The sequence below is a fragment of the Sphingomonas sp. NPDC092440 genome (assembly GCF_044754985.1).
GTDB lineage: Bacteria > Pseudomonadota > Alphaproteobacteria > Sphingomonadales > Sphingomonadaceae > Sphingomonas.
On record NZ_JBIVQA010000006.1, the window covers coordinates 55,190 to 112,860 of the forward strand.

General features: G+C 68.3%; 38 protein-coding genes, 1 tRNA gene and 1 pseudogene (2 of these 40 running past the window's edge). 18 read left to right on the forward strand and 22 right to left on the reverse strand.

Annotated features, from left to right (window positions below; translation table 11 throughout):
• A protein-coding gene (locus tag ACIQCS_RS11650) for a hypothetical protein (RefSeq protein ID WP_345847498.1) crosses the window boundary here: on the reverse strand, positions 1-388 show its 5' portion. The gene continues 134 nt to the left of window position 1, outside the view; 388 of the gene's 522 nt are visible here — the first part of the coding sequence; its start codon is at positions 386-388; its stop codon lies off the left edge, out of view.
• Positions 389-511: 123 nt separating this feature from the next.
• Between ACIQCS_RS11650 and ACIQCS_RS11655 the strand changes: the two genes are divergently transcribed.
• The 4 genes from ACIQCS_RS11655 to aat all read left to right on the forward strand — a co-directional run bounded on the left by ACIQCS_RS11655 (position 512) and on the right by aat (position 3,993).
• On the forward strand, positions 512-1,909 hold the full coding sequence (locus ACIQCS_RS11655) for a type VI secretion protein ImpB (protein ID WP_345847500.1): 1,398 nt from the start codon (positions 512-514) through the stop codon (positions 1,907-1,909).
• A 124-nt stretch (positions 1,910-2,033) separates the two neighbouring features.
• Entirely contained in the window at positions 2,034-2,414 is a 381-nt protein-coding gene (locus tag ACIQCS_RS11660; RefSeq protein ID WP_345847501.1) for a hypothetical protein, read from the forward strand.
• Positions 2,415-2,506: 92 nt separating this feature from the next.
• Positions 2,507-3,241, forward strand: coding sequence for a ParA family protein (locus ACIQCS_RS11665; RefSeq protein WP_345847502.1), 735 nt, complete (start codon positions 2,507-2,509; stop codon positions 3,239-3,241).
• Positions 3,238-3,993, forward strand: a complete 756-nt coding sequence (gene aat, locus ACIQCS_RS11670; protein ID WP_345847503.1) for a leucyl/phenylalanyl-tRNA--protein transferase — start codon at positions 3,238-3,240, stop codon at positions 3,991-3,993. Before ACIQCS_RS11665 ends, aat begins: the two co-directional genes overlap by 4 nt.
• 35 nt (positions 3,994-4,028) lie before the next feature.
• Here the strand turns inward: aat and ACIQCS_RS11675 are convergent.
• The 5 genes and pseudogenes from ACIQCS_RS11675 to ACIQCS_RS11695 all read right to left on the reverse strand — a co-directional run.
• Positions 4,029-4,460: pseudogene (locus tag ACIQCS_RS11675) on the reverse strand (DUF2155 domain-containing protein); the annotation flags it as partial.
• The gene (locus ACIQCS_RS11680) at positions 4,457-4,849 is read right to left on the reverse strand and encodes an NADH:ubiquinone oxidoreductase subunit NDUFA12 (protein ID WP_280279701.1); all 393 of its coding nucleotides are present in this window, start codon (positions 4,847-4,849) and stop codon (positions 4,457-4,459) included. The pseudogene ACIQCS_RS11675 and the gene ACIQCS_RS11680, both read right to left, overlap by 4 nt.
• Before the next feature lie 38 nt (positions 4,850-4,887).
• Positions 4,888-5,379, reverse strand: a complete 492-nt coding sequence (locus tag ACIQCS_RS11685; protein WP_345847505.1) for a DUF192 domain-containing protein — start codon at positions 5,377-5,379, stop codon at positions 4,888-4,890.
• A 4-nt stretch (positions 5,380-5,383) separates the two neighbouring features.
• Positions 5,384-5,968: a cold shock domain-containing protein gene (locus ACIQCS_RS11690; protein ID WP_280279703.1), complete on the reverse strand. Its 585-nt coding sequence runs from the start codon at positions 5,966-5,968 to the stop codon at positions 5,384-5,386.
• A 74-nt stretch (positions 5,969-6,042) separates the two neighbouring features.
• Entirely contained in the window at positions 6,043-6,408 is a 366-nt protein-coding gene (locus ACIQCS_RS11695; RefSeq protein WP_345847507.1) for a RecX family transcriptional regulator, read from the reverse strand.
• A 292-nt stretch (positions 6,409-6,700) separates the two neighbouring features.
• Here ACIQCS_RS11695 and ACIQCS_RS11700 point away from each other — a divergent pair, with 292 nt between their 5' ends.
• On the forward strand, positions 6,701-8,473 hold the full coding sequence (locus ACIQCS_RS11700; protein WP_345847508.1) for a fatty acyl-AMP ligase: 1,773 nt from the start codon (positions 6,701-6,703) through the stop codon (positions 8,471-8,473).
• A 372-nt stretch (positions 8,474-8,845) separates the two neighbouring features.
• On the opposite strand, the gene ACIQCS_RS11705 is transcribed toward ACIQCS_RS11700, so the two are convergent.
• Positions 8,846-9,415, reverse strand: a complete 570-nt coding sequence (locus ACIQCS_RS11705) for a TetR/AcrR family transcriptional regulator (protein WP_345847509.1) — start codon at positions 9,413-9,415, stop codon at positions 8,846-8,848.
• Between the two features lie 44 nt (positions 9,416-9,459).
• On the opposite strand from ACIQCS_RS11705, the gene ACIQCS_RS11710 reads away from it, so the two are divergent.
• Positions 9,460-10,827 (forward strand): carotenoid oxygenase family protein, encoded by a 1,368-nt coding sequence (locus tag ACIQCS_RS11710; RefSeq protein ID WP_345847511.1) that lies wholly within the window; start codon positions 9,460-9,462, stop codon positions 10,825-10,827.
• Between the two features lie 38 nt (positions 10,828-10,865).
• Here ACIQCS_RS11710 and map read toward each other — a convergent pair whose 3' ends face one another.
• Together map and ACIQCS_RS11720 are read right to left on the reverse strand one after the other, a co-directional pair.
• Positions 10,866-11,654: a type I methionyl aminopeptidase gene (gene map, locus ACIQCS_RS11715; protein ID WP_345847512.1), complete on the reverse strand. Its 789-nt coding sequence runs from the start codon at positions 11,652-11,654 to the stop codon at positions 10,866-10,868.
• The gene (locus ACIQCS_RS11720; protein WP_345847514.1) at positions 11,638-11,862 is read right to left on the reverse strand and encodes a ParD-like family protein; all 225 of its coding nucleotides are present in this window, start codon (positions 11,860-11,862) and stop codon (positions 11,638-11,640) included. The genes map and ACIQCS_RS11720 overlap by 17 nt, the downstream gene beginning before the upstream one ends.
• Positions 11,863-11,996: 134 nt before the next feature.
• Between ACIQCS_RS11720 and ACIQCS_RS11725 the strand changes: the two genes are divergently transcribed.
• Positions 11,997-14,360 (forward strand): bifunctional diguanylate cyclase/phosphodiesterase, encoded by a 2,364-nt coding sequence (locus ACIQCS_RS11725; RefSeq protein ID WP_280279707.1) that lies wholly within the window; start codon positions 11,997-11,999, stop codon positions 14,358-14,360.
• A 9-nt stretch (positions 14,361-14,369) separates the two neighbouring features.
• Here ACIQCS_RS11725 and ACIQCS_RS11730 read toward each other — a convergent pair whose 3' ends face one another.
• The 4 genes from ACIQCS_RS11730 to ACIQCS_RS11745 form a co-directional block, all read right to left on the reverse strand.
• Positions 14,370-15,980, reverse strand: coding sequence for a M20/M25/M40 family metallo-hydrolase (locus ACIQCS_RS11730; RefSeq protein ID WP_345847515.1), 1,611 nt, complete (start codon positions 15,978-15,980; stop codon positions 14,370-14,372).
• Positions 15,981-15,985: 5 nt separating this feature from the next.
• Positions 15,986-18,559 carry a TonB-dependent receptor gene (locus ACIQCS_RS11735; protein ID WP_345847517.1) on the reverse strand — a complete coding sequence of 858 codons (2,574 nt, stop codon included), beginning with the start codon at positions 18,557-18,559 and terminating at the stop codon, positions 15,986-15,988.
• A gap of 143 nt (positions 18,560-18,702) precedes the next feature.
• Positions 18,703-19,737 (reverse strand): FecR domain-containing protein, encoded by a 1,035-nt coding sequence (locus tag ACIQCS_RS11740; protein ID WP_345847520.1) that lies wholly within the window; start codon positions 19,735-19,737, stop codon positions 18,703-18,705.
• The gene (locus ACIQCS_RS11745; protein WP_345847521.1) at positions 19,734-20,231 is read right to left on the reverse strand and encodes an RNA polymerase sigma factor; all 498 of its coding nucleotides are present in this window, start codon (positions 20,229-20,231) and stop codon (positions 19,734-19,736) included. The genes ACIQCS_RS11740 and ACIQCS_RS11745 overlap by 4 nt, the downstream gene beginning before the upstream one ends.
• 345 nt (positions 20,232-20,576) lie before the next feature.
• Here ACIQCS_RS11745 and ACIQCS_RS11750 point away from each other — a divergent pair, with 345 nt between their 5' ends.
• The 3 genes from ACIQCS_RS11750 (at position 20,577) to ACIQCS_RS11760 (ending at position 34,923) form a co-directional block, all read left to right on the forward strand.
• Positions 20,577-21,437, forward strand: a complete 861-nt coding sequence (locus tag ACIQCS_RS11750; RefSeq protein WP_345847524.1) for an AraC family transcriptional regulator — start codon at positions 20,577-20,579, stop codon at positions 21,435-21,437.
• A gap of 164 nt (positions 21,438-21,601) precedes the next feature.
• Entirely contained in the window at positions 21,602-34,513 is a 12,912-nt protein-coding gene (locus tag ACIQCS_RS11755; protein ID WP_345847526.1) for a hypothetical protein, read from the forward strand.
• Between the two features lie 333 nt (positions 34,514-34,846).
• Positions 34,847-34,923 (forward strand) — tRNA-Trp (locus tag ACIQCS_RS11760).
• A gap of 184 nt (positions 34,924-35,107) precedes the next feature.
• On the opposite strand, the gene ACIQCS_RS11765 is transcribed toward ACIQCS_RS11760, so the two are convergent.
• Positions 35,108-37,909 carry a TonB-dependent receptor gene (locus tag ACIQCS_RS11765; RefSeq protein ID WP_345847527.1) on the reverse strand — a complete coding sequence of 934 codons (2,802 nt, stop codon included), beginning with the start codon at positions 37,907-37,909 and terminating at the stop codon, positions 35,108-35,110.
• 277 nt (positions 37,910-38,186) lie between these two features.
• Here ACIQCS_RS11765 and ACIQCS_RS11770 point away from each other — a divergent pair, with 277 nt between their 5' ends.
• Both ACIQCS_RS11770 and ACIQCS_RS11775 read left to right on the forward strand, forming a co-directional pair.
• Positions 38,187-39,497 carry an MFS transporter gene (locus ACIQCS_RS11770; protein ID WP_345847528.1) on the forward strand — a complete coding sequence of 437 codons (1,311 nt, stop codon included), beginning with the start codon at positions 38,187-38,189 and terminating at the stop codon, positions 39,495-39,497.
• Positions 39,494-41,326 (forward strand): hypothetical protein, encoded by a 1,833-nt coding sequence (locus ACIQCS_RS11775; protein ID WP_345847529.1) that lies wholly within the window; start codon positions 39,494-39,496, stop codon positions 41,324-41,326. Before ACIQCS_RS11770 ends, ACIQCS_RS11775 begins: the two co-directional genes overlap by 4 nt.
• A gap of 3 nt (positions 41,327-41,329) precedes the next feature.
• Here ACIQCS_RS11775 and ACIQCS_RS11780 read toward each other — a convergent pair whose 3' ends face one another.
• From ACIQCS_RS11780 to ACIQCS_RS11810, 7 genes are all read right to left on the reverse strand, one after another.
• Positions 41,330-41,860: a dihydrofolate reductase family protein gene (locus tag ACIQCS_RS11780; protein WP_345847531.1), complete on the reverse strand. Its 531-nt coding sequence runs from the start codon at positions 41,858-41,860 to the stop codon at positions 41,330-41,332.
• Between the two features lie 270 nt (positions 41,861-42,130).
• Entirely contained in the window at positions 42,131-43,699 is a 1,569-nt protein-coding gene (locus ACIQCS_RS11785; RefSeq protein ID WP_345847533.1) for a carboxylesterase/lipase family protein, read from the reverse strand.
• The gene (locus ACIQCS_RS11790) at positions 43,675-44,565 is read right to left on the reverse strand and encodes a LysR family transcriptional regulator (RefSeq protein ID WP_345847534.1); all 891 of its coding nucleotides are present in this window, start codon (positions 44,563-44,565) and stop codon (positions 43,675-43,677) included. Before ACIQCS_RS11790 ends, ACIQCS_RS11785 begins: the two co-directional genes overlap by 25 nt.
• Positions 44,566-44,597: 32 nt before the next feature.
• Positions 44,598-45,512: a 5-dehydro-4-deoxyglucarate dehydratase gene (gene kdgD, locus ACIQCS_RS11795; protein WP_345847536.1), complete on the reverse strand. Its 915-nt coding sequence runs from the start codon at positions 45,510-45,512 to the stop codon at positions 44,598-44,600.
• Positions 45,513-45,691: 179 nt separating this feature from the next.
• On the reverse strand, positions 45,692-46,990 hold the full coding sequence (locus ACIQCS_RS11800; protein WP_345847538.1) for an LptF/LptG family permease: 1,299 nt from the start codon (positions 46,988-46,990) through the stop codon (positions 45,692-45,694).
• Between the two features lies 1 nt (position 46,991).
• Positions 46,992-47,486 carry a DUF2141 domain-containing protein gene (locus ACIQCS_RS11805; RefSeq protein WP_345847539.1) on the reverse strand — a complete coding sequence of 165 codons (495 nt, stop codon included), beginning with the start codon at positions 47,484-47,486 and terminating at the stop codon, positions 46,992-46,994.
• A gap of 106 nt (positions 47,487-47,592) precedes the next feature.
• Positions 47,593-49,053, reverse strand: a complete 1,461-nt coding sequence (locus tag ACIQCS_RS11810) for a hypothetical protein (protein WP_345847540.1) — start codon at positions 49,051-49,053, stop codon at positions 47,593-47,595.
• Between the two features lie 207 nt (positions 49,054-49,260).
• Here ACIQCS_RS11810 and ACIQCS_RS11815 point away from each other — a divergent pair, with 207 nt between their 5' ends.
• The 6 genes from ACIQCS_RS11815 to ACIQCS_RS11840 are packed head-to-tail and all read left to right on the forward strand — an operon-like array spanning position 49,261 to position 55,724.
• A complete protein-coding gene (locus ACIQCS_RS11815; RefSeq protein ID WP_345847541.1) occupies positions 49,261-50,133 on the forward strand; it encodes a glycosyltransferase family A protein in 873 nt (290 codons plus the stop codon).
• Entirely contained in the window at positions 50,108-51,010 is a 903-nt protein-coding gene (locus ACIQCS_RS11820) for a ChbG/HpnK family deacetylase (RefSeq protein ID WP_345847543.1), read from the forward strand. The genes ACIQCS_RS11815 and ACIQCS_RS11820 overlap by 26 nt, the downstream gene beginning before the upstream one ends.
• Positions 50,976-51,464, forward strand: coding sequence for a sigma-70 family RNA polymerase sigma factor (locus ACIQCS_RS11825; protein ID WP_345847544.1), 489 nt, complete (start codon positions 50,976-50,978; stop codon positions 51,462-51,464). Before ACIQCS_RS11820 ends, ACIQCS_RS11825 begins: the two co-directional genes overlap by 35 nt.
• Complete coding sequence (locus ACIQCS_RS11830; protein ID WP_345847546.1) at positions 51,454-52,401, forward strand: FecR domain-containing protein; 948 nt, start codon at positions 51,454-51,456, stop codon at positions 52,399-52,401. Before ACIQCS_RS11825 ends, ACIQCS_RS11830 begins: the two co-directional genes overlap by 11 nt.
• Positions 52,364-54,757, forward strand: coding sequence for a TonB-dependent receptor domain-containing protein (locus tag ACIQCS_RS11835; RefSeq protein WP_345847548.1), 2,394 nt, complete (start codon positions 52,364-52,366; stop codon positions 54,755-54,757). Before ACIQCS_RS11830 ends, ACIQCS_RS11835 begins: the two co-directional genes overlap by 38 nt.
• A gap of 31 nt (positions 54,758-54,788) precedes the next feature.
• A complete protein-coding gene (locus tag ACIQCS_RS11840) occupies positions 54,789-55,724 on the forward strand; it encodes a hypothetical protein (RefSeq protein WP_345847550.1) in 936 nt (311 codons plus the stop codon).
• A 13-nt stretch (positions 55,725-55,737) separates the two neighbouring features.
• Here the strand turns inward: ACIQCS_RS11840 and ACIQCS_RS11845 are convergent, their stop codons facing one another.
• Positions 55,738-57,671: the 3' portion of a TonB-dependent receptor gene (locus ACIQCS_RS11845; RefSeq protein WP_345847552.1), read on the reverse strand. 418 nt of this gene lie beyond the right edge of the window; the window shows 1,934 of its 2,352 coding nt (coding positions 419-2,352); its start codon lies off the right edge, out of view — the gene reads right to left on this strand; the stop codon is at positions 55,738-55,740.

Consider the following 57,671-nt stretch of genomic DNA (forward strand, 5'->3'; position numbering starts at 1 on the left):
TGCTGATATCGGCAGTGAGCGGCCGCTCGATCGCGGGATCGCCGCCTTCGATGCAGCGTGCATCGCTGAAGCTGATCGTCACGGGCGCGCCGGCGACGTCCTTGGTGGTCCACACCGCCTTCCCGCCACCGACCTGCGGCGAGACCGGATAGAATTGCGTCACGCTGCCCTCGGTCCCCCGCCCGGCGAAGCGCGTGAGCGTGATCGATCCCGGCGCGACCTCCAGCGACCAGGTCAGCGCGTTGTCGGTGGCGCGCAGCGGCTGGTCGAGCGGCACTTCGCCCAGCCGCGGCCCGGCCGGGCTGGGCCTGGCCGCCGGCGCCTCGGTCTTCTCGCTCGATCCGCAGCCCGCGAGCGCGAGCAACGCGGCAATGGCGAATGCGCGCATTTACCATCCTCCCTTGGCCCCGACCCTGCACGGGCCACGCACGCCGGGTCAAGCCACGCGCCTCGTCTGGAGTTCCCGGTTCCGGCTGTCCTACGCGAGGATGTTCCTGTATTGTTCGCATCCATGTCTGACGCGAGTCGCCTTGCCGCTGCCTGTTCACCGACCTCGCCGGCGCTCCGGGAGAGCGAAACCGGCCCCCCATACCGTAAACTTTGTAAACTTCCGGCGCCGATCCTCGCCTTCCCGCCCCGGCCGCTGCGCTGGCTCTACCTCGATCTCAATTCCTATTTCGCCAGCGTCGAACAGCAGCTGAACCCCGATCTGCGCGGCCACCCGGTGATCGTCGCGCCGGTGGACAGCGACACCACCGTCGCCATCGCCGCCTCGGTCGAGGCGAAACGGTACGGCATCTCCACCGGCACCCCGGTCTGGGAAGCCAGGCGCCTGTGCCGCGATCTGCGGATCACCCCGGCCCGACACGAGAAATATGTCGAGTTCCACGAAGCCGTGCTGGCCGAGATCTGGCAGCATGTTCCCGTCACCCATGTGTGCTCGATCGACGAGGTCGCCTGCCGGCTGCTCGACAACGAGAATGATCCGGCCGCCGCGGTGGCGCTCGCGCATCGGATCAAGGCGGGCATTCGCCGGCATGTCGGCGAATGCCTCACCAGTTCGATTGGCATCGCGCCGAACCGGCTGCTCGCCAAGCTCGCCTCGGACATGCAGAAGCCCGATGGCCTGGTGGTGCTGACGGCGGACAGGCTTCCCCAATGTCTCTACCCGCTGCGCCTGCGCGACATTGCGGGCATCGGCGCCAAGATGGAGAAGCGGCTGGCGCAGGACGGCATTCTCGACATCCGGCAATATTGCGAGCGCCGCCCGCGCGACGCGGGCAATGCCTGGGGCAGCGTCAATGGCGACCGGCTCTGGTATCTGCTCCACGGCGTCGAGCTGCCCGACAAGCCAACGCAGAGCCGCACGATCGGGCACAGCCATGTGCTCAGCCCGCAGAAGCGCGGGCTCGAGCCCACCCGGCTCACCGCCCGCCGCCTGGCGCTCAAGGCCGCCAGCCGCCTGCGCCGCAAGGGCTATCGCGCCCGGCTATTGGTGCTCCACGGCAAGTTCGAGGACGACAAGTCCGGCTGGCGCGCCTCGATCCGCCTGCCGGACACGCAGGACAGCTTCGTCATCCTCCATGCGCTCGACCAGCTTTTCCCCCGCCTGGCCGAAGCGGGGCGCCGCCGGCCCGGCGGTTTCCGGCTGCGCATGGTGGGGGTGACGCTCTGCGAAATCGCGGCGGTGGAGGGCGAGCAGGGTTCGCTGTTCGCCGCGCTCGATCCGGACGATCCGCTGGCCCGCGAGACGCGCACGCTCGCGCTCAGCCGCGCGATGGACCGGATTAACCATAGGTTCGGCCGCAACGCCGTTTCGGTCGGCCCGTTGCACGGTGGCAGAATCGACCGGGTTGGGACAAAGATCGCTTTCGGACGTATTCCGGAAATGAGCGAATTCCATGAATGACATCGGTGTCTGTCATCGGATCGCAATATTCCAGACGTGATACCGCACCGCACAAATGGAATGTAACTCTATAACACGAATCGCTTGACGATTCTTGCATGGTGAACGAAAGCTCCTGCCCGCTATGAAGAAAGCCCCCCTTTTTGCCGCCGCCGCCGTGCTCCTTTCGCTCGCGGCCTGTGAGAACAAGCCCGAGGAAGTCACGGGTACCGCTCCCGACCCCCAGGCCGAAGCGCTGAAGAACGCTCCGAAGGTCGAGCTGCCGCCGTCGATCGCTTCCTCGGTCTCGATGCGCTGCAAGGACAACACCGTCGTGTTCGCCGACTTCTACAAGGGCGACAAGCAGGTCCTGATCAAGGAGAGCAAGGACGGCCCGGGCAAGATGCTCAAGGCGCCGGAAGCCGGCCAGCCCTTCGTCGCAGAGGGCGGCTACAAGGTCACCGGCACTGCCAAGAACGCCACGATCGAGATTCCGGGCAAGGGCTCGCGCGCCTGCCACGCCTGATCGCGGCACCCAGTGTTTTCATCCAGGGGTCGGCGGGCATTCCCGCCGGCCCTTTTTCATGCAAGGCTTGAAGGCGAAGGGAGCGAATCCGGGTGGCGACTGTCGCGATCTACAGCCTGAAGGGCGGTGTCGGTAAGACGACGCTGGCCGTGAACTTGGCCTGGGCTTCCGCGACCCTGTCCGCGCGGCGCACCCTGCTCTGGGATCTCGATCCCCAGGCCGCCGCCACCTTCCTGGTCGAGCCGCAGGGCAAGACCCGCGACCAGGCCCAGGCGATCTTCACCAAGGACGTGGCGCCGGCCAAGCTGGTCCAGCACACCGGCACCGAGCGGCTCGATCTGATCGGCGCGGACACGTCGCTGCGCGGCCTCGACCTGACGTTCCACGAGCTCGACAAGAAGAAACGGCTGGCCAAGCTGCTCGCCGAGCTCGACCGGGCCTATGACCGGATGCTGCTCGATTGCCCGCCCGGCCTGACCGAGACGAGCGAGCAGGTGATGCGCGCCGCCGACCTGATCGTGGTACCGGTGATCCCTTCCCCGCTCTCCACCCGTGCCTTCGAGGAAGTTTCGGCACATCTCGCCCGCAAGGGCGGCAAGGTGCCGCTGATGCCGGTCCATTCGATGGTCGATCGCCGGCGCAAGCTCCATGCCGAGGCAGTGGCCGCGCGTCCGGACTGGCCGGTGATCCCGATGGCGAGCATCGTCGAGGCGATGAGCGTGCGCCGCGCCGCGGTGGGCAGCTATGCCCCCCGCACGCCCGGCGCCCAGGCCTTTGCCGGGCTGTGGCAGGCGATCGAGCGCCGGCTGGCGGGCAAGAAGCGTTGAGCCGCGCCCAGCCGCCCCAGCAGGAGCTGGACCCGGACCTGGTGCTGCGCGCCTATGCCATGGGCGTCTTCCCCATGGCCGATCATCGCGGCGCGGCCAGCGTCTATTGGGTCGAGCCCAAGCTGCGCGGCGTGCTGCCGCTGGACGGCTTCCACTTCTCCCGCTCGCTCAGGAAGCTCATCCAGGTGGGCCGTTTCCGCCTGACCGTCGATGCCGCGTTCGAGCGGATCATCCAGCTTTGCGCGGAGAGTGCAGCCGATCGGCCGGATACCTGGATCAACGGCCCGATCGAGCGGGTCTTCCTCGAGCTGCACCGCCGCGGCTTCGCCCATTCGCTCGAATGCTGGGACGGCGATACACTCGCCGGCGGCCTGTATGGCCTGGCGCTGGGCCGGGCCTTTTTCGGGGAGTCGATGGTCACCCGGGTCCCCAACGCCTCGAAGGTCGCGTTCGCGCATCTCGTCGCGCGGCTCGGGGCCGGTGGGTTCACGCTGCTGGACTGCCAGTTCATCACCGAGCACCTCGCCACGCTCGGCGCGGTCGAGATTCCGCGTGACGACTATGTCGCGTTGCTGGCCGGGGCGCTGGGCGATTCGGCGGCCGGGCTCTCCGTCGGCGCGCCGTCCGTCGACGGCGACTTCTTCGCGCTCGACGCATTGCCCGATCCGCTGCCGCCCGCCGCCGGCGCGGGCACCGTGTCGGGCCCGCTATCGCGGAAAGTCATCGCGCAGCTCTTGGGCCAGACGTCATAGACCGGATGCTGGACGACGTTGAGCGCCGGGCGCTCCGCGAACAGCCAGCCCGAATGGACCCGGTGCCACTGCTTGTCGAGTTCGAGTACATCGACCTGCACAAAGGCGCCGGTAAGCTGGTCCGCTTCCCAGGGCGCGGTCTTGTCGCAGGCCCTGAGTCGGACGATCACATCGCCGATCCGCACTGCCTGGCCCGGTTTCAGCTTGAACTCGCGCGCTTCGCCGTTGCGCTTGTTGAGGATGCCGAGCACCGCGACGCGGTCCTTCATCGGCGTTGCCGCCGCATCCTCGACTGCCTTGCCGTCGCGATCGACGGTGATCACGCCGGCCGCCTTGTCCGAATCGTCACCGCCGGTGACGATCTCGTCCGAAACAATGTTGTTCGTGGGGCCGCCGCCGCTGCCCGAGCAGGCGCCGAGCGCGAGCAGCAGCCCGGCCGCGGCGGCCCCGGCACGGCAGCGGATCATGCGCCGGGGGTCCAGGCCTCGTAGTCTCCGGTGGCGCGGGCGCGGTAGCCGCCCTTTTCCAGCGCCCCGCTCGGGCGATAAGCGAGCTGCGAGCCGGTCAGATTCATCTCGGCGGGCTTTTCCCACGCCTTGGGCGCCGGCAGCGCCTGGTCCGGGGCCGAATCGATCTGGTGATGCAGCCAGCTGAACCATTCCGGCGGCACCCGGCTCGCGTCGTTCGAGCCGTTATAGATGACCCAGCGGCGCGGAATGCCGTTGGGATCCTGACCACCCTCGTAATAGACGTTGCCCAGATCGTCCTCGCCCACGCGCGTCTTGCCGCGCAGGCCCATCCAGGTGCCGAAGGTGGCGCCGTTCCACCAGGTGAAGGGATTGAGATTGAGACCCATGGGCGCGGATTAGCGAGGAGCGCGAGTGGAGGCAATCCTTACTGCTTCGCCCAGCGCACCTTGTCGCCGGCCCGGATGCCGAGCTTCGCCGAAACGCCCGCATTGAGCTCGAGCACCGCCGCCACCGGCTCGCCCGATTTCACATTCTCCTCCGAGAACGGCACGGCATTCTCGCCGATCCGGGCAATGGTCCCGTCCTCGCGGATGAACAATATGTCGAGCGGGGTGGGCGTGTTCTTCATCCAGAAGCTCGCCTCGCGCGGTGGGCCGTCGGCCGGATAGGGCGCGAAGAGCATGCCGCCGTCCTGCGGGATGTTGGTGCGGAACATCAGCCCGCGCTCCTGCTCGGCCGTGGTGCGGGCGAGCTCGACATGGAAGACGTGCGGGCCGCTGGCGCTGTCGACCGTCACCTCGACCTTCCGCACCGCCTGCACCGCGGCGGGGCCGGCCTCCGCCTCGCCCTGGCACGCACCCGAGACGAGCAGCACCGACGCGGCGAGCGCCGCGCCCAACCCATGCAGGAACCTCATCGTCTCAGCCGGTCCTTTCGACCGCCACGGCGAGCGGTCCCTTTTCGCCATCGACGATGCGCGCGACGAGCGACTGGCCGGGTTCGACCTCCTCGATATCGGCGCGGCGCAGCGTCTCCATATGGACGAATATATCGGCCGAGTCAGACTCGCGCACCAGGAATCCATAGCCTTTCAGGCGGTTGAACCATTTCACCGCCACCGGCTCGAACGGGCCGGCAGTGGCGATCAGCTTCACCCGGTCGGCGCGCTCGGCCTGGCGCTTGGGCGCCTCGATCGCCTGGCTGAGGTCGATCGAGAGAATCTCGCGCGCCTGCAGCCCCCGCTGACGCTGCACCGCGGTGCACTCCACCCGCGCGCCCTCTGGCAGCGAGCGGCGGCCATGGTCCTGAAGCACGGTGAAGTGGATCAGGATATCGCCCACGGCGGCGTCATCGGCGACGAGAAAGCCGAATCCCCGCGTAACGTCGAACCATTTCACGACACCGGCAAAGACCTGGCTTTCATCCACCGGGTCCTCGCCAATCCCCCCGTTATCGTTCGGCGTGTCTGTATAGTCGTTCTGCGCAACCTGTTGGTCAGCACGCATTTCCTGTTCCCCCGAACGGTCACATTAACATGGTATTTTCCATAAATGGAATTGCCTTTGTTGCCGATCTGGCATCAAGCGCTGCCAAATGCGGTTTCCGGGTCATCCCCCGGCGCCATGCGGACGATCGCGCGGGCCAATCCCGGCGCATGCCCGGCACGGATCATCGCAGCCATCTGCTTCTCCTGGAGCGCCCGGTCCGCCACTTCGCGGGCATAGGGGCCGATGCGCCGGCGCCGGGCAAAGACGATCGCACTCGCAAGCGCTTCCGCCGCGAGCGCCGGGGCCAGCGCGGCGGCATCCTCCTCCTCCACTCCGGCGAACCGCAGCGCCTCGCGCACCCGGCGCGCGCCCAGCCCGCGCCGGGCCATCGCCCCGGCCTTGGATTCGGCATAGAGGCGGTCGTCGACATAGCCGAGCCCGGCCATGCGCTCGGCCAAAGCCTCCGGATCGGGCGATTTTTCTCCCGCCCAGCCACGCTCGCGCAGTTTTCGGGACAGATAGGCCGCAAGTTTGGCCCTTGTCGTAGCGTAACGTTCGACATAGCGGAGCGCGTAACGCTCCAGATCGGCGCTATTCAGCGGTGGCAGGGGGCGTCTCGGGGCTGGCATGCGCCATGATTGTGCCACAGTGGCAACCGATTTTGAACGACAGTGCGTAGCAGAGGCTAGCCTCAAAAAATTCGTCGTGGGGGCACGACGTTGGCTACCACGCAGGGGCACGGAATAAAGAATGGTATTGGACGTTACGGGATCGCTCGAGGCAGAAAAGGAAGCGGGAACGCTCGCGCCTACGCCTACCGATGACAGCCTGCCGCGTCGCCTCGCGGACTTCGAGACGCTGGGCGAAGCGCTCGACTATGCCGCCAAGGGCAAGCGCGGGCTCAATTTCCACGATGCGCGCGGCAACCTCGTGCGCCCCTATCCCTTCGCGGAGCTGCGCGAGGATGCGTTGAAGCAGGCCTGGCGCCTGATCGCCGCGGGCGTGAAGCCCGAGGACCGCATCGCGCTGATCGCGGAGACGGGCGCCGAGTTCGCCTCGCTGTTCTTCGGCGTCATCTATGCCGGCGCCTGGCCGGTGCCGCTGCCGCTGCCCACCAGCTTCGGCGGCGCTCAGTCGTATATCGACCAGCTCACCGTCCAGCTGCAGAGCTGCGACCCCTCGATGCTGCTCTTCCCGCCCGAGATCGGCGCGATGTGCGCCGAGGCCGCGCGCGGCCGGGGCGTGCCGGGCCTGGACTGGTCCGAATTCGTCCAGCGCGACGCGGTGCCGACGCCGCTGCCCGAGGCGAAGACGACCGACATCGCCTATCTGCAATATTCGAGCGGCTCGACTCGCTTCCCGCACGGCGTGGTGATCACCCACCATGCCCTGCTCAACAACCTGGCGGCGCACAGCCACGGCATGCACGTGACCGATGGCGATCGCTGCGTCTCGTGGCTGCCCTGGTACCATGACATGGGCCTGGTCGGCTGCCTGCTCTCGGTCGTCGCCAACCAGGTCTCGACCGATTACCTGAAGACCGAGGATTTCGCCCGGCGCCCGCTCGCCTGGCTCGACCTCATCAGCCGCAACCAGGGCAACACGCTCAGCTACTCGCCGACCTTCGGCTACGACATCTGCGCCCGCCGCATGTCGAGCCAGACCAAGGCCAGCGACCGTTTCGACCTGAGCCGCTGGCGCGTCGCCGGCAACGGCGCCGACATGATCCGCCCCGACGTGATGCAGTCGTTCGTCGACGCCTTCGCCGATGCGGGCTTCAAGGCCACCGCCTTCCTGCCGAGCTATGGCCTGGCGGAAGCCACCCTCGCCGTTTCGATCATGCCCCCGGGCGAAGGCATCATGGTCGAGCTGGTCGAGGAGACCCAGCTCTCGGGCGGCGACACTGCCCGCGGCGATCGCCCGCAGCGGTTCCGCGCCATCGTCAATTGCGGCGTCCCTGCGCGCGACATGACGATCGAGATCCGCGAGGAAGACGGCACGCCGCTTCCCGAAAAGGCGATCGGCAAGGTCTGGTGCAAGGGCCCGAGCGTGATGGTCGGCTATTTCCGCGACCAGGAATCGACCGATGCCTGCCTGGTCGACGGCTGGCTCGACACCGGCGACATGGGCTATATGTCCGACGGCTACATCTACATCGTCGGCCGCGCCAAGGACATGATCATCATCAACGGCAAGAACCACTGGCCCCAGGATATCGAATGGGCCGTGGAGCAGCTGCCGGCGTTCAAGCAGGGCGACGTCGCCGCCTTCGCGATCACCACGCCGGGCGGTGAGGAGACGCCGGCCGTGCTGGTGCAATGCCGCACCTCGGACGAGCAGGAGCGCCTGCGCCTGCGTGACGAGATCCGCGAGCGCGTCCGCTCGGTGACCGGCATGAACTGCGTGATCGAGCTCGTCCCGCCGCGCACCCTGCCGCGCACCAGCTCGGGCAAGCTCAGCCGCGCCAAGGCGCGCAACCTCTATCTGAACGGCGAGATCAAGCCCTACGCGCTCGCCGCGTAAGGGCTCGCCAACCACCCGTCGAAACACTGTTCCCCGGCCAAGGCCGGGGCCAGTTGCGATGCCGCCGGAGAGGCCTACCCGCCTCTCCGCGTTCGCCGAGACTGGGCCCCGGCCTTTGCCGGGGAACTGCTGGTCCTTCCTACGCGGGCGCCGCAGCCGACTCGCCAAAGTCCACGAAGTACACGCCAAGAACCGGTTTTTGCGGGGGCTTATTTTCCCTCTTTTCCCGAAAACGCCGCGCATCTCGCAATATCCTTGCGCGGGCGTGATCCTATTTTCCCAACAAAGTGAAAGAGCGGCCGGAGCCAGGGCCCGGCTGCGTCAAGGAAACAGGCGAAATCCTACATTGCAAGCACACGCTGGGAGTGCGTCTCACAAACTTCCCCCGACCACGCGATCGATGATCGCATCGTCGGCGGGGATCTGCCGGTCGAGCATCAGCATCGCGAGGCCGTGCGCGCAGGACCAGGCGTGGATGGCGATCACTTCGGCGTCGCCGCCATGCGAGGTCGCCGCGGCACGGGCATTTTCCTTGAGGAAGGCCATCGCACTGTTCTCATGCGCGAGCGCCGCGCTATCCATGTCGGGATTGGCGAAGATCAGCCGGAACAGCGCCGGATTGGCGAGCGCGAAGCGGACATAGGCCGCGCCCGTCGCCGCGAAGCCCGCCTTGCCGCCGCCGGCGCGCTCGGCCGCTTCGTGCTGCACCTCAGCGAGGCGCCGCAGCCCCTCGCCCGCCAGCGCGGTCATCAGCGCCTTCTTGTCCGGGAAGTGCCGGTAGAGCGCAGTCGCGCTGACCCCGACGGTGCGCGCGATCTCGCGCAGCCCGAGATCGTCGGCGGTACGCGTCTCGAGCAAGGCGAGCCCGGTTTCGATCGCCGCCGCGCGCAGATCGCCATGATGATAGGCCTTGCCGGCCTCCGATGTTGACACTGTTACCATTTGCCCGCTATGTGAACAGCGTCAACTTAGCCCAGGAGGCGACAATGGCAAGCGCGATCGAGCTGACGAACGACACTCTGGATCACCCCTTTCTCTCCGGCATCCACACCCCGATGCGGGCCGAGCTGACGCTGGAGGCGCTGCCTGTGACCGGCACGATCCCCGCCGCGCTCGACGGCCAGTACATGCGGATCGGCCCCAACCCGGTCGATCCGGATCCCAAGGGCTATCACTGGTTCATCGGCGACGGCATGGTCCACGGGCTGGCGATCCAGGGCGGCAAGGCGCTGTGGTACCGCAACCGCTGGATCCGCTCGACTCGCGCCGCCCCCGCGCTGGGCGAAGCCCCTGCCCCCGGCCCGCGCCATGGCAGCTTCGACACGGTGAACACCAATGTCGTCGAGATCGCCGGCGAAGTGCTGGCGATGGTCGAAGCCGGCAGCACCCCGGTGACGCTGTCGCGCGACCTGGAGAGCCAGGCCTATAGCGATTTCGGCGGCACGCTGGCCGGCTCCTTCACCGCGCATCCGCACCGCGATCCGCTGACCGGCGAGCAGCATGCGATCACCTATGCCGCGATGGCGCCCAACACCGTGCATCACGTCGTGATCTCGCCCGAGGGCAAGGTGATCCGCGAGGAGCCGATCGCGGTGGCGCACGGTCCTTCGATCCACGACTGCGCCTTCACTGCCCGTTATGCGCTGGTGCTGGACCTGCCGGTGACGCTGTCGATGCAGGCGGCGATGGGCGGCGCGCGCTTCCCCTATCGCTGGAACCCCGAACACCGGGCCCGGATCGGGCTGGTCCCGCGCCAGGGCCGGGGCGAGGAGACGATCTGGATCGACATCGACCCCTGCTACATCTTCCACACGGTCAACGCCTATGACCTGCCCGACGGCCGGGTGGTGCTCGACGCGGTGACCTATGATACGATGTTCGAGGGCGATCCCGATGGGCCCAATGCCGTGCCGCGCGGGCTGGAGCGCTTCCTGCTCGATCCGGCGACCCAGAGCGCCGAGCGGCAGCTGCTCGATGCCGCGCCGCAGGAATTCCCCCGCCCCGACGAGCGGCGCTGGGGCCAGCCCTATCGCTATGCTTATACAATGGCGCTGCCCGACAACCGCTTCGGCATCGCCGCCACGCAGCTCTACAAGCATGACCTGCAGGCCGGCACGCGCCAGACGCACGAATTCGGCGCGGGGCAGTATCCGGGCGAGTTCGTCTTCGTGCCGGCATCGCCCGAGGCCGGCGAGGACGAAGGCTGGCTGATCGGGCTGGTGGTCGACCTGGCGGGCGAGACGACCGACCTGGTGATCCTCGACGCGCGCGATTTCGAAGGAGCGCCGGTGGCGAGCATCCGCCTGCCCCACCGCGTGCCGCCGGGCTTCCACGGCAACTGGATCGCCGCCTGATCCCCCCGGGCCGGGGCGGCGCCGCCGTCGCCCCCGGTTCAGGCGGCGAGCTTCAGCCGAGCGAGCATCGCCTGCTCGTCGGGCCGCAGGGTGAGCACGCGCACGCCCGAGGCGGTGACCGCCACGGTATGCTCGAACTGGGCGGAGAGCGAACCGTCCTGCGTCACCACGGTCCAGCCATCCGCCTCGGTACGCACGCCGCGGCGGCCGCGATTGAGCATCGGCTCGATCGTGAAGACCATGCCCTCGCGCAGCAGCACCCCGGTGCCCGGGCGGCCGAAATGGAGGATCTGCGGATCCTCGTGCATCTCGCGGCCGATGCCGTGCCCGCAATATTCGCGCACCACCGAATAGCCGAGCCGCTTGGCGTGGCGCTCGATCGCCCAGCCGATGTCGCCGGTGCGCGCGCCGGGACGGACCGCGGCGATGCCGAGCCACATCGCCTCATAGGTGCCCTGGACCAGCCGTCGGGCGGCGGGCGCGACCTCGCCGACCAGATAGGTCTTGCTCGAATCGGCGATGTAGCCGTTCTTCTCCAGCGTGATGTCGAGGTTGACGATGTCACCGTCGCACAGCACGTCGCCCGGCGAGGGCACGCCGTGGCAGACCACCTGGTTCACCGAGGAATTCAGCACGAATTCAAAGCCATACTGGCCCTTGCTCGCCGGGCGCGCCTGAAGGTCTTCGGTGATGAACCGCTCGACCAGGGCATCGATCTCGAGCGTCGACCTGCCCGCCAGCGGGGTGGCATCGAGCATCGAGAAGACCGAGGCGAGCAGCCGGCCCGATTCGGCCAGCAACGCGACTTCCTCAGGCTGCTTTGTCATGCGCCACCAGGCCGAGCGGTGGCGCCGAGACCCCGGCCTCGCGCAGCTCGCGCTCGATGATCTCGTTGAAGCTCAGCGTCGGGTTGGTCTCGCACAGCATGCCGATCCTGATCCAGAACGCCGCCTGCGCGTTGATCGAGCGCACCGAAACCTTGCTCGCCCGGCGGAGCTGATCGTGCAACTCCTCTTCGATGTTGACGATGCCCATCAGGCCCTCCCTATATGATTCGCATACGGATCGTATATGAACCATATATCCGGATGCCAAGCCCCGCCGAAAAATCGGCGTTCGGGCCTGCCCGCCTAACCACTCGCTAACCAGCGCCGGGCTACACTCTCTGGGTGAACAGCCAGACGACCTCGCAATTCGCCCGGCCGCGCATCGATGCGCGTGCGCTTTTGGGCCTGTACGACCCGGCGGACACCACCGACTGGGGGCCGATCCGCGCTGCCCAGCTCCATGCCGGCAGCCAGCTGGCGCTGTTCATGCTCGCCGCCAATGTGATCGGCGCCTCGCTCGTCACGATCCTCCTCGCCCCGCTGGTCCCGCTCTGGCAGCTGGCGAGCTGGGGCGCGATCGTCGCCGCCGCGGGCACCGCGGTTGCCTTCCGCCGCCTCGCCAGGCGCCACCGCACCGCCGTCACCGCCACGCTGGGCGATGTGCGCGACACCGTGCTCGACGGGGTGGCGCTGGGCGCGGCCTGGTCGATCCCGCCCCTTGCCTTCGGCCATCTGGTGGACGCCAGCGCCGCACTCGGCCTGTGGATCGTCGTCTCGCTGCTGATGACCGCCAGCGCCGTCGCCATGGCCGCGCTGCCGCTCGCCACCATCACCTTCGTCGCGATCGTCGGCACCGCGCTGGTGGTGACGCTGTCGCTGATCGCCTCGCCGATGCTCGCCGCCGCATCGGCGCTGTTCACCGTGCTGCTCGTCATGGCCACCTTCGCCCGCGGCAAGGCGCTCGTCGTGATCCGCGCCGGCGAGATGGCGATCGCCGAGCGCGACGAGACGCTGAGCCTGCTCCTGCGCGAGAACGAGCGCGAGGGCGAGGCCGACTGGCTGTGGGAGATCGACGCGCAGCGCCGCGTCGCCCGCGCCAATCCGCGCTTCTCCAAGTCGCTGGGCGTCGATCCCAAGGCGATCAACGGCATGCCCTTCCTCCAGGTGCTCGCCGGGCCGACCTGGGAGGACGGCAATTTCGCCGCCGGCCTGCGCGACCTGGCCGAGAAACTGAAGACGCGCGATCCCTTTCACGACCTGTTGCTGCCGGTCTTCGTCAATGGCGAGGAGCGCTGGTGGGAAATGTCCGCCAGCCCGCGCTACGACGAGGGCGGCACCTTCATCGGCTTCCGCGGCGTCGGCTCGGACGTGACCGAGGCGCGCGCCTCGGCCGACCAGATCAGCAAGATGGCGCGGTTCGACACGCTCACCGGCCTGCCCAACCGGCTGCTGCTCAACGAGACGCTGGCCCGCGCGATGGCCGAGGCCGAGAAATGGGGCTCGCGCTGCGCCTTCATGATGATCGACCTCGATCGCTTCAAGGCAGTGAACGACACGCTGGGCCACCCGGTGGGCGACCGGCTGCTGATGCGCGTCTCGGAACGGCTCAAGCAGCTGATGAGCGAGAACGAGATGGTCGGGCGGCTCGGCGGCGACGAGTTCGCCGTGGTGGTGCGCGACGCGACCGACACGGCAGGCATCGAGCGGCTGGCCCAGGCGATCATCGACACGGTCTCGCGCCCCTACGAGATCGACCAGAACACGCTGTTCATCGGCGCTTCGGTCGGCCTTGCCGTGGGGCCGCGCGACGGGCGCACCGCCGAGATGCTGATCCGCTCGGCCGACCTGGCACTCTATCGTTCCAAGGACACCGGCGGCGGCGCCTTCCATTGCTACGAGCCGCAGCTGCACATGGCCGCCGAGGAGCGGCGCGTGCTCGAGATCGCGCTGCGCAGCGCGGTCGAGAATGGCGAGATGCACCTCAACTACCAGCCCGTGGTGCTGGCGGACACCGGCTCGCTGGCCGGCTTCGAGGCGCTGCTGCGCTGGACCCACCCGGAATTCGGCGTGGTCTCGCCCGCCAAGTTCGTGCCGCTGGCCGAGGATGCCCGGCTGATCCCGGCGATCGGCGAATGGGTGCTGCGCACTGCCTGCAAGGAAGCGGCGCGCTGGGATTCGGAAGTGCGCGTGGCAGTGAATGTCAGCCCCGAGCAGCTCCATTCGCCGAGCTTCGCCACCATGGTGGCGCAGGCCCTGGCCCAATCCGGCCTGCCCCCCGAGCGGCTCGAGCTGGAAGTGACCGAGAGCGTGTTCATGCGCGAGGGAACCCAGGCGATCCATGTGCTCGAGCGCGTGCTCGAACTGGGCGTGCGCCTGAGCCTGGACGATTTCGGCACGGGCTATTCCTCGCTCGGCTATCTGGCCCATACCCGGTTCAGCTCGATCAAGATCGACCGCAGCTTCGTCCAGGGCGCTTCCAAGGGCACCAAGGAAGCGATCGCGATCATTCGCGCGGTGGTGGCGCTGGCCGACAGCCTGGGCATGGCGACGACGGCGGAAGGCGTGGAGACCGAGGAGGAGCACCACATGGTGCAGCAGCTCGGCTGCACCAAGGTGCAGGGCTATTATTTCGGCCGCCCGCTCCCCGTGCAGGAAGCGCGGGCGCTCGCCACGCGCCCGCCAGGCGGCGCCAGCGCCGCCGCCTGACCCCGGCCATCACTTTGCCGGCCCGCTCCGCCGCGGCTCGGTCGGCAGCGGGCGTCGCGGGAAGGGCTTGTCCGCATTCGCCGCGTTCCACAGGAAGCTCGCCAGGATGATCGAGGCCTGGCGCATGTCGTCGGCGTCGAGATGGTCGAACGTGTCCATCGAAGTATGATGCATGCGGCCATAATCGTTCCAGTCCTGGATGAACTGGAAGCCCGGCACGCCGACCATCTGCATATATTCATTGTCCGGCCCGGTATTGTCCGACGCGGCGACCGTGGTGGCCCCCATCGACGCGAAGGGCGCCAGCCAAGCCTGGAAGATCGGCACGGCCGCCAGATTGCGATAGGCATAGACCCCGCGGATCCTGCCCGAGCCGTTGTCGAGATTGAAATAGACCGACATCTCGCCCCAGGTCGGCCGCTTCACGATCGGCCAGCTCATCGAGCGGAGCCAGAAGCGCCCGCCCACCCCGACCTCGGGCTCGGCCGGCGGCACCCGCCGGGCGAGGTATTGTTCGACAAAGGCCGAGCTGCCGATCATCCCCTGCTCCTCGGCACCCCATAGCGCGAAGCGGATGGCACGGCGCGGGCGCGGCATCTTCGAGAGGATGCGAGCCGCCTCCATCACCATCGCCACGCCCGCACCATTGTCCGCCGCGCCGTCCGCCGCCGCCGCGCTGTCGAGATGCGCGCCAGCCATCACATAGGCGGCCTTCGGATCGCTGCCGGGGATCTCGGCGAAGATGTTATAGGCCTGCGGATCGCTGTCGTCGTAATGGACCACGCTTTCGATCGCGAGCGTCGGCGCGTGGCCGGCATCGGCGAGGCGGACGAGGCGGCGATAATCCTCCGCTGCGATCTCGACCGCGGGCAAGGGTGCCTCGTCACCCGGCGCGAAGCGATGGCCGTCGCCCATCACCAGCTTGCCGTCCCGGTTGGTGATCCGCGCATAGGCGAGCGCGCCCTCGGCCTTCAGGAAATCCTCCATCTGGCGCGGGAAGAAATAGGATTTCTCCAGCCTGGCCAGGCCGTCGGAAGTGAATTTGGGCGGCTCGTAGACGGCGAGCCTGGCGAATTCCTCGGCGGTGACGGGCGAAGCGGCCGGCGGGGTCCGCACCTCGTCGGTGGTCGATACCAGGACGATCCTGCCGGCCAGCTTGCCCTTCCACCGGGCGAAATCGGCCCGGCTCGTCATCGGCGCGAAGACGATCGGGGCGGTGATCACGCCGTTCGTCCCCGGCGTCCAGCTGATCGGGATGGCGGTGAGCGCAAGCGGCCGGGGGGCGATCATCCGCACACTGGCGCGCTCCATCCACCAGCCGCGCCCGAAGGGGAAGCCTTCCTTGTGGACATTGGCAAGGCCCCAGCCGCGGAACTTCTCCTGCGTCCAGGCCTCGGCCTTGCGCGCGCCGGGGGAATTGGTGAGCCGGCTGCCGATCTCGTCGCTCAGATAGCGCGCGATCTCCATCACCTCGCCCCGCCGCTGGCCCTCGTCGACGATGCGATCGGTCATCTCTAGGTCCACGGCCTGGCCCCGGACCACGAGCGGCGAGACGCCGAGCACCAGCGCGAGCACGGCAGCGCCGCCGCGCAGGAGAACTGAGTTCGATTGGTTCTTCATGTCGCTCACCATGCCTTGCGCAGCGAGACGCTGACAAAGCGGCCCAGCGGCGAATAGTTGGTCGAATCATAGTTGACGGTGGTCTCGTCGAACGACGCGAGATAGGGCGGCCGCGCGTCGGTGAGATTGTTCACGTACAGCCCGATCTCGAAGCCCTTCAGCGGGCCATGGGCCGCCGGCGCCTTCCACATCAGCGACAGGTCAAGCGTGGTCATGTCGCCCCGCCGCACCGGCGGGGCGACGTTCAGATCGGTGATGGGGCCGGTATAGTTGGCGAACAGCGCCGCCGTGAATCCGCCGAGATGCCCGGTCGCGCCGCCACGCCCGCGGAAGCGGGGCGGATTGAAGTTGACGCCGGCAAGCTGGATGAGCGGCGCGCTCGCGGTGTTTCGCTGATTGCTGCGCAACCAGCTCGCCTGGCCCGAAAGCGTCACATCGCCGCTCGAGACCGGAATCCGATAGCTGCCGACCAGATCGACGCCCCTGATCCGCTGGCGCGCGGCATTGACGAGCTGGTTGCGGATGATCGCCACTACCTTGGCCGGGTCGTAGGGCGTGCCGGTGTAGTTGCCGAGGCCCCTGCTGTCGCGGGCGATCAGCGCGGCCTGCTGGGCCGGGGTCGGGGCATAGTCGATGAACTCCTGCAGCGCCGGATTGTCCAGCACCTTGAGCGTGGCGTTGCTGGCCGGCTGGACCACCCGATCGGTATAGTCGATGTCGAAATAGGTGGCCGACAGCTTCAGGCCCGGCACCGCCCGGGGATGCAGGTCGAGCGTCGTCGACAGGGTGCGCGCGCGCTCCGGCTTCAGGTCGCGATTGCCGCCCGACGTGAACAGGACGGTCGATCCGGCGGGATAATTGCCCCCGTAATAGAAGGCGGGCTGGAGCCCGACCCGGAACAGCTGGAACTCGTTGCGCAGCGTCGGTGCCTTGAACGAGCGCCCCCAGGACAGCTTGAGGTCGAGATCCGGCGCAGGCGCATAGACGAGGCCGAGCTTGGGCGTGGTGACGCCGCCGAAGCGATCATATTCCTCATGGCGCAGCGCGGCGGAGAAGCTCAGCTGGTGCAGAAAGGGCGAGGCATTGGCGGCGGAGACCAGCGGCACGAACAGCTCGCCAAAGCCGTAATAGTTGCCGCGCCCGTCGCCGGTGGGCACGGCGGACGTGGCGGAATAGACCTTGAGATGGTTGAAGCGATACCCCGCCCCCACCGCCAGCCGCACATCGCCGCCGGGAATCGCGAACAGCCGGCCGTCCGCGTCCAGCTCGCCGCCATAGGCGTAGTTGTCATAGATGCTGCTGCCGCCATCGTTATAGCCGGTGACCTTGTCGATATTGTCGTCGAAACGGCGGGTCTTGTTGGCACCATAGGACGCGCTCAGCGACGCCTTCCAATCCCCGGGCAGGCGCCATGTCAGCGTCGGCGAGATCGCGTAATTCTCGTTGCTGAAACGAGTCGTCGCGGCGAAGGCGACGGTCGAATATTCGGCACCGTCGCTGTGGCGCCAGCTGTACAGGCCGTCGATACTGAAGGTCAGGCGATCGGTGAGATCCTGGTGCGCGGTGACGAGGCCGCTGAAATGCTTGTGCGCATCGAGCAGCGTGTTGGGGCCGATGACGTAGCGGGTATAGTCGCGCTGGTCCGATCGCACCGCATTCTGCCGGTCATATTGCAGGGCGACCAGCGCGCCGCCGCCGCTCCAGCGGCCGCCGCCGACCACGCCATATTCCTGCAGGAACCCGCCGCCGTCGGTGGCGGTGCCGAAACGCAGCGAGGTGCTCACGCCCTCGAAGTCGCGCCGCAGGATGATGTTGGCGACGCCGCCGACGGCATCCGACCCATAGAGCGCGGAGGCGCCATCGGGCATGATCTGGAGCTCCGCCACCGCGTCGAGCGGAATCGCCGAGACGTCGACCGCCTGGGCGGTTCCGTCATAGGGAAGCCGGCGGCCGTTCAGCAGGGTGAGCGTCGCGTCCGGGCCGAGGCCGCGCAGGTTCAGCGCGGAGGAGCCGGACGCATTGGTGTTGGCGGCCGTGCCGGCCTGGAACCGCGCGCCCGGATTCTGCCCGCCATTATAGTTGCTGGGGATGTTGCGGATCACTTCGCCCAGATCGCGCTGCCCGGCCTCGCGCATCTGGCGCTGGTCGATCCTGACCACCGGCGAGGCGACGGGAGCCCCGGCGATGTGGGTGCCGGTGACGACGATCTCCTGCTCGGCCGCGACGGCTTTCTCGAGGTCCGGCTCCCCGTCCTGCATGGCGGCCGCGCTGGCCGTCGCGGCGACGACGACGAACACGCCGCGCGCGCTGCGCGAGACGCTCAACCCCGATCCGCGGATCAGCGCCGCGATCGCCGCATCGGCGGTATAGGAGCCGCGCAGCGCATTGCTCCGCTTGCCGCGCACGACCTCGCCGCGAAATACGATCTGCTCATGCGTGACCCCCGCGACGGTCTTGAGCGCGGACTCCATGTCCTGTGCGGGAATGTCGAGCCGATAGCTGGCCTGCATTTGCGCCGATACCGGCGGGAGGCAGCTCGCGGCCACCACCACGGCGGCCCCCATGCGAAGCAGCGCCATCGATCCCCTCATCCCTGTTCCCCTGTATCGCTCCTCGTTCGCCGGGAGCTTCCGGGAAGAAAGACGCACGAGGGGCGATATCGCGAAACGCCCGGACCGAACGGCGTTTTCCCCTCAATCGTCGGAGGAATCGCTGCCCCGACCTAGCGTTCGGGCGCGCGGAGGATCAGGGTTTCGCCGCGCCGCAACTTGCGCAACCCGTAGAGCGTGACGACTCCGTCGACAAAGGCTTCGGTGTCGCCGGCGTTGAACGTGCCGCTTACCGGCAGCGCCGCGGTGACGGGATCCTCGATCGCCAGGCTGGCGCCGGAATAGCGATTGACTCGCTCCACGGCGACGCCCAGCGGCTCGTCCGAGAAGACGAGCTGCCCCTGTTCCCAGGCGGAACTGCGCGCCGTATCCACCGTCTCGAGCCGCGCCGCCGCCGAAGCGCCGGTGGGAATGATCAGCGCGGTGCTGGGCGCGAGCATCCGGTCCGCCGGCGTTCGGCCGTCCCCCTGGAGCGGAACGTGCCGCGGCGCCTGGTCCGCGGGCCCATCCTCGAGCACCGAGACCGAGCCCTGGTAGAGCACTACCCGCATCTCGGCCCGGAAGAGCTCGACACTGAACGCGGTTCCCGTCGCGACCACCATCCGATCGCCGGCCATGACCATGAAGGGCCGCCGCGGATCCTTGGCGACTTCGAACCGCGCCCGCCCGCCGAGCAGGCGCAGCGCGCGACGCTCGCCGTCATAGCGCACCTCGACGGCGCTCGCCGCGTCCAGCGAGAGCCGCGATCCGTCGTCCAGCAGGACCACGCGGCGCTCGCCGATCCCGGTCCGATAGGTTTCGCCGCGCGGATAGAAATGGAAGGTGGCGACGATCAGCAGCAGGCAGGCGGCAAGCGCCCCCAGCGCGTGGCGCAGCTCCGGTCTCCAGCTGCGCGGGGCGCGACGACCGGTCTGGCTGAGCGCCTTCAGCGCATCCGCGCGGACCGCGACCAGCTCGGGAACCTCGGCGGCCTGGCCCGCCATTCGCCACGCCCGCGCGATGCTGGCCAGCGCCTCGCGATTGGCCGGATGGGCCTCGAGCCACAATTCGAGCTCGAGCTCCTCCTCCAGGGCGATCGGCCCTTCATGGAACCGCATCAGCCATGCCACCGCCTGCTCGCGGGCCGCTTCCGGATCGCCGCCGCTCACTGGCACTCCTCCATTGCCCCCGCCAGCGCCCCCAGTGCGCGCTGGACATGGATCTCGACCATGCGAACCGACAGGCCGAAGCTGTCCGCGATCGTGCGCTTGTCGATGTTCTCGATGCGATACAGCGTGAAAATCCTTCGCGTCTTCTCGGGCAGTTCGGCGATCGTGCGCGCAACGAGATCGAGGTTCTCCCGCCCCTCGGCAACCCGGTGCGGATCCAGCGGATCGATGCCCAGGAAATCCTCGACCGCCCGGGCTTCCCGATAGCTGGTGCGCACCCGCTCGCGCCGTCCCTTGTCGCGCAGCAGGTTTGCCGCGATCCGGAAGACATAGGCATCCGCCATCGGCGCCTCGCGCTTCGGATCACGCACGATACGGAAGAAGACGTCCTGGGTAAGGTCCTCGGCTTCCGGCAGGGTCTGGACGCGCCGCGCGAAGAACGCGATCAGGGCGCGGCGCAAGCGCTGGTCGTTCTCCGTCAAATCCTGTCGCACGGCCTTGTTCAACGGCTTCACACCTCCGACAGCATAACGCGCGGCACCGCGGAATCCGAAACGCGAAATTGCCGCCCCCCGGGGAGCATCGACCCGTTGCCCGCAAGGATTAATTCTTCGTAACCTTTGCACCGCTTCGGGGCACATGCGCAGAATCCGCGTGCAGCTGCGGGTTCCCGTCTATAGGGTGGATCGCTTAAATGCCGGGAATCGAATGGAATCCCCATAAGCAGAGAAATTCGGGAGTGTGGTTTGGCGTCGCATCCGGTCCGCGTTCACCGTTACACGACCGCAGATATAGCGCCCGGCGACCGCTTTGAGGCGTGGCGGGGCTATTGGCCGAACATGGGCTCGCTCTTCCGCACCGAGCCGCTGGAGACCTTCCGGGTATCGAGCGAGCTCGTGCGGCTGGGCGAGATCGGCTTCATGTACACCGACATCGCCTCGCAGCGCTGGAAACGCGACAAGCGGCTCGTCGACATGGGGCAGGACACCATCGCAGCCGTCGTGAACCTGGACGGCAAGGCAGCCGGCATCGCGGGCAGGAACGACTGGGTGCAGATGCCCGGCTCCGCGGTTCTCGTCGACCATAGCCAGACATCGCTCCACGATTCCGCCGGCGGGCGCAGCATCGGTTTCTCCGTGCCGCGCCGGCTGGTGATCGAAGCAGGGCTGGACCCGGCCAGCCTGCACGGCTTGGCGCTGAGCCCCGCGGAAAGCGCGATGCTCACCTCGCACATGCTGCAGGTGCGCGAGGCCCTGCCCCGCTTCACCGAGGCGGATGCGCCCCAGCTCGGCAAGTCGATGCTCGACGTGCTCGTGCTGACGCTCAAGGCTGCGAGCCGCACCGAGGCGTCGGGCTTCCGCCAGGATCCCGCGACGCTGATGATGCGCGCGCGCAAGGAAGTGCAGGCGCATCTCGGCTCGCCTGCGCTCACCGTCGCCAATCTGTGCCGCAAGCTGGGCGTTTCGCGCAGCACGCTGCACCGGCTGTTCGAGGAAGGCGGCGGCGTCCAGGCCTATATCCGCGACATGCGGCTGGAGGCGGCGCGCCAGGCCCTGCTCAACCCGGAGAATCCCGAGCGGATCGGCGACCTTGCCGAACGGCTGGGCTTCAGCGACGCGGCGCATCTGAGCCGGCTGTTCAAGGCGCGCTTCGGCGAGACCCCCAGCGATTGCCGCGCACGGAGCCCGCTAAGCCGTTGATGTCCCGAAGCGGGACCCGTGCCGCGCTGCGACATCGGTCCAATTCGGTGAGACAGGCATTCAACAGCAAAATCCCACCTCGGGACTAAGGAATTCCCCATGTCTGCCATGTGTCCCGCTGAGTCGCGGGCCCCATGGTTCTCAAGATTTCGGGGGCTTCTGAAATGATCGATCGTGGCAACGGCGCACGTGCGTCCAAGGCGGTTCCGGTTCGGGTGGATCGCGAGGCGCTGTTGCGCGAGGCGCTGCTCGGCTCGACCGCGCTGATCGGCGTCGCGCTGGCCACGCCGGCGCTGGCCCAGTCAACCTACCCCGCGGGCGGCGGCACGATCTCGGGCACGGGCACCTATACCGACGCGACCGCGACCAATGGCGGCGTGACGGTGACCAACACGGTCAACGCCGGCGTCATCATGGCCGATGTCACGATCAACAACACCACCGGCGACCCCAACGGCATCGCCTACAAGCAGGTCTCCGCCGGCGGCCAGAGCGCGGTCCTCTACACCGCGGGCGCCAACACGCTGCGCAGCGACCAGAACGGCGCGGCGCTTTCGCTGCAGGCGGCAAATGGCAACGTCACCTGGGCCATCGGCCAGTCCGACGAATCCTCGACCACGGACCTCACCGCCACCTATGGCGCTTATCTGATCGCCAACGGCTTCGTGAACGTCGTCGATTTCGGCACCGTCAGCAGCCTGCGCAACGTCACCGCCGACGGCGCCGGCGTGGCGGGCATCTATGCCAGCTCCAGCGGCTCCACGGTGAACCTGTCGCTGAAGGCGCCGGTCATCTCGGGCTTCGCCACCGGCATCTCCGCGATTTCGGCCGCGGGCGCCATCGTCACCACCACCGGCGGCTCGATCAGCACCCTGCCCAGCGGCACCGGGATCAGCGCGACCGCGAGCAACGCCGGGGCCCCGGTCATGGTCAGCTCGGGTTCGGCGATCAGCACCAGCATCGCCGGCGTCGGCATCAACGCCTCGTCGAACAACAGCGCCACCAGCGTGATCACCACTGCGGGCGGCACGATCAACGGCGGCAGCGTCGGCATCCAGGTGAATGCGGCCCTGACCGGCCAGAGCAGCGTCGTGACCGTGGGTGCCGCGATCGGCAATTCTACCCGCCCGAGCTCGGGCGTGGTGTTCCAGGGCACCGGCGTGGTCGGCGGCACCAACACCGTCAACGCCAACGCCAATGTCAGCAGCGGCACGGGCTTCTCCGCGATCGGTTCGAACACCATGAACTCGGATCTCGCGGTGAACGTGGCATCGGGCGTCACCGTCACCTCGCAGGGTTCCTTTGCGATCCGGGCCGGTCGCAACATCACCGTGGTCAACAACGGCACGGTCAGCGCAACCAGCGGCGCCGGAACCGGCGTGAGCAATGCCCAGGCGCCCTCGACCCTCAGCGTGACCAACAACGGCGCGATGAGCGCCGGCAGGATCGTGGTGGACGGGCAAGGAACCACCAACGTCACCAATGCCGGCACGATCACCGCGACCAACTTCGCGGCGATCTCCTCGGGCCGCGGCGGCACGATCACCAACAATGCCGGCGCCACCATCACCGGCGGTTCCGACACCAGTTCGGGCTGGGGCATCCTCTTCCAGAGCAGCACCTTCTCGGCAGGCCAGACGGTCACCAACAACGGCACCATCACCGGTGGCGGCGCAGGTGCGATCCGGCTCGACGCCACCACCGCCTCGTTGTTCAACCTCAATGCCGGATCGACCACGAACGGCCTGATCCGGATCACCGGCAGCGGCGCGACCACCACCAATCTCGGCGGCACGCTGAACGGCAATTACGACGCCAGCGCCGCCACCGGCGCCCAGAACTTCACGCTCGGCGCGACCGGCGCGATGCAGGGCGCGACCTTCGGCTCGGGCAACGACATCTTCACCTGGGGCGGCGGCAGCATCGGCGGCACGATCGACGGCGGCACGGGCACGGACACCTTCGCGGTCGACCTCGGTTCCACGACCAACCGCACGATCGACCAGAGCAGCTTCTTCGCCAACATCGTCAATTTCGAAGCCTATAATCTCGTCTCCGGCAACCTGACCCTCACCGGCAGCAGCGACGGCGGACCGGGCTGGACGGTGGCGGGCGGCAACGCGACGGCGCTCACCATCAACGGCGCGCTGACCAATGTCGCCGGCAACGCGGTCACGCTCACCACCGCCGACCTGATGTTCATCAAGGCGGGCGCGCAGGTGAGCGCAACCGGCGACGTCATCTATTCGACCGCCACCGGCAACAACATCCAGAACAGCGGCACGATCACCTCGGGCACCGGCATGTCTTCGGGCATCGCCATCGGCAGCGGCACGGTCGATAACTTCGGCCTGATCACCTATGCCGCCGGCGGGTCGAGCGCGACCCAGGGCAATGGCGTCTTCGCCAGCGCCAACCAGCTCACCCTCACCAACCATGCCGGCGCGAGCATCTATGGCCGCTGGGATGGCGCGCGCGCCAACAACGGCGCTTATGTCACCAATGACGGCCTGATCCAGGGCGACCGCTTCGCCGGCCTCGAGATCAGCGGCACCAGCGTGGTCTTCAACAACGCCACCGGCCGCATCTATGGCGCGACGAGCGAAGGCGCGGGCGTGCTGATCAACAGTGGCGCCGTGCAGGTCACCAACGCATCCGGCGGCCAGATCGTCGGAGCGGGCTATGCCGGCATCTACAATGGCGGCACCGGCCTGCTGAGCGTGAGCAATGCCGGCAAGATCGCCACCGGCACGCTCGACGGCTCGAACAACTATGTCCAGGGCGGCACGACCACGGCGATCCGCAGCGCCAGCGCCAACATCACCAATAGCGGCCTGATCGAAGGCGCATCGGGCGGCATCCAGGCCAGCGGCGCCCTCACCCTCGTCAACACCGGCATGATCCATGGGTCCGGCACCGGGACGCTCAATCTCGATGCCGTCTATGTCGGCGGCGCGGCGAACATCCTGAACGCCGGCACGATCAGCGAAGGTACCGGCGCGGCCATCCATGCCAATGGCGGCGGCACGATCACCAATGCGGTGGGCGCCACGCTGGGCGGCGGCAACAACCCCACTTCCGGCACTGCCGTCTTCCTGAACGGCGGCACATTCAACAATTATGGCCAGGCGGGCAGCGGGACCGGCACTGCCGTGGTCACCGACAATGCCGGCGGCACGATCAACCTGTTCGCCGGCTCGGCCTCGGGCAGCATCACCGGCGGCGCTGGCAACGACACGCTGGCGATCTACAACGGCCAGACCAATGCCAGTGCGGTCACGCAGAGCTACACCGACGCGGTGAGCGGCACGGCGGGCAGCGTTACGCTGCAGAACAGCGGCACGCTGGCGGCGGCGATGTTCGGCGCGATCGACCTGGGCGGCGGCAACAACACGCTGCAGCTGCGCGGCGCGGGCACCGGCGCCCAGGCAGGCAGCTTCTCGCTCGCCACCTCGACCGGCGCGGGGACCATCACCAAGCTCGACGGCGGCACCTGGACGCTCACCGGCGCAGCGATCGTGCCCGGCATCACCGTCAACGCCAATGGCGGCATGCTGAACTTCCAGGGCACCAGCGGCGTCGGCACGATCAACGTCAATGGCGGCATCCTGCGCGCCAACGGCGCCGGCGCGTTCGGCAGCGCGGCCGTCCACATGCTCACCTCGAACGTGCAGTTCGGCGCATCCGGCGTCTATGCGAACAGCTTCGTGCTCGACATCCCCGCGGTGCTGAACGGCCAGCCGGTCGTGTTCGAGAACCTGTTCGGCGGCAACGCCATCCTGAGCGGCAACATCAGCTCGGGCAGCGGCACCAACGCCGCCGGCCAGGCGATCGGCACCTCGCAGGCCGTGACCTTTGCCGGTATCGGGGGCAGCCTGTTCAACTTGACCGGCACCAACAGCTGGACCGGTACCACGACGATCAATTCGGGCGTGACGGCGCGGGGCTCGACCACCGCGATCTCGGGCAGCAACATCGTCAATAATGGCACGGTCACCTATGCCCAGTCGGGCAGCAGCTCGAGCGGCACGGTGATCTCGGGCACCGGCGCGCTGCGGCTGGAGAGCGGCCAGGTCACGCTGACCGGGTCCAACACTTATACCGGCGGCACCACCGTCGCCGGCGGCCGCCTGCAGGTGGGCGACGGCACCACCAACGGCCGCATCACCGGCGCCATCACCGTCGATTCCGGCGGCACGCTCGTCTTCAACCGCAACGACAATTACGACTTCACCAGCGCGATCAGCGGCGCGGGCGACGTCCAGGCGCTCGGCACGATCACGCTGAGCGGCCCGATCACCAATACCGGCGCGCTCTACATCAACTCGGCCACCGGCGGCACAGTCACGCTCACCGGCGCGCGCAGCGGCGCGTATAGCGGCGGCGCCACTGCCGCGGCCGTCACCCTGGGCGGCGCCAACAATATCCTGCGCGTCGGCCTGAGCGGCACGGTCGCGGGCGGCCAGTATCTCGGCGTCTATCTTGGCGGCACCGGGAACGGCGTCGACAATTTCGGCACGATCAGCAACACCGGCACCGCCCTCGACCAGGACTGGGGCAGCGCGATCGGCGTCGCCGCGACCAGCGGCTCCTCGATCATCAACAACGGCTCGGCGAGCAACGCCACCGCGACGATCAACGGCCGGAACACCGGCATCAACCATCTCGGCTCGGACGGCGTGATCGCCACCGGCCAGCTGTCGGTCAACAATTACGGCCTGATCGCCAGCAACCTCGCCAACGCGATCGAGAACCAGAACGGCTCGGGCAACCTTACCGTCACCAACTACGGCACCGGCAGGATCGTCGGCCAGGGCAATGCCGGCGGCACGAACGGCTATGGCATCTACGCGATCGGCACGGGCACGCTCGGCCTCACCAATGCCGGCCTGATCGTCGGCCGCGTCGGCGGCGTCCTCACCGGCAGCGCGACCAGCATCACCAATAGCGGCACGATCGCGGCCGGCACGCTCTCGGGCGGCACCAGCGGCACGCTGGTCGCGGGCGGCGGCAACGGCATCCAGACGGTGGGCGGCACGATCACGAACCAGGCGGGCGGCGTGATCCGCGGTTCGTTCCTGGGCGGCAACGGCGACAACACCAATGCGATCACCTCGACCGCGGCGACCACCGTCAACAATTCCGGCCAGATCCTGGGCGTCGCGTTCGGATCGACCTCGAACGTGCGCACCAACGGCGTCTATGTCTCGGGCGGCGCCGGCACGGTGACCAACTATGCCACCGGCCTGATCACCGGCGGCTGGGACGGCGTGTACGTCACGGCGGGCGGCACGGTGACCAATTCGGGCACGATCGCCGGCTATCAATATTATGGCGTCGAGAACGCCAGCACCCTGACCAACAATGCCGGCGGCCGCCTCCTGGGCGTCGCCGGGGGCGCGTCGATGCTGGCGGACGGCATCGTCAACAACAGCGGCCTGATCGCCGCGGCGACCTACAACGCGACGACCGACACCTACACCCTCAGCGCCGGCACCGGCCTCACGCTCAGCTCGGGCAGCGTCTCCAACCAGTATAACGGCACCGTCACGGGCGCCGTCGGCATCGGCGCGACCGGCGCGCTGAGCCTGGGCAACGCCGGCACGATCACCGCCACGACCTATGCCGGGGTGAACCTGCTGGGCACCGGCAACACCATCTACAACGGAGGCACGATCACCGGCGGCACCAATGCGACGCTGGGCTATGGCGTGCGCTTCGTCCCCGCTGCCGGGGGCACGCTCAACAATCAGTCGGGCGGCCTGATCAGCGGCACCGCCGGCGGCGTCTATTCGGGAAGCGCGAGCGTGTCCGTCGACAATGGCGGCAATATGGTCGGCACCGGCGCGGGCAGCCGCGGCGTCTATCAGCAGTTCGGCAACGCCGTGGTCACCAACCAGGCGAGCGGCGTGATCGTCGGCCAGGGCTGGGGCATCCAGGGCGGCGCCACCGCGAACATCAACAATGCCGGCTTCATCGGCGCGGGCACGCTTTCGGGCGGCACCACGGGCACCTTCACGGTCAACGGCACCGGCAGCGGCGCCGTCTTCAACGGCGGCTACCTCACCAACGGCGTCGGCGCGACGATCGTCGGTGGCAATTATGGCGTCTATTCGGGCGGCACCACCGCGGTGAACATCAACAACAGCGGCACGATCACCGGCGGCAATTACGCGATCTACCTGACCGGCAACAACGACAACACGATCAGCCTCTACGCCGGCTCGGCCACCAATGGCGCGATCATGCTCGGCAACGGCAACGATACGGTCAACTGGTATGGCGGCAGCTTCACCAGCATCGAAGCCGGCGCCATCGGCTTCGACCGGTTCAACGCCAGCGTCTCCACCCCGACCACGCTCGATCTCACCAAGGTCCGCAATTTCGAGCAGCTTTCCCTCAACGGCGGCGATCTGACGCTGAGCGGCGCGTCCGCGAATATCGGCGGCTGGACCGTCAACGACGGCACGCTGACGCTCGACGGCACCGTGCAGATCGGGAGCGACGGCAACGCGGTCACGCTGGCCAACAGCGGCACGAGCCTGACCATCGCCCATGGCGCCACGGTGATCGGCAATCTCGGTAACGGCGTCTTCGCCCAGGCCGGGACCACCGTGACCAATGCCGGCCTGATCCGCTCGACCGACGCCAACTATAGCGGCGTGGCCATGGTCGGCGGCACGCTCGGGAACCAGGCTGGCAGCCTGATCGTCGCCGAAGGCAATGGCGTCACCGTCTCGGCCGGCGCGAACACGATCACCAATGCCGGCATCATCGTCGGCCGCACCGGCGGCGTGATCGGCAGCGACGCCTATCAGACGCTGAACAACACCGGCATCATCGTCGTCGGCACCGCGGCCAATACGGTCACCCAATATTGGCAGATCAACCAGGACTATAGCACCGGCGACGGCGTTCGGTTCACGGCGGGCGGCACGGTGGCCAACACCCGCGGCGCCAATAATGGCGGCACCATCGTCGGCGGCGCCAACGGCCTGGTCATCACGGGCGGCGCGGCGACGATCGAGAATTCGGGCACGATCCAGGGCAATACCGGCTACGGCGTCTCGCTGGACACGGCGGCAGGCCAGACCTCGACGATCACCAACCATATGAGCGGCGCGTTCGTCGGCACCACGGGCGCGGTGCTGCTCGCCGGCGACGGCACGATCAACATGACCAACGAGGTCGGCTCGGCGATGTATGGCAGCATCGTGTCGACCGGCAACGGCACGCGCAACATCGACCTGTCGGGCCTCGTCTATGGCGATTACGACGCCAGCTCGGCCACCGGCACCAACAATGTCACCATGCGCTCCGGCCAGATCCGCAACGTGTATCTGGGCGACGGCGACGACAGCTTCACCTATTTCGGCGGCACGATCACCGGCATCGTCGATGGCGGCGCGGGCTATGACCGGCTGTTCGCCGATTTCGGCGCCGGGCAGAGCTACAATGTCAGCCTGGCCAACTTCATAAACTTCGACAGCATCGGCCTGATCTCGGGCGACATGACGCTGACCGGCCCGAGCAACGATCCCGACCAGGCGATCTATGCCGGCATCGGCGGCATGCCCGCCGGCACGATCACCTTCGACGGCACGAGCGGCCTCACCGGCGACATCTATGTCAATGGCGGCTCGATCCGTGCGGCAACGGCAGGCGCCTTCGGCAGCGGCACGATCCACATGATCGACCCGACCGCGACCTTCGGCGCCACCGGCAGCTATGCCAACAACATCTCGCTGGAAGTGGTCACCCCGTCCTCGGCCAACCCGTCGACGCTGAACGCCGATGCGGGCGTGACCGCGACGCTGACCGGCGCGATCACCACCGGCACCGGCGCGGGCGTGGATCCCAGCCAGGACCTGGTCATCGGCGGCCAGGGCACGATCATCCTCACCAACACCGCCAACAACTGGCTGGGCACCACCACGATCAAGTCGGGCGCGACGCTCCAGGGGGCGAGCGACACGATCTCGGGCTCCGCGATCGTCAACAACGGCACCCTTGCCTATCAGCAGGCCTATAGCGGTACCGTCACGCAGAACATCACCGGCAACGGCTATGTGAGTGTGAGCGGCCTGGCGGCGGGCAACGCCCTCACCTTCTCGGGCACCAACAATCTCAACGGCACCTTCATGGTGTCCGACGGGTCGAACATCGCGATCAGCGGCGCGACGAGCACCGGCAATTTCCAGAGCGTCGACCTCTTCGGAGCCGGCAGCCGCCTCGACGTGACGGCGACGGGCAGCCTGACCAGCAGCGCCAACACGGTGGGCACCGACGGCGCGGACCAGAGCGTGTACAATCTCGGCGCGATCACCAGCACCAACAATGTCGCGATCTATTTCGGCGGCACCGACGGCCTGCTCGACAATAGCGGCACGATCTCCGGCACCCGCGCCGTCTGGGTCAATGGCGGCGACGCCCAGCTGATCAACCGCGCGGGCGGCACGATCACCGGCAACAGCAATTTCGCGCTGTACCTCGGCCAGGGCGGCACGATCGACAATTCGGGCACGATCCAGGCGCTCAATAGCTCTCCCGCCGTCTATGTCGCGGGCACGGCCGCGATCACCAACAATGCCGGCGGCCTGATCACCAGCCAGGGCACCACCATCGCCGCCTATGGCGCCGGCTCGAGCCTGACCAATGCGGGCAGCGTGACCTCGAGCAACGAGACCGCAGTCTATCTGGCGGCGGGCGGCACGGTCACCAACTCGGGCAGCCTCACCGGCGGCACCGGTGGTTACGGCCTGTGGACCAGCGCGGGCGGCACCTTCACCAACCAGGCAGGCGGCACGATCACCGGCGGCCTGGGCGGCATGTATCTCGACGGCGCCAACCTGGTCACGGTGAACCTGGACGCAGGCTCGACCACCGGCAAGATCTTCTCGGGCGGCACCGGCGACCGGGTGATCAACATCCTCGGCACGCTGAACGGCGGCTATGCCGGCGGCAGCGGCGCCGACGCGATCACGCTGGACACCAGCGCGGTCGTCAACGGCACGCTCGACGGTGGCGCCGGCAACAACACGCTGACGCTGACCGGCACCGGTTCGGCGACGCTGGGCGCAGTGGCGAACTTCGGGAGCGCCACCAAGTCGGGTAGCGGCACCTGGACGCTGGGCGGAGCCACCGATGTCGCGGCCTGGACCGTGACCGGCGGCACGCTCGTCACCAATGGCGGCGCCATTGCCGACACCGCTTCGGTCGCCCTGACGGGCGGCACGCTGCAGCTCGGCGGCAGCGAAGCGATCGGCGTGCTGACCGGCTCGGGCAATGTGGCGCTCGGCACGAGCACGCTGATGCTCACCAGCGGCACCGGCAGCTTCACCGGCAATTTCAACGGGACCAGCGGCGGTCTCCTGATCGACGGGGCGAATCTGAGCTTCGGCGGCCGGGTGAACTATGCCGGCCTCACCGAGATCCGCTCGGGCACGCTGACGCTGACCACCGGCGCGCGCTTCAATGCAACCTCGACCCTGCTCGTCGATACCGCCGGGACGCTCGATCTGGGCACGACCGCAATCACGGTGGGCGCGGCGCGGCTGGACGGCACGCTCAACGGCACCGGCACCCTCGCCGCGCATGATATCGCGCTGAACGGCGCCACCGTGAACGGCAACCTCTCCGGCAACCTGCTCACCCAGGCCTCGGGCATTTCGCACATCGCCGGCACTATCGACATGGATGTGCGGGTGAGCGGCGGCACGCTGCAGCTCGCCGCCAATGGCCGGATTGCCGATAGCTCCACCGTACAGGTCGATGGCGGCGCGACACTCGATCTCCAGGGCTTCAACGACACCATCGGCGCCCTGGCGCTCGGTGGCACCCTGGCCGGCACCGGCACACTCACCGCGGGCCAGTATCAGCTCACCGGCGCCACGGTGAACGCCAATCTCGGCGCGGGCACGCTCTTCAACCTGGGCGGCAACTCGACGCTGAACGGCACGGCCGCCGGCGACGTCTCGGTCCAGGCCGGCACGCTGGCGCTCGGCGCGGCGAACCGCCTGGCCGATGCCGCCACGGTGGCCGTCGCATCCGGTGCGACGCTCAACCTCGGCGCGTACAGCGACACCATCGGCGCCCTGGCGCTCGGTGGCACCCTGGCCGGCACCGGCACGCTCACCGCGGGCCAGTATCAGCTGACCGGCGCGACGGTGAACGCCAATCTCGGCGCGGGCACGCTCTTCAACCTGGGCGGCAACTCGACGCTGAACGGCACCGCTGCCGGTGACGTTTCGGTCCAGGCCGGCACGCTGGCGCTCGGCGCTTCGAACCGCCTGGCCGATGCCGCCACGGTGGCCGTCGCATCCGGCGCGACGCTCAACCTCGGCGCGTACAGCGACACCATCGGCGCCCTGGCGCTCGGTGGCACGCTGGCCGGCACCGGCACGCTCACCGCGGGTCAGTATCAGCTGACCGGCGCGATGGTGAACGCCAATCTCGGCGCGGGCACGGTCTTCAACCTGGGCGGCAACTCGACGCTGAACGGCACGGCCGCCGGCGACGTCTCGGTCCAGGGCGGCACGCTGGCGCTCGGCGCCGCGAACCGCCTGGCCGATGCCGCCACGGTGGCCGTCGCATCGGGCGCGACGCTCAACCTCGGCGCGTACAGCGACACGGTCGGTGCCCTGGCGCTCGGCGGCACCCTGGCCGGCACCGGCACACTCACTGCGGGCCAGTATCAGCTGACCGGCGCCACGGTGAACGCCAATCTCGGCGCGGGCACGCTCTTCAACCTGGGCGGCAACTCGACGCTGAACGGCACCGCCGCCGGTGACGTTTCGGTCCAGGCCGGCACGCTGGCGCTCGGCGCGGCGAACCGCCTGGCCGATGCCGCCACGGTGGCCGTCGCATCCGGCGCGACGCTCAACCTCGGCACGTACAGCGACACCATCGGTGCCCTGGCGCTGGGCGGCACCCTGGCCGGCACCGGCACGCTCACTGCGGGCCAGTACCAGCTCACCGGCGCCACGGTGAACGCCAATCTGGGCGCGGGCACGGTCTACAATCTGAGCGGTACCTCGGTGCTGAACGGTACCGCCGCGGCCAACACCGTCACTGTCCAGAGCGGCACGTTGCGCCTCGGCGCCAGTGATCGTCTGGCCAGCACCGCGACGATCGGCCTCGCCTCGGGCGCGACCTTCGATCTCGGCGCCTATAATCAGACCGTGGCGGCCATCGCCGGCACCGGCACGATCGCCCTGGGCACCGGCCGCCTGACGCTGTCGAGCGGCTCGAACACGGGCTTTGGCGGCGCGATCACCGGATCGGGTTCGATCGACAAGCAGGGCACCGGCACGCTCACGCTGGCCGGCACCTTCGCCACCACCGGCCGCTTCGACGTGTCGGCCGGCACGCTCGCCTTCTCGGGCTCCACCCAGGGCGGCATGCGCGTCCAGGGCGGCACGCTGATCGGCGGCGGCACGATGGCGGGCGCGCTGACGATCAGCTCGGGCACCTTCTCGCCGGGCGGCCTCGCCACCGGTGCGCTGGGCGCGATCAACCCGATCGGCAGCTTCACCGCGGGCAGCCTGGCCGTCAGCGGCGGCACTCTGCTCTTCGACTTCGGTGGCGCCAGCCTGAACTTCGCTTCGGACAGCATCAAGGTGAACGGCACCGCCACGCTCACGGGCGGCACGGTGCAGGTCAATGCGCTGACCGCGGCGGCGAGCGACTATCGCTTCAACCAGCTCTACACGATCGTCCAGGCGAACGCCCTCACCGGCACCTTCGCCAACGGCTCGGTGTTTGCCACCGTGGCGAGCAATCCGAACCTGAAATGGCGCCTGCGCTACGATCTGGCCGCCAATGCCGTCGTCCTCCAGGTCCAGAAGAACATGGAGTTCAACGACGGCGTGGCGGCGGGCGACACCAACACGCTCGCAGTCGCCAATGCGCTCGGCAACTCGACCACCGGCAATGCCTCGGATCAATGGGCGGCGACGCTCAACACGATCACTTCGCTCGATACGCAGCAGCGCGTCGCGGCGTTCAGGACCTTCAGTGGCGAAGCCCTGGCCAATGTCTCGACCGCAACCATCTCGGCGAACAATCTGTTCACCGACCTGCTCCGCCGGCGGGTGGGCGATGGCGGCGATGCGCTGATCGGCGGCGGGTTCGCCAGCGCGAGCCTGGCCGATGTCCGCACCACCAGCACGGCGGGCAACGGCTTCGCCAGCGCGCTCTCCGGCGCGACGCTGCCGGGCACCGACAATGGCGAGGCGGGCAATGGCGGCATCTGGGGCCAGGTCTATGGCGGCTATCAGAAGCTGCTGGGCGACGGCGCCCATGCCGGCCTCGACACGACCGTCGCGGGCGTCGCCATGGGCGTGGAGACCCGGCTCGACGGGTTCACCGCGGGCATCGCCGGCGGCGTCGCGCAGATCGATGCGGACATGAACAGCCGCTACTCGACGGTGAGCGGCAACCAGTATCAGCTGGGCGGCTATCTGAGCTACGATGCAGGCAGCGCCTTCATCGCCGCTTCGGGCAGCTGGTATTCGAGCGACCTGAACAGCAAGCGCACGCTGGCCATCGGCACCACCACGGCGCTCGCCACCGGCGACATCCATGCCAATGGCTATTCGGTGGGCGTCTCGGGCGGCTTCCGCACCGAGTTCGCGAACGGCCTGCGCCTCGCCCTGATCGGCAGCGCGAGCAAGGTCCGCGACCAGCGCGACGGCTTCACCGAGAATGCCACCGGCGGCCTGGGCCTGCAGATGGCCGCAGCGAACCGCGACCTGTTCACCGCAGGCGCGGAACTGCGCCTCGGCGCCCGGGTAAAGACCGGCGCGGGCATGGCGATGCCCTGGGTCAGCATGGGCGTGCGCTACAATTCGGGCGATCTCGATACGGCGGGCACCGTGCGCTTCTCGGGTGCGCCGAGCGGCACCGGCAGCTTCGGCGTGACGGGCGTGCGGATGGCGCCGGTGCTCGGCACGCTGGGCGTCGGCATCGATGCCCAGGCCAGCAGGAATGTCCGCCTGGGCATCGCGCTGGAAGGCTCGGCGGGCGAGAACACGCGCGAGGGCCGTGCATCGGTCCGCGTGAAGATCGGCTTCTGACGACAGTCGGCGCCAGGGTGCGGAGGGACTGGAATCCCGCTCCGCACCGGGCACCGTTGCGGGCCTCACTTGGGGGGGCCGAGAGCCCGTGCAGGAGGACTGCGCGGGCTCTCTTGCCATTGGCCGCCGCCGCAACCGGGCCGCGCGGCCACGGACCGCCCCCGTGCCGACAGGATCCCGCCGATCATCGCCATTGCCGCGCGCTTCCGGCCCGGCCGAGCCGGAAGCACGGCCCCGATATGGATGAAATACAGCTATTTTTCATAACTTAGGAGAAACGCAACAGCACCCTTGCTCCCTCCTCTCTGCCGCGCTAGATGCGCGTTTCCGCACAGGGGCGTAGCTCAGTTGGTTAGAGCGTCGGTCTCCAAAACCGAAGGCCCTCGGTTCGAATCCGAGCGCCCCTGCCATTGCCGCCACGGCATATGACGTTCATTTCATCCCAACGACTTGCGGGAAGCGCTCGATATTCTGGGCGCGGGCGGCGCTCTAAACGCGCCGATTGGACGCCGGCCATTCCCAAAAAAAAGGGGCCAGCCAAGCGAACTGGCTGACCCCGATCCCGGGAAGCGGAGGGAAGCTGGCCCGGAAACGTCAGAAGGCCAGCCGCGCACCCAGGACGAACTGACGGCCGCTATGCGTGAGCACGTTGAGACGATTGGTCGCATCCACGAACTGGTCGTTCAGCTCGTCAGTGAGGTTGATCATCTCCAGGCTGACCTTGAACTTGTCGGTGATGTTGTACGAAACCTGCGCATCGATGTTGGTCGTCGCATTGGTGCCGTTGTACGAATTGCCCTCCGTGCCCGGCACGGCGGTCAGATATTTGGAGCGATAGGCGACCGAGCCGCGGATCGAGAATTTCTTCGTCTCGAAATAGAGCGTGCCGTTGGCGGCGTGCTTCGACAGGCCGAGCAGCGGCGCCTTCACCGTAGTCGCGCCATTGGCCGAAGTCAGATACTCGATATCCGAGCTGACATAGGTGTAGTTGGCCAGCACGCCGAAATTGCTGAGGAAGCCGGGCAGGAAGCTGAGCGGCTGCTGCACATTGACCTCGAGGCCGCGCAGCAGGCCGCCCTTCGAATTGACCGGCTGGCTGACGATGAAGACATCGCTGGGGCTCGCCGTGGTCCCGTTGAGCAGCGAGGCGGGCAGGCCCAGGTCGCTGAAGGGCACGGTGGTGCTCAGCGTCTGGACGAAGGTGCCGATGTCCTTCTGGAACACCGAGACGGCATAGATCGCGCCGCGCATCGGATACCATTCGATCGAGGCGTCGAGATTGGTCGACCTGGTCGGCTTCAGGTCCGGATTGCCCGAGCTGAAGGTGCGGTTGCCGCCCGAGACGTTGAGGTTGCCGCCCGGGGTAAGCGAGCCGATGCCGGCACGCGCGATCGTCCTGGCGGCGGCGAAGCGGACCATCAGATTGTCGCGCACATCGACCACGAGATTGGCCGAGGGCAGCCAGTTCGCATAGCTGCGGTCCGCGCTGACCAGGTTCACCGTGCTGCCCTGGCTGGCATAGCCGGTGGAGAACTGGTCGGTCTTCACATAGCGAAGGCCCGCATCGCCGCGGATCGGGATGCCGGCATCGGCGAAGTTGAACTCCATCATGCCCCAGGCGCCCAGATCCTCCTCACGCACGGTGACGAACGAGCCGCGCGCAGTGGCATTCTCGATCCCGCCGATCGCATAGGTCGGGTTGCTGGAGGTGTTGAGATAGGCCTGGAACGCCGCGAGGTTCGGCACCACCCAGGCAGTGGGCGTGCCGGCGGGCACGTTCAGCCCGCGGCCGAAGCCCGAGAATACCGTGGTAAGCGGCGCGAGCTGCGCCGCGGTGAGCGTGGTCACCACCGTCTCGCCCTGCAGGCGGCGCTGCTCGGTGGAGCTATAGTCGAACCGGCGCCAGTCCACGCCCGCCTTGAGCTTCAGCTCGGGTGCGGTCGTCCATTCGAGGAAGCCCTTGGCGTTGGTGAAGCTGTTGTCCACCGTCTGTGGCCGGATGCGGACTTCCGAAGTGCCGTTGGTGAAGGCGAAGGTGGCGGCGCTGCTCACGTCCACGCCCGGCCGGATCGTCGGGAAGCGCGTCGAGAAATCATAATAGAAGCCGTTGGTGTTCGCGGCGTCGATCGTCACCGTGGTCTGGACCGGGTTGCGGAACTGCGAGCTCGAATAGCCGACCACCGCGCCGAACTTCAGAGACTCGCCGATCTTCTGGTCGAGCGTGCCGGTGAGCTGGTAGAAATCGGTGACCAGCTTGTCGTAGCGCGCCTGGGTGCGCAGATCCACGTTATCGAACGTACCGCTGATGATGTTGCGGTTGGCGTCGACAATGCCCGAGCGGATGATCGTCTGCGGCTTGCCGGTGCCCGAGCGGCTGAAGCTGATCGCCTGGAACTGCGCTTCCTGGCGGGTGCCGTCGAGCCGCGAATAAAGGCCGTCGATCGAGATCAGCGTCTTCTCGCTCGGCTGGAACTGCACGCCCAGCGCCGCGCCCAGGCGCTTCTGCTCGATCGCATAGCTGACCAGGCCGGGGATGCGCGGGTGATAGAGCGCGGTGGCGGGATTGCTGTCGTTGATCTGGGCGATGGTGTAGCCCGGCAGTGTCGAGGCGGTGTTGAAGCCGTTGTTGAACCCGCCATAGGTCCAGCGCGTGATGTTGGCGCCTTCCTCGACCAGGGCGCGCTCCTCATAGGCGACCGAGAGCAGCACGCCGAAACGCCCATCCGCGGTGCTGGTGGTCAGCAGGGTCGAGACGCGCGGCCTGGCCTTGCGGGCAAGGTCGTTGTAGCTCGCCGCCGCCTGCACCACGGCCGTGGGCTTGCGATAGTCGAACGGACGCGCGGTCTGGAGATCGACCGTGCCGCCGAGCGAGCCTTCCTCGACGTCCGCCGTCGCCGTCTTGCGCACGGCCAGGCTGTTGAACAGGTCCGACGAGAAGATGTTGAAGTCGAAGCCGCGCCCCCGGTTCACGCCGCCCGAATTGTCGGTGCCGCCGGTGGTGCCGATCGCTTCCATGCCGTTGATGCGCACCCGGCTATATTCCGGGCCCAGGCCGCGGATCGAGATGTTGCGGCCCTCGCCATTGACGCGGCTGATCGCTACGCCGGGGATGCGCTGGAGCGATTCCGCCAGGTTGAGATCGGGGAATTCGGCGATGTCCTCGGCCTTGATCGCGTCGATCGTCGCGGTCTCGTTGCGCTTCAGGTTGAGCGCGCTGTTGAGGCTGGCCCGGAAACCCTTGACCACGATTTCGTTGGCGGCACCTTCGTCCTGGACCGGCACCGATGCCGCCGCCGGATCGGCGGCGGCGTCCTGCGCGCGCGCATCGGCGGCGGCGAGGACGGCAGCCGCGCTGGACAGAGCGAGGACGGATTTCAGGATTCGGGTGCGGGACATCGCCTTCAGTCTCCCCATGAGATGCCGCTTCTTTGCCGAGCGGATTTGATTGCAGGCTGGTTAGCCGTGAAGGCGCGCGACAGGCCAACCTCAATCGAACATGGATCGATGCGCTTCTTGCACTGATCCCCAGCGACCTGGCCAAGGGCCGCCATGATCAAGCCAAGCCGGGACTGGATCATTCCCGTTTTTGGCTTGGACCCGGCCCCGGCCGCCCGGTAGGCCTGCAATGCCGTCAACGCGCCGGCAACAGGCGCGCAGTGCGAAGGAGAGAGACTTGACCGAGGGCAGCCGGCCCACGCGCGTGCGCCATGCGATCATCGCACTGATCTTCCTGATCACCAGCGTCAACTATGCCGATCGCGCAACCTTCTCGATCGCGGGCAACGCGGCGGCGGGCGAGCTGGGGCTCACCCCCGTGCAGACCGGCTATATCCTCTCGGCCTTCGCCTGGGCCTATGCGCTCTCGCAGATCCCGGGCGGGCTGCTGCTCGACAGGTTCGGCACCAAGCGCGTCTATGCCGCCGCGATCGCGCTCTGGTCGGTCTTCACCGCCAGCCAGGGGCTTGCGGGGCTGGTGCCGATCCTCTCCGCCACGGCGATGCTGTTCGCGCTGCGCTTCCTGGTCGGCCTGGCCGAGGCGCCCTCGTTCCCGGGCAATGCCCGGCTGGTCGCCGCCTGGTTTCCCGCCGCCGAGCGGGGCACCGCCTCGGCGATCTTCAACTCGGCGCAATATTTCTCGATCGTCGCCTTCGTGCCGCTGATGGGCTGGCTGGCGCACAGCTTCGGCTGGCGATCGGTGTTCTGGACGATGGGCGGGCTGGGCCTGCTCGCCACCCTCGCCTTTCTCCGCTTCATTCACAGCCCGGCCCGGCACCCCGCGATCAACCGGGCCGAGCGCGACCATATCGAGGCCGGCGGCGGGCTGATCCATATGGAGGACCAGGCCGGCGCCTCGGCCGCGTTCGATTGGGCCAATATCGGCAAGCTGATCGCCAACCGGATGATGCTGGGCATCTATCTGGGCCAATATTGCATCAATGTGCTCACCTATTTCTTCGTCACCTGGTTCCCGATCTATCTGGTGAAGGAGCGCGGGCTGAACATCATGGAAGCAGGCTTTGCCGCGGCGGCCCCCGCCCTGTTCGGCTTTGTCGGCGGGCTGGCAGGCGGCTATGTCTCCGATCGCATCCTGAAGCGCACCGGCTCGCTCGACTGGGCGCGCAAGGCGCCGCTCACCATCGGCATGCTGCTCGCCACCGCGATCATCGCCTGTGTGTGGGTGGAGCAGGAATGGCTGGTGGTCACGCTGATGTCGGTCGCCTTTTTCGGCAAGGGCGTCGCCTCGCTCGGCTGGGCCGTGATGGCGGACGTGGCGCCGAAGAAGCTCGCCGGCCTATCGGGCGGCGTGTTCAACATGTTCGGCAACATCGCCGGCATCGTCACGCCGATCGTGGTGGGCTATATCGTCGCGGGGACCGGATCGTTCGACCTGGCGCTGATCTTTGTCGGGGCGCATTGCCTGCTGACGATCTTCGCTTTCCTCGTCATCGCCGGCCCGATCCGCCGGGTGGAGATCGCCGCATGACCGTCGACCGCCGCCAGTTCCTGCTCGGGAGCGCCGCCGGTGCGGTCGCCCTGCCCGCCACGGCCCATGCCGCCCCGGCCCGGCTGATCGCCAGGACCAGGATGGCAGCGCCCGACTGGGCCGTGATGCAGCGCCGGCTGCTCGCCCGCAACGCCGCCGCCTGCGAGGCCTTCTACGCCAAATATGTCGATGCGCGCGGCTGGCTGAAGGTGTTCGAGCGCTGGGGCGCCAATGACGGGCCCGACGATGCGGCGGAGGCGACCAACGACTGGCTGGTGCTGCACGCCCTGGGCGGATCGGACCGGATCCTGACGCTCGCCCGGCGTTTCTGGGAAGGGCATCTGAAGCAATATACCGCCGCCCGGACGATGGACGTGCCGATCGCGCGGCAGGGCATGTATTACCGCGAATTCCCGGTCCAGATGGACTGGCAGCACAATAGCGAGGGGCTGACCAGCTTCAACGTGATGGGGCTCTCCATCCCCCGCGATCCCAGGCTGCTGGCGCGCACGATGCGCTATGCCGATTTCTACACCGGCCGCGACCCGACGGTGCGGAATTACGATCCCGAGCGCCGGATCATCCGCAGCGTGATGAACGGCAGCCGCGGCCCGATGCTGCGCCGGGCGACGCCGCTCGACTGGGCCGGCGACCCATTCGCGGCGGGCGAGCGCTTCCACATGGAGCATGGCGAGACGACCTATCAGCAGACGCTCGATCACTATGACGAATATGGCGAGGTGGTCGGCGACAATCCGCTCAACCTGCAGGCGACCACCCTGGGCCTCAACGCCTATGCGCTGGGCGGCGGCGAGCGCTATCGCCGCTGGGCGCTCGACTATCTCGACGCCTGGGTGGATCGCGCCAGGGCGAATGACGATATTTTGCCTAGTCATATCGGGCTGGACGGCAGCGTCGGCGCCAATTGGTGGCGCGGCGTCTATGGCTGGGGCTTCTCGCCGGTCGTGCCGCAGACCGGCAAGCGCGAGGACCGCAACCGCGTGCCGCGCTCGATCACGGCCTTCTTCAACGGCACGGTGCTGACCGGCGACCTCTCCTATGTCGAGTTGTGGCGCCGTCAGAATACGCGGATCAACGAGGCCGGCCGGCAGAAGGACGGCAGGTTCGAGGCGCCGACCATGTACGGCGCCCAGGGCTGGTATGGCTGGAAGCCCGGCCCCTATCGCAGCAACGGCTTCGAGATCTGGTATTTCACCCAGGACCCGAAGGATCGCGCGGCGGCGGGCGAGCATCCCTGGGTCTCCTTCCTCGAAGGCGGGAACCCCACCTATCCGATCGCGGCGATGCAGGCCGATCTCGACCGGATCGCCGCGCGGGAAAAAGCCCAGGCGGACGACCCGACCACGCCCGACACGCGGCTCGCCGACTGGCCGCTCGACATCACGCCGGCGAGCATCACCAGCCTGATCCAGCTGATGACCGGCGGGCTGCACATCGCCCGCCCGCCCTGGTCGCCGACCTCCCCCAACCAGGGCGGCGTGCCGCTCCATTGCCGGCTGCGCTATTTCGACGCGGACAAGCGGCGCGCGGGCGTGCCCGACGATGTGGCGGCGCTGGTCCATGCGCTGGGCGATGCCGCAGCGGAGGTGACGCTGGTCAATCTCGGCAAGGCCCCTCGCACCGTGATCGTCCAGGGCGGCGCCTGGGCCGAGCACCGGATCGAGAGCGTGACGCTGGACGGGATCGAGACGCGGATCGGCCGGCCGGACTTCACGCTGCGGCTCGAGCCCGGCTGCGGCACGCGGCTCAGGCTGGCGATGCGGCGCTTCGCCAATCGGCCGACACTGGCGTTTCCGTGGAGCCGGTGAGCGCTAAGCCGGAACATAGGTGAGCCGGATCACCTGCTCGCCGATGCGCTCGCTCGCCACCAGCCGGAGCGGCGGCCGGGGGCCGGCGAAATAGGGCTTGCCGCCGCCCAGCACGCCGGGATGCAGGTACATCCGGTATTCGTCGACAAGGTCGAGCCGGGTCAGGGCGTGCGCCAGTTCCGGGCCGGAGACTTCGATCACGCCTTCACGCTGGGCCTTCAGCGCGCGCACCGCCGCTTCGAGATCCTCCCCGAGCAGCGTGGCATTGGGGCCGACGGATTCCAGGGTGCGCGATGCCACCCATTTCGGTATGTTTCGCCAGGCCGCGGCATAGTCGCGCCTGGACGCATCCCATTCCGGATGCTCGTCGTCCCAATAGCGCATCACTTCGTACATGCGCCGCCCATAGATGCTGCCGGCCAGGCCCCGCACATCGTCGATGAAATGGCGGAAGAGCACGTGATCGGGCGCGAACGCCAGGTGATCGACATAGCCGTCCAGCGACTGGTTCAATGCGTAGACCAGCTTCGCCATGCGCGATCTCCTGTCGGGTATTCGCGGCGAGACTAAGCGGGAAACGCGCATCCTGCAATGCGAGGCCAGTCGCCGGGCAAAGGGTCGCAGAAGTCGCACCAGTGGCGGCTTTTCGGCACGCCTATTTTCCCTGATTTCCCGGCAAATGAGCGAATCACGCAACTTCCTTGCGCGCGCGTGATCCTATTTCCCCAACGGTTCAAAGAGCGGCCGGCATGCGCATCGCGCCTGGGGAGCGAAGCAGGCGCAATCCTACATTGCAAGCAAGAGTTAGCCGCCCGGCTTGATATACGGCGCGACCGACCAGAGCAGCCGCTCCTCCCGCCGGGGGTCGCCCACCACCCGGCTATCGGTATCGAAGAGCATCGTCGCCCGCTTCTCGAGATCGAAACGCGGCCAGGCGGGCAGGCTCGCGCAATTGGGATCGCCGGTGCGAGCGAAGGCGATGAAGGCGTCCGCCACCCGCCCGGCCAGCCGCCGCGCCTCGGGCCCGTCCCCGGTGCGGGCGCCCTTCGCGCCGGTATTGTCGAACACCAGCGGGATGTCGAGCGTGTGGAAGGCGCCGAGCATGCCGCCCGCCTCGGGCGCGGGGAAATCCAGCTGATACATCCAGGTTGGCGCGCCGATCCGCGCCCGTTCCTCCGCCTGGATGAGATGGCCGGGCCAGGAGCGTCCCGCCGTACTCGCCGCCAGCAGGATCTGGCCGGGCGTCTTCTCCGGATAGATCTCGCGGTAGCGCTTCACCACCCAATCGGGCGCGACATCCTTGGTGATCTGCGCCGCGACCCGCTCGGCCAGATTGTCCCAGCTCGTGTCGCCGCGCCGGAGGATGTCGCCGATCCAGAAGCCGGTCTCGTCCCGCGTGTTGCCGATGATCAGCGGGATATGCGCCGCTTCGCGCGGGGCATCGGGCACGAAGGGATGGCGCGGCAGCACGCCGTGATCGAGCGTGGAGACGAAGCTGATCTCGCCCTTCCCCTCCAGCGGATCGGTCATCCCCATCGCCTCGACCAGCCGCTCGACGGGCAGCGCCTCGAGTGCAGCGACATCCGCCGCGCCGGCCCGGTCCATCCATGCTCTCGCCCGCGCGGTGGCATGCATCGGCCCGGCGGCAGTGACGTGCTGGCCGCTCATCGTCGCCGCGCGGTGGAAGAGCGGGCGCGCCTCGGGCATCGCCATCAGCGTCACGACCTTGGCACCGCCGCCCGACTGGCCGAAGATCGTCACGCGCCCGGGATCGCCGCCGAAGCCGGCAATGTTGTCGCGCACCCATTGCAGCGCCAGCACGATGTCGAGATTGCCGACATTGCCCGATTCCGCCGGCCCGCCGAGCTGGGCGAGATAGGCATAGCCGAGCGCCGCCAGCCGGTGGTTGAGCGTCACCACCACCACATCGCCGCGGCGGACCAGCCGGCTGCCGTCATAGAGCGGGTCGGCCCCCGAGCCATGCGCATGCGCGCCGCCATGGAGATAGACCATCACCGGGCGCTTCCCGGCGTCGAGCGCGGGCGTCCAGACGTTGAGGAACAGGCAATCCTCGCCGGTCGGCTCCTCCGCCCTGGTCTGCGGTGCGGCGCGGCCATGGTGCGTGGCATCGGCGATGCCCTGCCACGGTTCCGGCGGCAGCGCGCGGCGGAAGCGGCGGGCACGGGTATCGGCACCGTAGCGGACGCCCCGGAAGACGAGCACGCCCTGCTCGTTCACGCCCCGCACCCGGCCATGGCGCGTGGCCGCGACCGGATCGCCGGGCGTCCGCGCCAGCGCCGCGCCGGCGGGCAGCAGCATCGCGCCGCCGATCACGCCGCGCCGGTCGATCACGCGCTCGCCGTCTGCGCGCAAAGCTGCCGCATCGGCTCGAGCGCGGGATTGGCGTTGTCGCGGCGCCACGCCATGTGGAGCTCCACCGGATTCTCCGGATCGGTGCGCAGCGCACGGAACTGCACGTCCATCAGGTGCAGGCCCGATGCCGATTGCGGCACCAGCGCCGCGGCGAGGCCCGCATGGACAAGGCCGAGCATCGAATGGATCTGAGTCACATGCTGCACATGCAGCGGCGAGACGCCGGCATCGTCGAACAGCCGCACCAGCATGTCGTGGAAATAGCCCGCACCCTGGCGGGCATACATGATCAGCGGCTCGTCATCGAAATCGGCGAGCTCGAAGGCGGGGCGGGACTGGCGCGGATCGCCGGGCGGCAGCGCCACCACCAGCGGCTCGCGCAGCACGCACAGCGTGTCGAATTCGTGCCGGTCCACCGGTGGACGGACGAACCCGATGTCGATCAGGCCGGTGAGCAATGCATCGACCTGGTCGCCGCTCACCATCTCGTGGAGATCGAGATCGATATTGGGCAGGCCGGCGCGCGCATTGGCGACGATATGCGGGACCAGGCCATAGCCGGAGACCGCGGTGAAGCCGATCGCGACCTTGCCGGCATCGCCCTGGGCGACGCGCCGGGCCGAGAGCGAGGCGCTTTCGGCGAGCCGCACGATGCGCCGCGCCTCGATCAGGAAGACCTGGCCGGCGGGCGTCAGGCTCACCTGGCGGCTGGTGCGCTCGAGCAGCATGACGCCCAGGATCCGCTCGAGCAGCTGGATCTGCCGGCTGAGCGGCGATTGGGTCATGTTCAGGCGCTGCGCGGCGCGGCCGAAATGGAGTTCCTCGGCCGCGGCGACGAAACAGCGGAGCTGGCTGAGCTCGAACATGCCCCGGGTCTATCGCACCTCCGTGCGTGCTGTCACGCCGCGTGGACGACGGATTTGGCGGAGACGCCCTCCACCAGGGCGCGCAGCTCGTCATGCTCGGCGGCGGTGAGGTCGGTGAGCGGCGTGCGCACCGGCCCGGCGTCGCGCCCGACCACGCGCATGCCGGCCTTGACGATCGACACCGCATAGCCGCGGCCCCGGTTGCGCAGCGCAATATAGGGCAGCACGAACGCCTTGAGCCGGGCCATCACCTCGTCCTGCCGGCCGGCGCGGACGGCGCGATAAAAGTCCAGCGCCCATTCGGGCATGAAGTTGAAGATCGCCGAGGAATAGGTGGTGACGCCCATGGTGAGATAGGGGGTCGCGAAGGTCTCGGCCGTCGGGAGTCCGCCGATATAAGTGAGCCGATCGCCCATCCGCGCGAAGATGCGGGTCATCAGCTCGATATCGCCCACGCCGTCCTTGAAGCCGACCAGGTTGGGATTGCGCTCGCACAGGCCGGCCAGCGTCTCGTCGCTCACCACCGCATTGTCGCGATTATAGACGATCACGCCCAGGCCGGTGGAGCGGCAAACCGCCTCGATATGCGCGGCCAGGCCTTCCTGGCTCGAGCCGACCAGGTAGGGCGGCAGCAGCAACAGGCCGTCCGCCCCCGCCTTTTCCGCGCCCCGGGCGATCTCGGTGGCGATGGCGGTGCCATAGCCGCAGCCCGAGATCACCGGCAGCCTGCCCGCCCCTTCCGCCACCGCGGCGGCGACGACGGTGACGACCTCGGCGGGCGTCAGCGAGAAGAACTCGCCGGTGCCCCCGGCGGCGAACAGGCCCGACAGCTCGTGCGACAGCATCCAGGCGCAATGCTCGCGATAGGCATGCTCGGCAAAGACGCCATCGGCATCGAAATGCGTGACCGGAAAGGACAGGAGGCCGCCGCCGAGGCTGCGTGCCATTTCAACCGGATTCCAGTTCGTCACGATCGTCTCCTAGTCGCCGCCCGTCGGTCGAGGGCAGTCTTGGTTCGATCGCTAGCTATTGAGTCCGCGACACGCCGTCCAAACCAAAGCCGCGATGGATCGATGCAAGACTTGGCTCGATCCGAATCGCTGCCCGGGCCCGGCCGGGCAGCGGCTCAGCGCGCGGCGGCCTTGGGAAGCGCCACCGCCGAGGCGGAACGTTCCGGAGCGGGCGCGAAGCTGCCGCCCATGGCCGCGCGGCGGGAACCGGCGGAGAAGGGAACGACCTCCGCTCCGCCGACCGGGGGCGCCGCAGGGCGGCCCCGCCGGGCGCGGCGCTCGCGCCGCAGCCGCCGCAGGGGTTCCACCAGGCGCGCGACGAGCACGTCCACGATCCCCTCGCCATGGGCGTGCTCCAGATAGACCAGCCCGGCGGCGGCGGCCGCCCACAAGCCCAGGTTCAGCATCTCGGCCAGGAGGACATGGGCAGCGAAATTGGCCTCGATCGATGCCGCCAGCTTCAGATGCAGCACGACCAGCACGATCGACACGAGGATCCCGGCCGCGCTTTCCTTGCGCCGGGGCGGCTTGCCCAGCAGGATCGCGAACCAGGGGATGAGCAGGCAGAACAGCACGCTGTCCGCTCGCATCACCAGCGCGGTCAGCGCCAGGCGGCGTTCCATGGGCGTCCCGTCGCGCGCCTTCTGCACCAGGGCCCCGCCCGAAAGCATGTCGAACTGATGCATCGCATCATTGTCGACCACGCCGCTCGCGGGCGGCCTGCCGGAGAAATCCATGCGGTCGAAGCGAACGGCACGGGCCTGGCCCGGCCCCGCCCCGATCACGCCGACACCGTTGCGGAGCCGCAATCGCACGCCGCCGTCCGGCGAGAAGCCGATATCGGCGCGGGGGGCGCTGAAGCTGTCCTCGCCGCGGCGGACGACGACATCCTCGAGATGACGCGCGCGCCCGCCTCCGATGCCGCCGACGAAGATCGTGGTCCCGGCATCGAGCTCGATCGGCTGGCCGACCGGCAAGGGCAATCCATGCTCCCCCGTCTGGAGCTCATGGTAGATGGCGTCGAGCGCCCGCTCGCCGGCGGGCCGCAGCTCGAACCGGATGGCGAACTGGGCGCCGGCGACGAGCGCCGCGAAGGCAAGCGGAACCGCCATGATGCGCAGGCGGCTCATGCCCGCCGCCGCGGCGATCTGCCATTCGCCGCGCAGGATCATCTGCCGCACGGTGAGCGCCGAGGCCAGCATCAGCGCCACGGGCACCGCGGCACTCAGATGCTCCGGGACCAGCGCGAGGTTGAGCCGGACCAGCAGCGCCATCGCGTCGCTGCTCTTCTCCACTTCCGCGAGCAGGCGGCGCAGATTCTCCAGGGCGAGGATCGCCGGAATGATCGAAACGATCACGGCGAACCGGACCGCGATCTTCGCGCCCCAGTATCGATCGAAGATGCCGCCGATCACTTCAGCTCCGCGGCGAGAAGCCGAAACCGTGCAGATACTGCATCTGCACGTTCACGGTCGTGATGCCGGCGCCGGCGACCACCCTGGCCTGCTCGATGGTCGGCTTGCTGCGCACCAGCGCCCGGTTCGCGGGTATGCCCGCGCCGTCGCTCCAGAAGGAGAATTTGTCGCGCCCCACGCGGTTGTGCCGCAGCAGCACCGCATAGGTGCCCGGCTGCGGGACACGCACGCAGATCGCCACATTGCCCGCATTGGGCAGGCGCGACCGGGTCCGGCGGAAAACCTTCCCCTCGGCGACCAGATCCGTGTCGGAACGCAGATAGTCGCTTTCGTTCGCCGGATAGAGCTCGAGCCAGAGTTCGCCGCTGCGATCCTTCAGTCCCTGGACATTGACCTGGATGGCCGGGCCTTGGCCGTTCCGGCAGTAATCCGAATCCTCGCCGATCTGCGCGCTCGCCGCCGGCGCGGAGGCGATTGCAGTCCAGGCGATTGCCAAGGCGATCCCAATCCGCGTGCAGTGCATTCCGCGCCATCCCCCATCGTCTTCCCGGGGTCAGACGACACGGCGCGGACCGACTCTCACTTCCGCCCGCGAAAAATCCTCATCGGCGCGCCGGCAGGTCGCGACGGACATAGACGAGGAGGCGCTCGTCCTCGCGCGGCTGCGACAGCGCGAGCGCATAGTCGCGCCGCAATGCCGCATCGATCACCGCCTTGCTGTCCGCGTTCCAGGGCGAGAGCGGCGCATCCAGCGTGACGATCACCGGCGGCCGCCCCGCGACGATCCGGCGGACCTCCGCCGCCTCGTCCGTGCCGGTCGCGCCCTGCTCGGCGGCATAGGCCAGGGTGGAGGGAAAGGCATAGCGCGTGGGGACACAGGCATGCGCGAGGACATAGAGCGCCGAATCCCCGGCGAAGACATAGGGGCAGCCGGCCTGCGAATGCGCCTCGATCTCCCGCGCCGCCGCATAGACGCCCGCGCGATAGTCGTGCTCGGTCGAAAGATGGAATGCCCCCAGCGCGAGCGCGGCGAGCGCGGTGAAGCCCTGGGCCAGCCGCGATGCGCCCAGCGCCGGGCCGGCGATCATCGCCAGCGGCGCGAGCAGCGGCAGCGCATAATGATCGAAGAACGCGCCGATCATCGCGAAGGCGATCAGCGCGGCCGCCAGCCAGGCGAAGCAGAGCGCCAGTTCCTCGCGCCGATCGGCGAAGCGGCGGGCGAGGATGGCGGCCAGGATGAAGGGCGAGAGCTGCGCCGTCGTTCCCGCCAGCCGCGCGGCGATCTTACCGGCCGGATAGCCCCTTCGCAGGGCGATCGAGGCGAAGTTGGAGAACCAGAAGCTGTCGAACGCCGCCGGGCCCAACGCTTCGAAATAGAGGATCGCGGCCAAGGTGGGCGCGATGCCGAGCGCCGCCCACAGGATGCCGGCGCCAAGGGTGAGCACGGGCCGCGCGCCGGCCCGGTGGAGATACCAGAGATGGGCGAGCCCGAAGAACGCCCCCTCCACCAGCGGCGTGTACTTGATCTGGATGGCGAGGCCGGCGAGCAGGCAGGCGAACGCGCCGCTGAGGACGATCGCGCCGATCTCGCGGCGGCGCGCCCGCTCGGGCAGGCACAGGACCAGATATCCCCCCGCCGCCATCAGCAGATTGTAATAGACCGGCGTCTGGCCGCCGCGCCCGCTCAGGAAAGACAGCCACAGCACATAGGCGCAGGCGGCGAGCAGCGCGCCGAGAGGGCGGGCGCCCAGGCGCCGCGCACCCAGCGCCACGATCAGCCCCGCCGCCGCCGCGCACAGCGTCGCGACCAGCTGATAGGCGAGGATGCCGTCGCCGGGCAGCAGCCGCATGGCGGCGAAGAGCAGGAACAGCCCGACCGGCTTGCGGTCCCAGATATCGAGATAGGGTAGCGCCCCGTGCAGCATCCGGTCGCCGACGAGCAGATAATATTGCTCGTCGACATGGATCGCCGGATTGCCGAAGTCGCGCCAGCGCACCGCCACCGCGAACACCAGCAGAATCAGGAACCACACCGCGTTCCGGCGCGCCTGCCCCCTCGTCATCCCCCTCGCCCTTCTCCGTTCGACCCCGCCAAATCCTATGCGGTCCGGCCCGCGCCGTCATGGAAACTATTTTCCCGAAGCGATGTGGGGATCGCCTCTCGCGGTGTCGTCAGGGCGATATCGGGGAGAGCGAAACGCGACGCCGGGCGAGAAATCCCGCCGCCGCCGCGCTCGATCTCGAGAAGTTGCCGGGGATTGGGACGGAATATGTACGTCGATCTGGAACGCGAGTTGCCGCTATCGATGCGCCGCGGCGCGGAAGATGCCGCCGTGGATTGGACCGTGATCGTCCCGTTCTTCAACGAGCGGGAGCTTCTCGCCGACACCATCGCCAGCCTCGCGCGGCAGATCGTGCCCTTCCGGCTGATCCTGGTCGACAACGGCTCGACCGACGGCAGCGCTGCCGTTGCGGAGGCGGCGGCGCGCAGGCACCGCCTCGACTATATGCTGGTCACCGAGCGCACGCCCGGCAAGGTTTCCGCGCTGCGTGCCGGTTTCGGCTGGTCCCGCACGCGCTGGACCGCGACCTGCGACGCCGACACGCTGTATCCGCCGCACTATCTCGCCACCGCGGGCGAGCTGCTGTCGCGGCGCAATTGCGTGACCGCCGGCGCTTATTTCGTCGACCCCGGCGCGAACGCGGACGACCGCGCGGCACGGGCGGGAACGATCCGCCTGGCCGCCCGCCTGCTGCCGCGGCAGTCGCATGCCGGCGGCGCCGGCCAGGCCTTCTGCACCGCGACGCTGCGCGCCGTGGGCGGCTTCGACCCAGATCGCTGGAACTTCGTGCTGGAGGACCATGAGGTGATCCACCGCATGATGCCCAGGGGCAGGATGCTCTATTCCGAGGCATTCTGGTGCATGCCTTCGCCCCGCGAGCGCGATCGCCATTCGATCCGCTGGAACCTGTTCGAGCGGCTGACCTATTCCGTCACGGCGCCCTGGGCCGGCGACTGGTTCTTCTATTCCTTCCTTTCAAGGCGGCTCCGCCGACGCCGGCTGCTCAGCCAGTGCATCCGCGAGCGCCAGTTCCAGCAGATCGAGGAGACCGAGCTTGTCCCGACTCATTCTGTGCGCTGACGATTTCGCCTATTCGCGGGGAGTGAGCGAGACGATCGTCGAGCTCGCCAAGGCGGGCAAGCTCAACGCCATCAGCTGCATGACCGGCATGCCGGGCTGGCACGAGGACAGCCTGCTGCTCCGGGCGGTGCCGCCGCATGTCCAGATCGGCCTGCACCTCACCCTGACCGGCGAGCGGCCGCTTACGCCGATGCCGGAGCTCGCGCCGCGCGGCGTGCTGCCCGACATCAACACGCTTCAGCGCCGGGCGGCGCGCTGGAACCTGCCGTTCGGCGAGATCGCCGACGAGATTCGCGCGCAGTTCGCGGCGTTCGTCCAGGCGATGGGCCGCGCGCCCGATTTCGTGGATGGCCACCAGCATGCGCATGCCCTGCCCGGCATCCGCGAGATCGTGCTCGCCGAAGTCGCCTGCCGCGCGCCCCAGAGCTGGGTCCGCGCCTGTTCGGACCGGTTCTCCTCGATGGTGCAGCGTCCTTTCCTGGGCAAGGCGATCGGCAGCAGCTTCCATACAAGGGGCTTCCGCCGCGCCGCCGCCGCCTATGGCATCGCGACCAATGACAGCTTCGGCGGCCATTATGACTTCGCCAGGGACTATGCCCGGCTCTTCCATCGCTTCCTGCGCGGCGGGCGCGGCATGCATCTGGTGATGTGCCACCCCGGCGCCGGCGCGCGCGCGGACGACACGATCGCCGGCGCGCGGTGCCGTGAAGCGGAGACCTTGATCAAACTCCCGATCGCCGACATGGCTGCGCGCGCAGGGATGGCGTTCCCCGGACGAGCGGAGGGTCGGCGCGAAAGTGTCGCAAGAAGATCTGAAGGCCATTTTCATTGCGCAGCGGCCCATGTTGCGGCGGCTTCTGGCCGCGCGGCTGGGTAGTCGCGACGATGCCGAAGATGCACTCCAGGACCTATGGTTGAAGCTCGACCAGGTTCAGGCGCCGATCGCGCAGCCTGCGGCCTTCCTGTACCGGATGGCCGCGAACCACGCGACGGATCGCCGCATCGCAGCCGCGCGCCGCGTGGCGCGCGACGGTGCATGGCTCGCGGCGCAGTCGCCGCCGCCCGCGATCGCCGACCCGGAAAGCGCGATGGCCGCGGCGGACGATCGGCGGGCGCTGGAGCGGGCGATCGCCGCGATGCCCGAGCGCATGGCGACGGCGTTGCGCATGTTCAGGCTGGAGGAGCGGCCGCAACGGGCGGTCGCGGAGCATCTGGGCATCAGCGTGAGCGGCGTCGAGAAGCTGCTGGCGCGTGCCTATCGCAAGATTCACGATTCGCTGTCGGAGCCCGATGCTTCGGGCGAGACGAAAGGGGGCAGCAATGACGGCTGACCGAGTGAGCATCGTCGATCAGGCGATCGCCTGGCACTTGCAGCTTGCCGAAGCGGACGAAACCGGCTGGGCGGCGTTCGTCGCCTGGCTCGAGGCGGACCCCGCGCATGCCGAGGCCTATGACCGCCTGGCGACCGGCGACCGGCTGCTGGACGCGGCGGCTTTCGCCCCGGCCCCCGCGCCCGTTGCCGACAACGACAATCCGCCCGAGCCGCGCCGGTGGCGGTGGGCGCTCGGCGGGGGCGGCGCGGTCGCCGCGGCGCTCGCGGTGGCGGCGCTCCAGCCGGGCCTGCTCAAGCCGGCGCCGAGCACCTATGTCGTCGCCACGGCCAATGGCGAACGCAGGACGGTGACGCTCGGGGACGGCACGCGCATCGAGCTTGGCGGCGGCACTTCGATCCGGCTCGACCGCGCCGACGATCGCGTCGCGTCGCTCGATCGCGGCGAGGCGGTGTTCCATGTGCGCCACGATGCGGCCCGGCCGTTCACGGTCGACGCCGACGGCGTCGCGGTGCGCGACCTCGGCACGGTGTTCGACCTCGCCGTGGCGGACAAGCGGGTCCATGTCGCCGTGGCCGAGGGCTCCGTCATGGTCCGGCCGGAGCGCGAGGCGCTGCGCCTCGGCGCCGGCGACGCGGTGGCGCTCGACCGGAGGAGCGGAAAGATCGCGCGCTCACGCCTGGCGCCGGCGCTGGTGGGCGGATGGCGCACGGGCAGCCTTTCCTTCGACGGCGCCCAGGTGGGCGATGTGGCGGCGGCGCTGACGCGCCTCTATGGTACCGAATTGGTACTGGCCCCGAACTTGTCCAACAAACCCTTTACGGGCATGGTCCGCTTCACCGGAGCTGCCGATCGCGACGTACCGCATCTGGCCGAACTGATCAGGGCAACGTCGCGACGTGAGGGCAATCGCTGGATATTGTCGGAAACGCCATAGGGCCGCGGCATGGGCGCCGGCGCTCGCGCTGCTGCTGGCGCTGCCGTCCCCGCCCGCATGCGCGCAGCGGACCACGCTGACGGTACCGGCAACGACGCTCGACCAGGCATTGCTGATGCTCTCGCGTCAGGCCGGCGTGGAGATCATCAGTACCGAGCCTGGCTTGTCGCGAGTGCGCACGGTCGCGATCAGCGGCGTCCCCAGCCTGGCCGCGGCGCTCTCCCGCCTGCTCGCCGGCACCGGCTACAAGGCGGAGCGCGCCGGTCACGGATATCGGGTCGTGCGCGTGCGTATCGCCCCCGCCCCCGCTCCGCCGCGACCCAGGCAGAGGCCCAAGCCGGCGCCCGCGCCCGCCACGGAACCCGCGGACTCCGACGAGATCGTCGTCGAGGCCAACAAGCAGCGCGTGCCGCTGCTCCGCTATCCGGGCAGCCTGACCACCCTGCGCGGCAACGACATTCCGGCTCCCTCGGGGAACAGCCTGTCGGACATCGCCGGCTCCACCCCGATCCTGCAGAGCACCCTGCTCGGCCCCGGCCGCAACAAGGTCTTCATCCGGGGCGTCGCCGACAGCAGCTTCAACGGCAGCACCCAATCGCCGACCAGTGTCTATTTCGACGACGTCCAGCTGAACTATTCCGGCCCGGACGCGGGACTGCGGCTCTACGACATGCGCAGCATCGACGTGCTCGAAGGACCGCAGGGCACCCTCTACGGCTCGGGAGCGATCGGCGGCGTGATCCGGCTGACCTCCAATCCGGCCAGCGTGACCGATACGTCCGCATCGATGATCGCCGGCACCACCGTCACCGACGATAGCGAGCCCGGGTTCGACATGGCCGGGATCGTCAACGTGCCGGTGGTGCGGGACCGGCTGGGCCTGCGCGCGGTCGCCTATCGCGTGCGGGACGGCGGCTATATCGACGATGCGACCCGGCGCCTGCGCAACACCAATCGCGTCGACACCACCGGCGGACGGCTGGCGCTGCGCCTCGATCCGGGCGTCGGCTGGCGAGTCGAGGCCAGCGGCGCGATCCAGTCGATCGACATGCGCGACGGCCAATATTCCGACGTCGCCGGCAAGGCCCTGGTGCGCTACTCGCGCCTCGCGCAGCCCTTTCACAGCGCGCTCTGGCTGGGCCGCGTCGTCGCTTCGAAGGACTGGGACAGCGGGTTGCGCCTGATCATCGCGAACGGCATCGTCGCGCAGCATTCGGTCGAACAGTTCGACGCCTCGCCGCGCGGCCCGGGGCCGACGACGCGATATCGCGCCGACCGCGACAAGCTGCTCGTCAGCCACGAGACCCGCCTCTCGCGCTCGCTCGGCAACGGCAATTCCTGGGTGGTCGGCTTCGCGCTGGTCAGCGATCGCGACATTCTCGCGCGCGCGCTCGAAACCTCGGCCACGGATCGTTCGCTGATCGGCGTCACCAACGTGTCGCGCGCCGCCTCCCTGTTCGGCGAGGCGAGCTTCGCGGTATCCGACGATCTCTCGCTGACCCTGGGCGCGCGCGCCACCATGGGCCGCAACGATGGCGAACCCTCCAGCACGCCGCGCGGCGGCAGCTTCACCAAGGGGCGATCGACGCACCGGATCGATCCCACTCTCGCCTTCTCCTGGCGGCTGGCCCCCATGCTCGCGATGTTCGGCCGCTTCCAGACAAGCTACCGCACCGGCGGCCTCGCAGTCGCGGCGGGGACCGGCCGTGTCGCGGACTATCTCTCCGATGTCATCCAGGTGGGCGAAATCGGCCTTCGCAAGCTGCGCACCGGCCCGACCGGCCTTGCCTTCTCGCTGGATCTGTCGACCGCGCACTGGCGCAATATCCAGGCCGACCTCATCACCCAGCGCGGCCAGCCCTATACGGCGAATATCGGCGACGCCCGGATCCGCGCGATCGAGGCCAATTTCGATTGGGTGCCGATCGCCGGCCTCCATGCCGGCGGATCGATCTTCTACACCGCCAATCGAGTGACCGGGCCGATCGCCAATGCCTCCCGGCGCGACAACCGGCGCCTTCCCGAAACGCCGCCGCTCGCTGCCGCCGCCAGCCTTTCCTACAGCGCTCCCTCCCACCGTTTCGCGCCGCGTTTCGGCGTGACCGCCAATTATATCGGGCGCTCGGTGCTCGGCACGGGCGATTTCCTCGACATCAGCCAGGGCCGCTATTGGGTGATGGGCGCTTCGGCGGGCGCGCGCATCGGCCGCGTCGAAGTGTCGCTCGATATCGACAATCTCTTCAATGCCGCCGCCAACCGGTTTGCCTTCGGCAATCCCTTCACGCTCGTCGTGCGCGACCAGGCGACGCCATTGCGGCCGCGCAGCGCGCGCCTTGGCATTGCCGTCAATTGGTGAGACGGACGCATCCGTGATGGAAAACCGCCCAATGTCCGAGGATCCGAGGTCCGATCAGGAGCATCCGCAGCGCCAGCGCCTGCTGCGCTGGCTCGGAATAGCGCTGTCGGTCGTCACGCTGGGCGCCATCGTATTCGCCGTCCGCGGGCTGGATTTCGGCGACCTGCTGCGGTCCACGCCCGGCGACCCGCTGTTCTGGCTGGCCTTCATCGCCTCGTACCTGCTCGTCCCGGGCGTGGAATGGCTGATCTATCGCAAGCTCTGGCACCTGCCGCCAAGCGGCATGCTGCCGTTGCTGCGCAAGCAGGTCGCGAACGAGCTGCTGCTCGGCTATTCGGGCGATGCGCAACTCTATCTATGGGTGCGCCAGCACGGGGGCGGCGCGAGCGCGGCCGCCGCGGTGAAGGACGTCGCCATTCTCTCCGCCGCCGCCGGCAACGTCGCGACGCTGGCCATGATGGCGGCGACGGCACCGATGCTCTGGTCGCTGATCGATACCGGCTGGCTGCGGGCACTGGGCATATCCATCGGGCTGGTCACTCTCGTCTCGCTGGCGATCTTCCTGTTCCGCAACGCGCTGTTCGGCCTGTCGAACCGCCAGCTCTGGCAGATCTTCGTCGCCCATCTGCTGCGGCTGTTCCTGTCGATCCTGCTGCTCGCGGTGATGTGGCACGTGCTCGTCCCCCAGGCGACGGTGGCCTGGCTGCTGCTGCTTGCCACGGTCCGCCTGATGCTCTCGCGCCTGCCGCTGTTCCCGAACAAGGACGCATTGTTTGCCGGCGCGACGATATTCGCGCTGGGCGCCGGATCGGATACCTCGCGCGCGATCGCGCTGGTGGCGGCACTCACCATCGCCGCGCACATCGCCTTGCTGCCGCTGACCTATCTGCCCCTGCTGCGCAGCTGGCTGCCCGGGTCCAACCGCGCCGGACGGGTGAAGGATCGGCCCATGACCGAGCCGGAATAGGAGCGCGGAACCTTCAGAAGCGCGCGTCGAGGCCCAGGCGGATGGTCCGCGGCCGCAGCGGCGTCATCTGATTGCGCTGGGCCAGGCCGAACGGGTTGCCAAAGGCGAAGCTGTTGCCGCGGACGTCGCCGAGATTCGTGACGTCCAGCGAGATGCCGAACCGGCCAAGGCCCAGGCGGCTGCCGATGTCGCCAACGGAATAATTCCCCTGCGGGATATCGAGCAGCGGCCCGACGCCCAGCCGTGACGCTCCGACATGACGTAGAGAGGCCTCGCCGCTGAGCGTGACCCCCGATGCGATCTCGCGCCGCCAGGCCGCGACGGCCCGCGCACCGTTGCGCGCCACGTTCGGCAGGGTCCGCTCGCCCGGAGCGACGAACTCCGGTGCGGGTGCGTAGAGATCGCTGTTGTTCAGGAAGGCCGATGCGGTGATCGTCAGGTCCGGCGACGCGCGCCATATGATATCGCCATCCAGGCCGTAGATCCTCCCGCTGCCGATATTGGCGGTATAGGGAAGGCCCGAGCGGTCGATAAGGTCGGCCTGGATATTGTTCCAGTCGGCATAGAAGAAGGCGGCGCGGACCGACAGGCGGTCCCGCTCCTGGTTGCCCAGGCGAATGCCGAACTCGCTCATGATCAGGTCGTCGGTCGCGAACTTGCGGGATTCCAGCGCGGATCCGGACGGCGCCACGGCCAGACCGCCGGCGCGATATCCCTGCTGATAATGGAGGAAGGCCGAGAACTTCCTACTCGGGTGCCAGTCCAGCGCCACGGTCGGCGAGAAGCGCAGCTCATTGATGAACGGCTCCTTCGACTTCTCCACCGGGCTGTCGAGCAGATTGCCGACGTTGCGCGCGAACGTGACTCGGCCGCCGATCGTGCCGGTGAGGCGACGGAACAACGGCCGCGAGAGCTGGCCGAATATGGCCGCCTCCGCCTGCTGGTTGAGGACGCCCGCGATCCGTGCGGGCGCCTCGGGAGGCCCGAGCGAACGGGACGATGCGCTGATGTTGTAGATGCTCGAAATGCCCACCACCCAGGGATAGCTTCCGCCGCCGCCGGACAGCCGCGTCTCCTGGTTGAAGAGCGTGATGTTGTTGTTTTCCTCATAGCGCGCGGGCGCACCGGAACCGTCATGGCCCGTCGCGTCGAAAATGGTCCGCAAGTCGTGGCGGACGATCGACGTGGTCGAGACCAGCTCGGCACGCCCGAACTTCCGGCGCGCGGTGAGATAGGCCAGGTAATAGGTGTTCCTGAAAGGCTGGGCGATCGCATTGTCCCGGGTCAGCGGCGGATCGCCACGGACCGTGTACTGCCCGTCCTGGGTGGACGTATTGTGGGTGGCGGTGCCGAAATCGACGGTGAAGCCCCACAGATCCTCGACGCGCCAGGCCATGCGCTGGCCATAGCTGGTCGTATTGTTGATGTTCCGCCGCCCGCGCGCGGGCGCGTCGATATACCCTGCCTCGCGCGTGGCGAACGCGACGAAGCGGACGGCGACCCGGCCATCGGCGATCGGCAGGTTGAGCATCGTGGCGCCATCGCCGCCCACGCCGCCGCGCCGGGTGCCGCTGACCCCGGCAGACACCGTCGTCGACAGTGCATGCGTGTCCGGTTCGTTGGGCACGAGGCGGATGATGCCGCCGAGCGAGCTCGCGCCGTAAAGCGTGCCCTGCGGCCCCACCAGCACTTCGATGCGCTGCATGTCATAGAGGTTCAGGTTCGGGTCCGGTGCGTTGTAGTTGAGCCGGACGTCTCCGAGATACTGGCCGACCGTGGCCTGGGTCGGACCATTGAAGCTGCTGTCCGCGATGCCGCGAATGAACAGCTTGTTGCGCGCCGAGCCCAGATTGGTGGACCCGACCGAGGGCAGCAGCTTGGTGATCGCGGCCGTGCCCCCGGCGGCATTGCGCGCCACCCAGCCGGGATCGAGCGCGACGAGCTTGA

What these genes read in the sequence shown, in the direction of transcription:
- ACIQCS_RS11655 (WP_345847500.1), top strand. Translation starts at nt 512, where the DNA reads ATGTCTGACGCGAGTCGCCTTGCCGCTGCCTGTTCACCGACCTCGCCG.
- ACIQCS_RS11660 (WP_345847501.1), top strand. Translation starts at nt 2,034, where the DNA reads ATGAAGAAAGCCCCCCTTTTTGCCGCCGCCGCCGTGCTCCTTTCGCTC.
- ACIQCS_RS11680 (WP_280279701.1), bottom strand. Translation starts at nt 4,849, where the DNA reads ATGGGTCTCAATCTCAATCCCTTCACCTGGTGGAACGGCGCCACCTTC.
- ACIQCS_RS11685 (WP_345847505.1), bottom strand. Translation starts at nt 5,379, where the DNA reads ATGAGGTTCCTGCATGGGTTGGGCGCGGCGCTCGCCGCGTCGGTGCTG.
- ACIQCS_RS11690 (WP_280279703.1), bottom strand. Translation starts at nt 5,968, where the DNA reads ATGCGTGCTGACCAACAGGTTGCGCAGAACGACTATACAGACACGCCG.
- ACIQCS_RS11700 (WP_345847508.1), top strand. Translation starts at nt 6,701, where the DNA reads ATGGTATTGGACGTTACGGGATCGCTCGAGGCAGAAAAGGAAGCGGGA.
- ACIQCS_RS11705 (WP_345847509.1), bottom strand. Translation starts at nt 9,415, where the DNA reads ATGGTAACAGTGTCAACATCGGAGGCCGGCAAGGCCTATCATCATGGC.
- ACIQCS_RS11710 (WP_345847511.1), top strand. Translation starts at nt 9,460, where the DNA reads ATGGCAAGCGCGATCGAGCTGACGAACGACACTCTGGATCACCCCTTT.
- map (WP_345847512.1), bottom strand. Translation starts at nt 11,654, where the DNA reads ATGACAAAGCAGCCTGAGGAAGTCGCGTTGCTGGCCGAATCGGGCCGG.
- ACIQCS_RS11720 (WP_345847514.1), bottom strand. Translation starts at nt 11,862, where the DNA reads ATGGGCATCGTCAACATCGAAGAGGAGTTGCACGATCAGCTCCGCCGG.
- ACIQCS_RS11730 (WP_345847515.1), bottom strand. Translation starts at nt 15,980, where the DNA reads ATGAAGAACCAATCGAACTCAGTTCTCCTGCGCGGCGGCGCTGCCGTG.
- ACIQCS_RS11735 (WP_345847517.1), bottom strand. Translation starts at nt 18,559, where the DNA reads ATGGCGCTGCTTCGCATGGGGGCCGCCGTGGTGGTGGCCGCGAGCTGC.
- ACIQCS_RS11750 (WP_345847524.1), top strand. Translation starts at nt 20,577, where the DNA reads ATGGGCTCGCTCTTCCGCACCGAGCCGCTGGAGACCTTCCGGGTATCG.
- ACIQCS_RS11755 (WP_345847526.1), top strand. Translation starts at nt 21,602, where the DNA reads ATGATCGATCGTGGCAACGGCGCACGTGCGTCCAAGGCGGTTCCGGTT.
- ACIQCS_RS11765 (WP_345847527.1), bottom strand. Translation starts at nt 37,909, where the DNA reads ATGTCCCGCACCCGAATCCTGAAATCCGTCCTCGCTCTGTCCAGCGCG.
- ACIQCS_RS11775 (WP_345847529.1), top strand. Translation starts at nt 39,494, where the DNA reads ATGACCGTCGACCGCCGCCAGTTCCTGCTCGGGAGCGCCGCCGGTGCG.
- ACIQCS_RS11780 (WP_345847531.1), bottom strand. Translation starts at nt 41,860, where the DNA reads ATGGCGAAGCTGGTCTACGCATTGAACCAGTCGCTGGACGGCTATGTC.
- ACIQCS_RS11790 (WP_345847534.1), bottom strand. Translation starts at nt 44,565, where the DNA reads ATGTTCGAGCTCAGCCAGCTCCGCTGTTTCGTCGCCGCGGCCGAGGAA.
- kdgD (WP_345847536.1), bottom strand. Translation starts at nt 45,512, where the DNA reads ATGGCACGCAGCCTCGGCGGCGGCCTCCTGTCCTTTCCGGTCACGCAT.
- ACIQCS_RS11810 (WP_345847540.1), bottom strand. Translation starts at nt 49,053, where the DNA reads ATGACGAGGGGGCAGGCGCGCCGGAACGCGGTGTGGTTCCTGATTCTG.
- ACIQCS_RS11815 (WP_345847541.1), top strand. Translation starts at nt 49,261, where the DNA reads ATGTACGTCGATCTGGAACGCGAGTTGCCGCTATCGATGCGCCGCGGC.
- ACIQCS_RS11825 (WP_345847544.1), top strand. Translation starts at nt 50,976, where the DNA reads ATGTTGCGGCGGCTTCTGGCCGCGCGGCTGGGTAGTCGCGACGATGCC.
- ACIQCS_RS11830 (WP_345847546.1), top strand. Translation starts at nt 51,454, where the DNA reads ATGACGGCTGACCGAGTGAGCATCGTCGATCAGGCGATCGCCTGGCAC.
- ACIQCS_RS11840 (WP_345847550.1), top strand. Translation starts at nt 54,789, where the DNA reads ATGTCCGAGGATCCGAGGTCCGATCAGGAGCATCCGCAGCGCCAGCGC.